Here is a 47,944-nt window from a genome sequence, read left to right on the forward strand (position 1 = left end):
GCAATCTGGTACTTTGTTCACGCCTATAACAAATCATTACTTCTGTAGGACTACCTGCAAATTTACTAAACGAACAAGACTGATCGTATTGATAGGATGATCATCTCCTGCACGATTGGACAGAACCTTAAGACATTTCGTATACCAAAACTCAGCAGAATCATATAGCGCTTGTTTTTTATAGAATCTGCCTAGACTTCCAGTTAGAGTGAGCAAATCTTCATTCGATAGGTATTGGATTTGAGTCTGTGCAATTGCTTCTAAATGTGAAATTACTTGCTCGCACCATTCAGCGTTACCAACCGCTAAAACAAGTGGGATTTCTCTGGCAACCGCGATTAGTGCTTCAGCGAACGTCGCTCTCACTTGATCTGCCTGCTCAGAGTGAGCAAGTTTGAACGCGAGAAACTCCTGAATCAACGGGTGTAGTCTAAAGCTAGTTTGATCCACTTTTTGCAGCAAAGAACGATGATAAAGCGCCGTTCTTGCTGCTTCCATCTCCTCGGTTGTCCACTCAAACGCTTCAGTCACCCATTTCACTAAGCTCCAAGGAATTGCATCTGCCGCAAATAGACTCAAAAATCGTCCCATTTCTTGCGCTTTGTCGTTCAGTTCCTCCCAACTCAACTCAAATGCTGCTGTAACGCTGCGCTGTCCGGTCATGACATAGTTTTGCGGACGTTGTGCAATCGCTTCATGCTGAATATTTAACCGTTCTTGCATTTCTGCCAAAGACAGAAAGGGTTTTGCTGCCACATATCGCCCTACCAACTCCAACCCCAAAGGCAAATATCCTAACCCTGCACATAATTGTTGCGCGACTGCCTGTTCAGATTGAATGCGGTCTTGCCCCATCAGTTCCGTCAACAGTTCCAACGCCTTCTCTGGAGCCAAAATATCCAATGGCAACTCAAAAAAGCTGGCATCTAGCTGTCTTACTTGGGTCGTTAGTAACACCCGAAAGCGCGACGGCAGTTTTTGCACGACCGATTGAAAATCAGTTGCCTCAGAGACATCATCCAAGACCATCAGCACGGCTCCGTTCGGCTTCCAATCTTGCAAACACAGCTCAAATTGCTGATCCAACGTCAACGGTTTATTGTCAAACTTAGATAGAATCGTTTGATGCAGGCATAACCGAACGAAACTAAAGATTTTTCCTACCAAATCCGTCTCTTTTGCATTCAGCCAACAGATTCCGCCCGGAAATTCTTGAGCATACTGCACCGCATATTGAATCGCCAGTTCTGTTTTACCGACTCCGCTCATTCCAGCGATCGCAAAGGTAACCACGCGATCTCGTCTCTGCAATTGTTCATGAATCGTCTTTAAATCATCGTCTCGACCGACAAATTTTGTCGCACCTCTGAGGGGCACATTCTGAGGAATGCCTTTTAACGTCGCGCGTTCCTCTGACTGTTCCACAACCAAGGTGTCAATATAAACATTGCCCTGCTCTGCATAAGCACCAATCTTATCGGCACGCTTGCCTTCGCTTTCAGACATGGCAATGCTTCCTAATCCATGTTCAGAGTCGTGATATTCACATCGCCCTGTTCTGCATAAGCACCAATCTTATCAGCACGTTTACCACTGGATTGAGGCTTCAACTGGTATGCTTTCAGCGCTTCTAGCACTTGCTGAATTGTGGCTTGCAACTCAGGATTTGGGTCAGCTTCGGCTGCTGCTGCTACCGTCTCGGCTGACTGAGCGATCGCCGGATTTTGTTTCGCAACTGCCTCCACTTCTAAAACCGCCTTACCCAAATCCAACGGCTTTTGGGCAGATTGCTCAATAGCAAGAGCAGTTTCCGGCGCTTTCTCCTTCAATGCAGCAAGAAACTTCTCGCTTTCGGTAAAAACTTTCTCGCCCGACTTTTCGCCGAGCTTCTCTGCCGCTTTATCTGCAAACTTCGTGGCGGCGGTAGCGATCGCTGCCCCCACTGCCGCTGCAATCATGCTCAAAGGTTCCATAAATCTCTCGCAGTATAAAGGCTTGCTCCCGTTTTAACCTAATATTCCTGTCTACGGGATAATGTTTCGATAAATTCCTAGAACAGTAGGTGGCTCATTATCCAGTAATTCAACTTTGATCTTCATCACTTCTAATCAAAGTGTGATCGTTTTAATGTGATCTGCCATCATTTCAATTTCAAACCCCAATGATCTAACTCAAAACAGAACCATTCCTATTTGAAACAGGAACGTTCCTACTTGAAACAAGAACATTCTTATTTGAAACAGAACCATTCCTATTTGAAACAGGAACGTTCCTACTTGAAACAAGAACGTTCCTACTTGAAACAGGAAAATTCTTATTTAAAACAAGAACGTTCCCATCTGAGACAGGAACGTTCCTAGAAACTTCAGTATTGAGCTAATAACACTTCTACACCGTCGTGGCTTGCGGCTTCTCTCGCTTGGTTCGACAGGCAAACCGTTGCCCCAACTGTGCCACGATTGGCTCTAAACCAGAGCCTTGCCCGCTCGCCTTGGCGTAGTTATACACCTGCAGTGCAGACGTATATGCTTCACTACCCACAGTGAGATACGTATCATCAATCATGGACTGCAATTGAGTAATTGCCATGATGATCGGATACATCTCTTCAAACAGTTCCACGTCGCGTCGCATTTCATCGAGATCAAACGATCGCGGCAAGAAGTCTGGATTCTGCGTTGCTACCTCCAACGCCTTGCCAACAAAGGTCTGATTCTTATCGCCCATCTTCGGTAGGGCTTTGCGCTCCTCCATCGTCAAGCTTAATAGGAACGGCAGCTTCTCTTTGATCGTCGCGATCGCATTCATCACCGCCAATTGATCTGTCGCACTGAGCGTTGCACTAATTCTGTTAGTTGACATCGGTTTGAACCTTATGGTTGCTGAGATAGAATTATCGTGCCCAAAAAATAAGCGGTTCCATCCCATCGGTGGTTCCGCTTGTTATCTTGTGAGATCCATCGCTTCAGTCTCTTAAGAGACAGGCGTTTCCCGCCGCTCCTCCACTCGATTTGCATCCGCGATCGCAACCGGAGATTCAACGCCATGCGCATCCACAATCGGGGAATGGGGCGATCGCAGTGTCACCAAAATACTCTTAATCACCACAGCAGTCGGCACCGCAATAATGACTCCCAGCAAACCACCCACGCGTGCCCCCGTCAGAATCGACAGAAACACCCAGACAGGGTTCAGCCCGGTCACACTGCCCAAAATTCTCGGCGCGGCTAAGTTCTCAATAATTTGCTGCACAATCAGCGAGGCAATCAGCACCTCAACACCGAGTCCAATATCCCGCAAGGCGACCAGAATCGAGACGATCGCAATTCCAACCGAGCCGCCAAATGGAACTAGCGCCATCGTGCCGATCGTCAGTCCAAACAGTAGCCCAAAGGGAACCCGCAGCGTCAGAAACGTCACCGTCAGAACAAATCCCATGCAGGTCGATGAGATCAATTGTCCGAAGAAGAAGTTCTGAAAGCTGAGGCGAATCGTTTCGGTGAACGGCTCTCGAATTCTGAGCGGCAGCCATTCGACCAAACTCTCCCACAAGCGATCGCTAAATTGCAGCAGATAGAACGTCAGCACCAGCGTCAGCAGCACATCGAGCAAGCTTGTGACCGTGACGACCGCCAATCCTAAAATGTCGCCTGCGAGCCGCTGAAGCTGAATCTTGATCGGGGCTGTGATCTGGTCTGCTAACACATCTAGACTGATCGGAAAGCCCGCTTTCTCTAACTGATCGTTTAATAAAATCAGTTGCCGTTGTCCAGAATCGATCCATTCGGGCAACCGAGTCACCAGTTGCTGAGCCTGCTGGAGGGCAATTGGCACAAGTGTCACGCCTAGACCTAGCAGCACCGCGATCGCAAACAAAAACACCACGATCGCCGCTCGTCCACGGGTGGCTCCATGTTGCTGCATGTAGCTCACCGGATAATTGAGCAAAAACGTCAGCAGCGATGCCCCCAAGAGGATCACAATCAGGGAATGGAAGTAAGTAAAGATGGACGCAAGCGCCCACGCATTCAGAACAATCAGCGGAATGAATAACGCGATGGCGATCGCACGAAATAGGGGAGACAACGACTCCCACCAAGTTAATAGCCTGTTGCGTTGGGGCATGATGCAGCAAGAAGTAACGGTGACGTGCCTGACTCTTTTGGGAAGTCTCTAGTTATTATTATCTCTCTTGATCCCATTGTTCATCTTCCTTAATCACTACTCCCTGTCTTATGACCGATTTTCTAGAGCGTGACGAGAGCCGTCATATTAAATTGTTCCTCTATCTATTGCCTGTATTCGGCTTTTTCCCAGCGCTCTGGACGCTCTATCGTCGGGGAGGCGGTCGCCAAGAACGCGCCCTCAGCCGTCTGGTCATTAAGGTCTGCCTCGGTTGGCTGGTTGCCTACCTTTTACTGGGATTTGGCGCGACCGCCTCAGAATCTTCCCAGATTCCAATTTTGATTACGGCTAGTCTACTCACCTCGGGTTATTTCTTAGTTAACTTCTGGATGATGGTGCAACTGTGGCAGCGCAAATCGATTGGATTACCCATCATAGGACGAGTGGGACGGATGCCTTGAGCTTAAGGTCGTGAAAGAAGACTCGGATTTGCCCTCACCCCAATCCTCTCCCGCAGGAGAGGGAGTAAGAGTCGGGTTCGCTAGGCAAGGTCTTCGACCCCCGTTGCGAGGCGGGCAAACGTCCCAAACGTAGCCCGAACATTGTACGGTTTGATCGAATTCATGCTCCTGAACGGTGGAGTGCTAAGGCTTCTTTCAGGTGCGTCATGCCAATTTTTGCCGTTTCTCCTTCCCCTGCCGCGAAGAATGCAGCCGATCGCGCGATCGCATCAATCTCTCCCCCCGTCAGCGCAAATTTTTCTGCCAACCCTGCCCAATCAATATCTTCATCTAGCGGAACGTGAGGCGCAAACGCTTGGTTCCACAGCAACTGCCGCGCCGCCAGATCGGGAGTTGGAAACTTTAGAGTGAATTGAAGCTGCGATCGTACCTCAGCCCGGAGTGCAAGCTGCGATTGCACGCTAAACACGGTCAAGCCTCGCAGCGATCGTCGCGCTTGAAGCAACTTAGCCATCTCAACCGACGGTAGCGCCGACATCCGCCCAACCCAAATCTCAGCCGATCGGATCAGCAACACCGTCGGGGCTTGAATCGTGACCTCTAATAGCAGCGCCCGCTGCTCGGCTGGCGTGAGCACTGCCAAATCAACCTCTACAAAAGGCACGTCCAGCCGATTCGCGATCGTCCGGGTTGCCGTCGCCTTGCCTGTTCCAGTTTTGCCTACCATCAAGACAACCGTTCCCGGCGAGTCTTCTCCCGTTTGAAAGTCCCATGTCACATCAACCTGATCACAATGCTGGATGCGATCGCCCAAATGTTTGAGCGACTCCTGCAATTCTTCCGGCAACACCAACGGCGCAACTTGTTCTACCTTCGTTGCTTGGCAAAATTGAACCCATCCCGGGCCTAATACCTCTGTTGCCTGATCGGGGATCAATTCTGCGTTCCACTGAGGCGACTCCGACAACAAATAGTCCACCCACTCATCTGCCACCTTCAACGTCCGACTGAGCAACGGCAACGGCAGCTCATCGTCAAGCTCAATTAGCTGATGTCGAATTAATGCTCCTGCTTCGGTTAGCTGCGATCTCGCCACTCTCCACTCGCCATCATTTCGGCAGAACAACCGCAACGCTAAATCCACCGTCGGCAGATCCTGACACTCCCGGCCCGTCTGCAAATATCCATACAGTTGGGCATAGCGTCGATGCACTTCCGGCGCAAGACCCAAGAGCAGCACATTTTTCTCAAACGCAGATAGATCGAAGCGATCGCATAGTATCGGCAAGGCGAGTTTAATGCCGCGATCGCGGCTGGCCTGCATCCGTGCCTTCATCTGCTGCTGATACGTCTCCGGATGTCCCTCCGAATCCGCCTTCTTTCGCGCTGGCGGAGTGTCATAAGACGCATTTCCCTCCAGGCTCACAATCCCTTTCCACCAATGACTCGTCACCCGGTCGGCTTTCGTCTGAGCTACCCGCTCCACTTCTTTCAAATCTTTGCGTTGCCGAGCCACCGTCATCAATAGCAGCTTCTCTAGCCAGTTAAGTTCAACCTTGAGATAGGTCCAATTGTCTAAAAACGGCTCAGTTCGCTCAGCAGGCATGAATCACCGATCCAAAAAAGGTGAATGTATAGTACTCTACTTCGCCCGTCTCAGCACCTCAATCGGTAACCCATCTGCATCAGCAATAAAAGCAACCTCATACACGCGATCGCCGATCATCTGCTGCTCCGGCTTCAACAAAATCTTCAGAGACTGCGACTGCGCCTCTAACTTATGCCTCAAATTTTCTATCCAATACGTCAGATCATCCGTCTGTTGGGTCAAATCAAACGACGAATGATAGTACCCGACATAATGTTCATCCCCAAACGCATCTGGGGCAGGCTTCGGCTCTGGAATTTGAATCAATTCAATCCGTCCGCCCAACCCTTCCATCCAACACGCCAGCGTATAACCCGTCGTGAATCGCTCACAGACCGAGAATTCTAGCTGCTCGTAGAATGCGATCGCTCTGAAGATATCCGCTGTCCGGATCGAAACGTGATGCATAACAAGTTAGGGATGAATGACGCCTCTCTTCACTCAAACAACCGGAAATACGGATACCTCACTGGCGCACCCGGTTCTTTTTCCAAGTCAAAATTGATCACATCCCAACAAGGCTCCTCCTTCGGATCGGGACTAAACTCGACTGGCAATCCATAGAGCCTCGGCTTTGGCGAATCGTTCTGTCCCCGCCACGGCGTACTGCGCTCCAGATAGGTGCTAATTAACTCCTTGTAGCGCTGAGCAATTACAACTCGCGTTGCTCGATAGCCCTGCGTGTAAAGTCGGTCGAGCGCTTCATGAATCTCGAAGCGAATCCCATCCGGATGGGTGTGTTGCCGATACCATTCGTCCTTCCAAAGCCGCCAATGCCGCCCCGATTGCAGATGAACAAGCTCTGCCGTATCAGGACTCGCTTCAAACGCGCCATGACGAGGACATAAATAGGTATCCGTTAAAGTAAGCGCCGGAATCGTCTGACGACAGTGCGGGCACTGGATTTCGGGTCCGAAAATGGGATATTGGAAACTGGAATTGATCATGAAACGCGAACGCTCAAAGTTTGTGTATGCGCCTGCCCTCGTGAAATCATTATAACTGCGATAGTTTTCTGCTCCCCTAGAATCGTTCTCAACCCTAGTGAATAATCCCAATCCATCTCCAACCCCAACGTCACCATTCTGGACTCAGCCCGACCTCTCTCAAGCTGCCTTCGTCGCCTCAAATGCTACGGTGATCGGCTGGATTGAAGTGGCAGCCGGGGTTAGCATCTGGTACAACGCCGTCCTTCGAGGCGATGTCGAACGCATTTGTTTAGGCGCAAGTACCAATATTCAAGACGGCGCTATTTTGCATGGTGATCCTGGCAAAACCACCATTCTTGAAGATTTCGTTACGGTTGGGCATCGCGCTGTGGTTCACAGTGCCCATGTCGAGCGAGGCAGCTTAGTGGGCATTGGCGCGATCGTACTCGATGGCGTCCGTGTCGGCGCAGGCAGTATCATCGGCGCAGGCTCAGTTGTGACAAAAGATGTGCCCCCGCGATCGCTCGTCGTTGGCGTTCCTGCCAAACCTCTCCGCGATCTTTCCGATTCTGAAGTTGCTCATCTGATCGAACATGCCCAACAGTACGAAAAACTGGCCCTCGTCCATGCTGGCAAAGGCACCGATCTGGGCTTTCGTGTACAAATGTGACTAACCTGAGAAGACCACTTTGAAAATGTCACCAAATGCGATAGAAATTAAAGAATAATGAACACCTTTAATGAGGAGAAAGCACTAGTATGGATTGGCGCGTATTGGTGGTGTTGCTGCCCGTTTTGTTAGCCGCAGGTTGGGCAGTCTCTAGAATTGCTCCAGCCGCGATCGCCCAGGTCAAGGGCTTTCTTGATAGAAGACAAGCTTAAGCAATTTCAAACTTTAGTGTTACGTTAACCGACCCTTCTAAATCCAGAAGGGTCGGTTTCGTTTTTGGTAACAAGCGTGAGAGGTAAAATGATGTTCCTCAATCAGCCTTTGGGTTAACCTGATCACACCCATTGCTAAAGCACTGGACAGTTAGCGAAATCTGAAAAAAGAATTGGGTCCACTGTCATAAATATTCAAACGTCCGAAGCCGAGGAATTGACCATGAGACTTCTCTCCGGGTGGAAACGCCGTCACGCCAAATAGATATACGCCGCCATAATCTGGATTCGAGCGGGGAGAGAGCGCGATCGTCACCATCTTACCCGCTGCGATTGGTGGGTTAAACGTCACGGTCACCGCTTTTGTTTTGGGATCGCTCGTGGTCGCTTGGATCGGTAACGTTGCCCCTAGGCGTCCTCGCTGACCCTCAAATGCTTTTGTCTCATCTATTGAAAACCTGACGGTATCCACATTCTCATCTTGTGCGATCGTTACCCTTTGCAATGGCTCTCCCGAATTTTCAGGAATCGTCAGCGTGAAGTAATAGGTCACCACCCACGCCCGGACATAGTTTTGGGTTGTCGAGACTCCTTCTAAGCGAGGCGGCGATGTAAAGAAAACAGTTCCGTCGGATAGCTGAACGGCTCGAGCAGAAACGCTGCCTAAAACAGCCACACCAATCATTCCAAGAGAGAGAAATCTTTGTCCTTTCATGAGGGCTTTCATTCTTCTAATGTATTAGTTGAGGTAAAAATACTCAGTTTTCTTTATGATACAAACTCGATTAACTTCGCTGTGCCTTGAAGAGATTCGTCTCACAGTTTGTTGAGCTGCATCATCTTGATCTAGGTAGATTTCTGTCTTTTAAGCTATTTTTAACTTCTGTTAAGTTGAATCTTTCTCTATTACAACTCGCTCCATACCAGGTCAGTAATGCTAATTTAGTAAACAAGACACAGAGAGATATTTCTCCTCAATCTCTGCTCTAGCTCTTGGGTCTGTGTCTCCTGCCCAAAGCCTCTACAACCTCAGATTACGTCCGTTTAGTGCGTTGCTGAATCTTAAGTTGTATTGCTACGAAAAGGAGGGAAGTGAACAGTTTCTCACATTTTCTTTCATGTCGTAGGTTGTAGTGAATGTCCACCTTAGCGATACGCATATTTAACAAAATGGGTTTGGTCTTCTCAAGACCAAACCCATTTTGTTTAAGAAGAAATGATAGAAAGCAATTTGATAAGTTTCTTATGCTTTGTATTCAACTAAAAATCAGTTTTGCTAAGCTCAAATTAGAACATTAGAAATGTAAGGTTTATCCAATGGCTGTGGTTTCACAGGTCGCTTCAAAACCCGTCATCTGGTACAAGGTTCTCATCTTTACCTTGGGCTTTTGGATCAGTAGTAGTTTGTTTTTAGATATAGTAATTATGCCTAGCCTTTATCAAGCTGGGATGTTATCACAACCCGACTTTGTGACCGCTGGCTATAGTCTTTTTGGAATCTTTAATCGCCTAGAACTGCTATGCGCGGCTCTTGTCTTGACCAGCGTTTTTGTGCAGTACCATCTAGGAATTCTTCGCAAATCAAGTTACGTGATGTTGTCGCTGCTGTTGCTAATTGCCAGCTTCACCTGCACGTATTTTCTCACTCCTCACATGAGCGCTTTAGGATTACAACTCAATTTATTTGAGCCAGCAAGTATTCCAACCGCCATGAATGAGCTTCATGTGAGCTACTGGCTAATTGAGATTTTCAAATTGAGTGTGGGCGGGATGCTGTTGCTGTGGAACGTAAATCAACTTTCCGAACCTACTTTTTCTGATTAAGCAGCTATTTGGATGCGGTGAACTCTAATAAGCCCCCGGTTACTCCGGGGGCTTTTTTTACTTTGTCTTAGAGTCCAGCCTGCGCTTTCAAAGGGATTTTGTGACATTAGAGCAAGTTGTTTGAGCCTGCGAGGGTTCCGATTCTTCAGCAGACGGGAAGCAGAGTAGACGAATTGCCATCCCTGCAAATCCGATCGCCGCAATAATCTTTGTCCAGCGCGTCGGCAAAAGCTGAGCGGTTCCTTCCCCAACCAAAACCCCGATCGCACTTGCCAAGATCAGGGCTGCGATCGTGCCCAAGAATATTGCTTTAGAAGAATTTTTAGAGTTGCTGCTGAGCGCGATCGCGGCAAGCTGGCTTTTATCTCCTAACTCCGCTAAAAAGACCGTGGCAAAGCTGATTCCCATTAATCGCCAATCCATGCCCTACATCCTCACAACATCGATGACTAACAGAATTGAGATCACCAGTAGCAAGCAGCCTGTCGCTTTCTCAAGAGTTTTTGGAGAAAGGTTTTGACATAACCAGCGCCCAATGATCACTCCAATTAGACTCGTCGCCACTAGAGCAGATGCCGCTCCCGCAAACACAATCCAAGGCGCATGGGATTGGGCGCTCATGAGCAAGGTCGCAACTTGGGTTTTGTCACCCAATTCGGCTAAGAAAATAGTGACGAATGTTGAACCAAATACGCTAAGGAAATGGCCTTTGGCAGATAGCGCTGAGGCTTCTAGAGGCTGTTCGCTCATGATCCGCAAAGAAGGCTCAACCTCGGTGTTGGATGTGGGTAAGGGAGTTATTGTCATGCAAAAGACTTTTCATTTTCTTTTCATTATCTAGGAGTTTACCTACATTGGCAAGATTTCTCTACCCCACTCCGATTTCTCGCTCGAATCTCAAGAGTTCTAAGCTGCGATCACCATAAACCCCTTCAATCTGCTCGTGGCAACAGGCGATCGCAAACTCATCTAATTGATCTGGCTCAATGTCGTACATGTCCTGAAATGTCTCTGGCGTTACGCGGCAAAAGCGCGGACGGTCTTCGTAAATGCGACATTCGCGGTTGAACGGATCATAATTCACGCACCAGCCATTCTCGCCCACCATGCTGAGGTAAAGCGCCAGTTCCTCGGGCGTCAGATAGTCTTCCAGATCGGGGCGATCGCGCGGATCGAGGTTACAACATGCCCCGCACTGCTTCATACAATGCCAAGTCGCCATAGTTCTGAGTAGCTCTGATTAAGTTAAAAGGCCTCTCCATCTTCACCTTCCAAAGAAAAGATTGCAACTTTTGAATCTTTGTGGTTATACTAGATGAGGCGACGCGGGGTAGAGCAGTCTGGTAGCTCGTCGGGCTCATAACCCGAAGGTCCATGGTTCAAATCCATGCCCCGCCACCAAGTAAGTTAGAGAAGCGTTCTGGTTCTAGATGTTCCAGAGCGCTTTTTTATTCACTTACAACTTCACTCACTTCACTCATAGACTCTACTCACCCTCATAGAAGAATCTATTTATAGACACTTTGTGGTTATACTAGATGAGGCGACGCGGGGTAGAGCAGTCTGGTAGCTCGTCGGGCTCATAACCCGAAGGTCCATGGTTCAAATCCATGCCCCGCCATCAAATAAGTTAGAAAAGCGCTCTGGTTCTAGATGTTCCAGAGCACTTTTTTATTCACTTACAACTTCACTCACTTCACTCATAGACTCTACTCACACTTATAGGCTCTACTCATAGACACTTTTACTCATAAACACTCAGAGATGCGGCGCTGAGACAATTCTTATAGAGAGCAAATAAACGATTTCTCACATACAGAACTTAGTCTGCACGAATCGTGAGAGTTTGATTTATCCTGGGAGTCAGTAGTCAGCGAAGTGTATTGCAAATGACTGTTCAGTGGCGTCGTCCGCTTATTTATGGCGGTGTAGGGGTAACACTGCTTGCTCTAGGATTTGATGGGTTAAATCAACTGTTGGGAGACTGGCTGCCTGCGATCGTACTGGGCAGTGGCATCGCTTGGGCGGTGATGAAGTTCCAAAAAATCGAACCGCTTCAGCCTAAAGCGGCTCCTGTTACTTTAACTACGGTCAAGACGGCGCTTACCGAAGCAGAGAGCGTGATCAATCAATTAGCATTTGAAGTTACGGATCTGAGCAGTGATGGTAGTGCTCAGCAGCTATCGGACTTGCGATCGCAAATCAATCAAGTCACAAAAGAACTTCAGCGTGACGACATTCGCCTCGTTGCGATCGGTGGAAAATCTGTTGGTAAAACAACATTAACTGGGCTGCTAGAAAGAAATTGGGCATCGCAGGTTTCGCACAAGCTGACGGTGAACGACACACCCGAATTATTTGCAGCGACGGAAGGCGGCATCATTGCAGAGCGCGATGCGTGGCAGTTAACGAGATCATCAGATCTCGTGCTGTTTGTCACCAATGGAGACCTGACTGCAACCGAATTTCAAGCCATTGAGCGGATTACAACGGCTCAAAAGCGGCTGATTCTTCTATTCAACAAACAAGATCAGTACCGCCCTGAAGATCAGCAAGCGATTTTGACGCAGCTTCGGCAACGGGTGCAAAAGTTGCTCCCCCCACAAGATGTCATTGCGATCGCCACCAACCCAACCCAGGTGAAAGTCCGCCAATTGCTCGCAGATGGGATGACGAGAGAATGGCTGGAAAAACCAAATCCGCAGATTTCACCTTTAATTGAGCGACTGAATCAGATCTTGATGCAGGAAGGGCAGCAGCTTATTCTTACCAGTTCACTCAGTAATTTGAAAGAAGTTAAGTCTGAGGCGAAGACGGCGCTCAACCAAGTGTGGCGAGATCGCGCAATGCCGATCGTCGAGCAAGCCCAGTGGATTGTGGCGGGAACGGCGTTTGCAAATCCATTTCCAGCGCTAGATCTATTGGCAACGGCAGCGATTAACGCGCAGATGGTAATGGATTTGAGCAAGTTGTATCAGCGTAAGTTTTCTCTCGATCAAGCTAAGACGATTGCAGCGACGATCGCAGGGTTGATGCTGAAACTAGGATTGGTGGAAGTTTCGACGCAAGCGATCGCAGGGATTCTTAAAACCAATGCGGTTACGTTTATTGCGGGTGGCTTAATTCAAGGAGTCAGTGGGGCTTACTTAACCCGATTAGCAGGCTTAACCTTAATCGAGTACTTTGAGGGTGAAGCGTCCAGCGAAATCAAGCGGGATCGACTCCAGCAAATCTTGCAGACCGTTTTTGAGCAAAACCGACGATTGCCGTTTATGCAGATGTTTGTGAAGCAGGCACTAGATAAGCTGAGACCGACTCCACTCCCTGCGAAAGCAGTGATCATTACGCCTCCTGATGGTTTACCTGCACCCGCAGAAGCTCCCCTCCAGATCGGAGCTAAGTTAGACGAGCAACCGTTAGTGCTGGAAGAACTCGTGATAGAAGGAAAGCTGGCGATTAGCTCCGTCAAGATGCCAGAAATTGCGAGCCAAGAAATGGTGTTGTAATGGTTTCAACTCAAGTGAGGCGACTATCGTTCTGCTTTCGTTCTGCTTTGCATGGCGCTAATTTCTGCTTAATTGTGACCCATTCTGGCCGATTCTTAACTACTGTAAAGAACCTACACAATCTGTAAACTTACTAGATCGACCACTTTAATTCTGGAGATGATTAGGGGAGTGAAATAGTCCCTTCATCTATCGCTTTAGAGCTTTACAGAGAGAAAATATGATGAACGTTTCTCCTCAAACGGTCTATGACAATCTTGAGAGTTTAGAGCTTGAGAGTTTAGAGCAAGTCGATGTGACCCGGAGTGCTTTTTATCGGGAACTGGCTCAAGCGGTGTTAGCGAGTTCAGAGATTAGCTTGTCTTGGCGAGAAGCGATCGCAGAACGGCTGAATCAGGCAAATCATCGGTTAGCGACGCGAACAGTTAATAGTAATGACAGTTACTGAAAAACGGTGAACAACAGTTTATAAATAGTAATTCAAGGCGCTGAGTAGCAACTGACAATTGCATCAGCGCTACTTACATTGCAGTCGTAAAATGCTTTGATCTTAATGTTAGGAAAAGCATTATTTTTTCGTCTATATCTATTCTTGAATCATCTACTCTTGCATCACAAATTCAGTTCGTGAAGCGATGCCGTGTGGGTTTACCATGCCTCCGTCTCTTAAGCTCTAAAGGAAAAAATAAAACATTGCAGTTGAGATATGACAATTTCCTTAAGACATGGACATGGGAGCCGTTCTCGTTAGAGAATGGCTTGACTGACCGAAATGCCAGCATCCCAATCTAAGCAATCTCTTCTCTGCAACGTTCAGACCACCTTTTTTCCATCAACACACAATGAATAGAAACGGATTACCGCCGAAACAGGGGCTATACGATCCACAGTTTGAGCATGACGCGTGCGGTGTTGGATTCATCGTGCATCGATCGGGGAAGAAGTCGCACTCGATTGTAGAGCAGGCGCTGACGATTCTCCTCAACATCGATCACCGAGGCGCGTGCGGGGCTGAAACGAATACTGGCGATGGAGCAGGCATTTTGCTGCAAGTGCCCCACACCTTTCTCAAGAAGGTCGCGGCGGCTGAAAACATTGCGTTGCCAGAGATCGGGCAGTACGGAGTCGGCATGATTTATGCGTCTCCTGATCCGGCTCAGCGTCAGGAGAGCCGACGCGTGTTTGAAGCGATCGTAGCTGAAGAAGGACAGCAAGTTCTTGGCTGGCGAGATGTTCCGACACATCACTCGATGCTGGGCGACACGGCAAAGTCGAGTGAACCGTTTATGCAGCAAGTGTTCATTGCGCGATCGCCGGAGTTGACGGATGATTTGGCGTTTGAGCGCAAACTCTATGTGATCCGGAAGCAATCGCACCGAGCGATTCGGGAGCCGCAAATCGATCCTTACTGGTATCCGTCGAGTCTGTCGTGCCGCACGATTGTTTACAAAGGAATGCTGATGCCCGTGCAGGTGGGGCAGTACTATCCTGATTTGTGCGATCCCGACATGGAGAGTGCGTTGGCACTCGTGCATTCGCGGTTTAGTACCAACACGTTTCCCAGTTGGGAGCGATCACATCCCTATCGATACATTGCCCACAACGGCGAAATTAATACGATGCGGGGCAATATCAACTGGATGCACGCCCGGCAATCGCTGTTTCAATCTGAGTTGTTCGGCGATGACATCGCGAAAATTCAGCCCGTCATCAACATTGACGGCAGCGATTCGACAATTTTCGATAACGCGCTTGAGCTATTGGTTTTGGCAGGGCGATCGCTGCCTCACGCCATGATGATGATGGTTCCAGAGCCGTGGACAGCGCACGAGTCGATGAGCGACGAGAAGAAGGCATTTTACGAATATCACTCGTGTCTCATGGAGCCGTGGGATGGGCCCGCCTCGATCGCGTTCACCGATGGAACCCAGATCGGAGCCATTCTCGATCGCAATGGATTGCGTCCGTCACGCTATTACGTGACTAAAGATGATCTCGTGATCATGGCATCGGAAGCGGGCGTGCTACCGATTGAACCAGAACGGGTCGAATCGAAGGGTCGCTTGCAGCCAGGACGAATTTTTCTCGTCGATACGGCAGAAGGTCGCATCATCACCGACGACGAGATCAAAACGCGGATTGCCACTGAGCAGCCTTATCGCGAGTGGATTAACCAGCACATGGTTGAACTCGCTCAACTAAAGGATGCGCCCCCCAACGATCTATCCGCGCCCGATCCTGCGCCTGTGATTCAGCGTCAAACTGCGTTTGGCTATACCTTTGAGGATTTGCGAATTCTGCTGGCCCCCATGGCGCGAGACGGCGTTGAAGCCGTGGGTTCGATGGGCGCAGATACACCACTCGCTGTTCTTTCCGATCGTCCGAAACTGCTGTACGACTACTTCCAGCAGTTGTTTGCTCAGGTCACCAATCCGCCGATCGATTCGATTCGAGAAGAGATTATTACTTCAGCCGAAACCACGATCGGATCTGAGCGCAACTTGTTGAAGCCGGAACCCGAAAGCTGCCACTTAATCGAGTTGAAAACGCCCATTCTGAGCAACAAGGAATTGGCGAAACTCAAGCATCTTTCGGAGAACGGGTTTGAGTCGATTACCATGCCGATTGTGTTTAATCCAAGCGACGGAGTGACGGGGCTAGAAGCCGCGATCGCATCGCTTTGCGCTCAAGCCGATCACGCGATCGCGAGCGGAAAGAACATCATTGTGCTGAGCGATCGGGAGATTAGCCGCGATCGTGCACCGATTCCTGCTCTCCTCGCCGTTTCTAGCTTGCATCATCACCTGATCCGGGCGGGCACACGGACGCGCGTTGGACTAGTCCTCGAATCGGGTGAACCCCGCGAAGTCCATCACTTTGCGACGCTAATCGGCTACGGCTGCGGCGCAATCAATCCTTACCTTGCCTTTGAAACGATCGACGATATGATTCGTCAACGCTTGGTCGTCAATCTGGATTACGAAACAGCGTGCAAAAATTACGTGAAAGCCGCCACAAAAGGAGTGATTAAAGTTGCATCAAAGATCGGCATTTCGACACTTCAAAGTTATCGTGGTGCACAAATCTTTGAAGCCATTGGGTTAAATCGCTCTGTAGTCGATCAGTACTTCAGTCGAACTGCCTCTCGAATTGAAGGTGTTGATCTGAGTGTGATTGCTGAAGAAGTGATTCTGCGTCATCGTCATGCGTTCCCCGATCGCGAAGTTAACGGGCACACGTTAGATGTCGGCGGCGAGTATCAATGGCGCAAAGACGGGGAAGCCCATCTCTTTAGTCCAGAAACCATCCATACGCTGCAAAAAGCCGTCCGTTCGGGCAGCTACGACTTGTATAAGAAATACGCAGCGCTCGTTAACGAACAAAACCAAAAGCATTTTACGCTGCGGGGCTTGCTGGAATTCAAGCCGTCCCGATCGATTCCGATTGAGGAAGTCGAACCGATTGAAGCGATTATGAAACGCTTCAAAACGGGTGCAATGAGCTATGGTTCGATTTCGCAAGAAGCTCACGAAGCGCTGGCGATCGCGATGAATCGGGTCGGCGGCAAATCGAACACGGGCGAAGGCGGCGAAGATCCCGACCGCTACACCTGGACGAACGATCGCGGCGACTCGAAAAATAGCGCCATCAAACAAGTCGCCTCTGGTCGGTTTGGCGTCACGAGTTTGTATTTGTCGCAAGCGCGAGAAATTCAGATCAAAATGGCGCAAGGCGCAAAGCCTGGAGAAGGCGGACAGCTTCCTGGTAAAAAGGTTTATCCGTGGATTGCTAAAGTTCGTCACTCAACCCCTGGTGTCGGGCTGATTTCGCCGCCGCCGCACCACGATATCTACTCGATCGAAGATCTGGCGGAATTGATTCACGACTTGAAAAACGCGAATCGAGACGCACGCATTAGCGTCAAACTCGTGTCGGAAGTGGGCGTCGGAACGATCGCGGCAGGTGTTTCTAAAGCTCATGCTGATGTGGTGTTAATTTCGGGGTTTGATGGCGGCACAGGCGCATCGCCCCAAACCTCGATCAAGCACGCGGGTTTACCGTGGGAATTGGGACTGGCTGAAACTCATCAGACCTTAGTGTTAAATAACTTGCGATCGCGGATTGTCGTCGAAACCGACGGGCAGATGAAAACCGCGCGTGACGTGGTGATCGCCGCCTTACTTGGCGCTGAAGAGTTCGGATTTGCCACTGCACCGCTGGTAACCCTCGGCTGCATTATGATGCGCGTGTGTCATCTCAACACCTGTCCTGCCGGTGTTGCGACTCAAGATCCCCAACTGCGAAAGAGTTTTACAGGCGATCCAGAACACACGGCGAACTTCATGAGATTTATTGCTCAAGAAGTTCGTGAACTGATGGCAGAACTTGGATTCCGAACCCTTGATGAAATGGTTGGGCGCACCGATGTGCTGGAGGCAAAAGCTGCGATCGCGCATTGGAAAGCGAAAGGTCTTGATCTGTCCAACATTCTCTACCAGCCCGAAGCCGGGGCAGAGGTAGGTCGCTATTGTCAGATCGCTCAAGATCATGGGCTAGAAAAATCGCTTGACATGACCGTGTTACTCGATCTGTGCAAACCTGCGATCGAGAATGGCAATGCTGTAAAAGCCACCCTACCGATCAGAAACGTCAATCGCGCGGTCGGAACAATCCTCGGTAACGAAATCACAAAACGTCACTGGGAGGGACTGCCCGAAGATACCGTGCAGCTTCATTTCCAAGGGAGCGCAGGTCAAAGCTTTGGTGCATTTGTGCCCAGCGGAGTCACGCTTGAATTAGAGGGCGATGCCAATGACTATTTTGGTAAAGGGTTAAGCGGCGGCAAAATCATCCTCTATCCGCCTAAAAATTCAACCTTTGTTGCCTCCGAAAACATCATTGTCGGTAATGTTGCGCTTTACGGTGCAACATCTGGTGAAGTTTATATTTCCGGCATTGCAGGAGAGCGATTCTGCGTTCGGAACTCTGGTGTCAATACGGTTGTCGAAGCGGTTGGCGATCATGGATGCGAATACATGACCGGAGGCAAGGTTGTTGTATTGGGCGAAACCGGACGCAATTTTGCTGCCGGAATGAGCGGTGGATGCGCCTACATTCTCGATGAGAAGGGTGACTTTGCAACGCGATGCAATACCCAAATGGTTGGACTCGAACCCCTGGAGGACGCGGAGGATATCGACACCCTCCGGCAATTGATTCAAAATCACGCCAAGTACACGGGAAGCCAAAAGGCAAAAGATGTTCTTGCTAACTGGGATGCGCTGCTACCGAAGTTTGTCAAGGTGATGCCCAGAGACTACAAGCGCGTGCTAGAAGCCTTGCAAAAAGCCCTGGCAGACGGTCTGAGTGGTGATGAAGCTCTGAGTGCTGCGTTTGAAGCGAATGTTCGCGACGTCGCCCGAATTGGGGGCAGCTAGAAAGAAGAGAGGATAAAGGCTCTAATGAAATCTCTAGTGTGTTCATTAGGGCCTTTTCTCTCCTAATTTCTTGTCTTTTTCATTTCTTATCCCTTGTCCCTACACTCAACAGACCCGTTCTACTTTTTCAAAACTTAAATCAACCATGGGAAAACCAACTGGCTTTATCGAATACCTGCGCGAGTTGCCCTCAGAATTGCCTCCTCGCGATCGCATTCACAATTGGGACGAGTTTCATCTGCCAATGCCAGAGGAGAAACTCCGCAATCAGGGCGCGCGTTGCATGGACTGTGGCACACCGTTTTGTCACACGGGAAGCTTAATTAGCGGCATGGCAAGCGGCTGTCCGATCAACAATCTGATCCCGGAATGGAATGATCTGGTCTATCGCGGACTCTGGCGCGAAGCCCTCGATCGCTTGCACAAAACAAACAATTTCCCAGAATTTACGGGTCGCGTTTGTCCGGCACCGTGTGAGGGATCATGTGTATTGGGGATCAACAATCCGCCTGTGACGATTAAGAATATTGAACATGCGATCGTCGATCGAGGTTGGGAGGAAGGCTGGATCGTTGCTGAGCCACCAAGCAAGCGCACCGGAAAAAAGGTGGCGGTGATTGGGTCGGGTCCGGCGGGTCTTGCGGCGGCGGCTCAACTGAACAAAGCAGGGCATTGGGTCACGGTTTACGAACGCGCCGATCGTCCGGGGGGACTGCTGATGTATGGCATTCCTAACATGAAGCTAGATAAGGAAGACGCGGTTCTGCGCCGCATCAAACTCCTCGAAGACGAAGGCATCACCTTTGTCTGCAACACCGAAGTTGGCAAAGATTTACCAACCGAGAAACTGCTGAGCGATTTCGATTCTGTCGTACTCGCGATCGGAGCAACGAAACCCCGTGATTTGCCCATCGAAGGGCGACATTTAACGGGAATTCACTTCGCCATGGATTTTCTAACCGCGAATACACAATCAGTATTGGACAAAAGCCCACACAAAAATTTCATCTCTGCTGAGGGTAAAGATGTTGTGATCATTGGCGGTGGTGATACGGGAACGGACTGCGTCGGCACATCGATTCGTCACGGCTGTAAAAGCTTAGTTCAGCTCGAAATTTTGCCGAAACCACCGTCCGAGCGATCGCCCGATAATCCTTGGCCCGAATGGCCCAAAGTTTACCGCCTCGATTACGGACAAGAAGAAGCGGCTGCCACGTTTGGGGATGATCCGCGTGGATATCTCACCACGGCAACTCACTTTGAAGGCGATGAACACGGTCACGTGAAAGCCGTGCATACGGTGCAGGTGAACTGGGAGAAAAACGACAAAGGGCAGTTTATTCCCCAGCCGATTCCGGGAACCGAACAGGTGTTGCCTGCCCAACTCGTGCTGCTGGCAATGGGGTTTTTAGGGCCAGAGCAACCTTTGGTCGAGACAATGGGACTCGATCGCGATGCCCGCAGCAACATCAAAGCGGAACATGAGCAATACATAACCAGCATTCCGGGTGTGTTTGCGGCAGGAGATTGTCGTCGCGGTCAGAGCTTAGTTGTATGGGCAATCAATGAAGGGCGCGGCGTGGCGCGGGAGTGCGATCGCTACCTCATGGGCAGCACCGATTTACCCTAATCCAACGTAAAAGTGCAAAGATCTCCGATTTCTTCAAAAAATTGGAGATCTGGATACGCTTTTGGGTTCACGGGCTGAAATATTCCTTCAACTTGCGAATGGGCAGACCAAACTCAAGACGCCTGCTCCTCAGCGTTTTTGTAATACAACGACGAGTGATAAAGTACTTGCTCTTGATGAGTCAACAGGGTGCAGTCAGCGCGTGGATAAGCAATGCACGGAAGCACATATCCCGCTTCTAGTTCTTGAGGGCGCAAAAACGACTGCTCAGACTGGTCAACTTCTCCCTCAACCAGTTTTGCCACACACACCGAACAGTCTCCCTGCTGACATCCCGACGGCAGACGAATACCCATTGCATCTGCCAAATCGAGAATATATTCATCTTCTGGAACTGAGATCGTTTGATCTAAATTGATGTCAGGGTTGATTAACCGAACCTGATATACTGCCATGCTTCATCACATATCCACGCCTAATCTTTAGAGTACGAGAATCAGAGTCGCGAGAATCGGCCGACATTTCCAATCTTGTAAATATTCCAATCTTATAAATATTTAAGTCTAAAACAAACTTGTAGCGAGTTTGCTTTAGCATGTGTTAGAACTAAAGCAGATGAGCTACATCCTTCTAAAGATCACATTAATAAATAATGTTTGAACTTGGAAATGTTTGGACTTAAATTGTGGATTCTTTCATCACAAAAAATGGTTAAGCTCTAACATCATGCTTGAAGGATCGCTTGTTGCTGTTAAACCCGTGAGCATTGCTGTCACCTGATGAATACTCAGACTCCTGACTCCAAACCTATTCGTTCCCTAGAAGATGCCCTAGAGCGGTGTCAGAACTTGGGAATGCGCCTGAGCCGCCAACGGAAATTTATTCTCGAACTGCTGTGGCAAGATCAAGAGCATCTTTCGGCCCGAGAAATCTACGATCGCTTAAATCGGCAAGGGAAAGAAATTGGGCACACCTCGGTTTATCAGAACTTGGAAGCGCTTTCAGAGCAGGGGATCATTGAGTGCATCGAGCGATCGGACGGTCGGCTGTATGGCAATGTCAGCGACGCGCATAGCCACGTCAACTGCATGGATACTCAGCAGATTTTAGATATTCACATCGAGTTACCCGAAGAGTTACTCCGGCAGGTGGAAGCTCAAACAGGGGTGCGAATTACTGAGTATCACATCGATTTCTTTGGTTACCGCAACACCTAGTTCGCTCTTTTGACGGGGTGAAGCATCATTACGTTATGCGACTCTTTCGCTTCGGGAAAGGGTCGTTTTTTGGTGTAATTGAGCGACCAGTGACTTTTTTCGCGATCGCTGCCCCAGTTTTTGAAATTCGTGGTTCAATAGCGTCAAGCCCTCAGTCCTTCAAAGTGTTAGACGTTATTTGCTTGCTTGTCTTAGCGATTTATTCTACGATCGCTCACCGTTAATATCTCCCGGAATGCCTGGTTCTAATTGAGGATAATGAGTAATCAACGCAGACCGAGCTTGGCAGCGGCGGCAAAATTGACCGCACCGTAAGCTGAAAGTTGGACGTGTTTTGCATCTGTGCGGCTATTTCGCTTCGTAATGTTTTCCGCGATTCATGGCTAGAAAAACCCCTCCCCGCCCTTGGCTTCCTTTTCAGAAGCCTCATGACAGAAAGGAGCATCATCCTGATCGTTCTGCCCCTAGTTCAGTTCTCACAGATGATGATTCGGAAACACCACCCGCGCCGCCTCAGAACCGCACAGCTATTGTGGGTCGGGCTGTGTCTGCGCGCTCTAGAAAAGTGCTGACGCGGCTTCGTCCATGGGCAGCAGAGTGGAAGTGGCCACTGATCTGTCTTGCGATCTTGACGACCATGGGTGTAACCGGGGTCGGTGCCTTTATCTGGCTCTCGAAAGCGCCCCCTGCGGTGGACTGCAAGAAGATTTCTGCTTGGTCAGTCGATTCGGAGCGGCTGTTTTGTGCCCAAGAGTCGGCAGCAAGCGGTAAGCCAGAAGATCTGATTAGCGCGATCGCGCTGGTCAAAGGCTGGACAACTGAGAATCCGCTCTATGGTCAGGCGCAACTCTTGCTGCAAGATTGGTCGAACGCGCTGTTGATTGTGGCTCGCGATCGCGTTGCTCAGCGGGATGTGAAAGGCGGTATCGCCCTCGCGAAGCAAATTCCATCGACTAGCCTGAGCTACAAAGATGCTCAAGCCTCGATCGTGCGGTGGCAAGAAGAATTTAACAAAGGACAAGTTCTATTTACTAAAATCCAGGCCGACCTTAAGAAACAAGATTGGAATCAGGCTTCACAACATTTAGCCCAACTGAGCTTAAATACTGATCCCGGCTGGCAAGATCGCATCACCGAGATCCGACAGCAAATTAACACTGAAAAGCTAGCCGCAAAACTGTTTAAGGACGCTCAGGTGTTTGCAGCAGCCAATCCGCCAGGGCTGCTAGGACAAGCGATCGCGTTGACTGATCCCATCGATCGCAAGACGTTTGTGTGGGGCAGAGCTAAAGCTGAAGTGGTGAAATGGCGAAATACCATTTTCTCTCTGGCACTAGCTGAGCTAGACAAATCGAATATTTCAAGCGCGACTACCTTGATCAACTCGATTCCAAAGAGCGTCCAGTTAACCTCGGCAAACGTAGACTTCGTGCGGCTCGTTCGCGGAAAAGAAGTAGATAGCAACAAAGACTTCTCTTCCCCTTCGTTGGACAAAGCTGCGCCCGTGCTGCTGGCTATTCAACTCGTTCGACAGATCGACAGTAAGAGTCCGTTCTACAGTCGCGCTAAAACCTTGCTGCCACGTCTAGAAGCCCAGCTTCAAGATACCCTGTCTCTGAACTGGTCGAGTGTGTTGGCCAACCTTCAGCAAGTGCCCACGCTAAAAATGGCTGTCGATCAGGCAAAGTCGATTAAACCCAACCGTCCGGGCCGGATCTATGCTCAAACGCTGCTGGCTCAATGGCAAAAAGAATTGCAGTGGATGGAAGACCGTCCGGTGCTGAAGCAAGCGCGACAAATAGCAAAATCGGGCAAGGTAGAGCCGTTGCGATCGGCAATCGCACTGGCGAGCGTGATCAAGCCAAAACGCGCTTTGCGTCAGGAAGCTCAGACCGATATTGCCCAGTGGACGTATCAGATTCAGGTGATTGAAGATACGCCAATTATTACGAATGCCAAAGCAAGTGCGGGAGCAGGCAGATTGGGAGAAGCGATCGATGTAGCGTCGCAAATTCGTCCGGGTCGAGCTTTGTATGGAGAGGCTCAAACTCTGATTTCGGGCTGGGTGTACGAGATTCAACTGGCAGAAGACCGTTCGACGATCGCTCAAGCGACTCGACTGGCGAATATCGGCTCGCTGACGCGCGCGATCGATGTTGCCTCGACGATTTATGCCGGAAGACCGCTCTATGGCGAGGCACGAGGTTTGATCTCGCAGTGGGCAGCCCAACGCGCCGAAATCTGGCGGCAGCGTGAGCGGGACTACACGCCTCCAGTTTCAGATTCTGCCTCGGATTCTTACGATTCGTCGGAGTCATCGCAAGACTATCAGAGAGATGATTCAAGAGATGATTCGAGAGATTCAGATCCCGAGCCGTCTCAGCAGTCTGATGATCCCACGCCGTCTTCTAACGATGATGCACCGCCGCCGCCTTAGTTCACTGAAGGTTAATTCACTGAAGGAATGAGAAGATTATCATTGGCTTATCATTCCTGAGCACCGTTTCTTCATGAGCACTGTACCCGTAACAATTCGAGTGATGGTGATTGACCCCGATCCGGTGTTTCGGGCAGGGCTGATCAACGGCTTGAGTCGATTTACAGACATACAGGTCGTGGTTGAGGCGGCAAATTCTGCGATCGCTCTTGCGAATCTTCAGCGGCTCGAATGGCGGGGGCCTAACGAGTCTTCGTTCGTGCTGCGTACCTCGTCGGAGGTTAGCCGAGCCAATCCTTCGGAGCTTGGCGGAGCTAATCGCGACCCGATCGACCTGATTGTGGTGGGAGCCAGTTTAGAAACGTGTCAATCTCTCAAGACTCGGTATCCCCAAGTGCCGCTGCTCCTGATCGAGCCATTGTCCGATGCGGAAGTGTTGATCGCGTTTCAGATGGGGATCGAAGGCTACTGCCCTAAGGGAAGCGCGATCGCGGAGTTTGAAATTGCCATTCGGGATGTGGCGACGGGTCAGCGCTATTGGCGTCCAGAGCGGTTAGAGCAGTTGGCGATCGCGGCGGCGCAAATCGAACAGCCTGGACTGTTGGCAGTGATTCGCCAGCATTGGCGAGCGTCGAGTCTGAGGCAGATTGATGCTGCCTTGAGCCAAATCAACGCTCAACTGCAAAATCCTCGGCTATCGGCGTTAGATCAGGTCTTTCTAGCGGGACGCCGCCGGGAGCTAAGAGCGGCGCGATGGCTTGCAGAACGGTTATTTGCGACGGCTCGACCCGTGCCGTCCTCAGGAATGCCGCTTCCGATGGATCAACTCCCGGCGTCCATTCCATCCCTGTCTATTCCTCCGAGGGACATCAGTAGAGACACAAATAGAGACATAAGCTCGGTGGAAGTCGTAGAACCGTCTCCATCGGTAGCGGCTTTTAGCGCTTCGCGCAATTCCTTTGGGGTCGCGTTCGATCGGATTGCGACTCAACTGCAATCTAGTCTAGAAAACTTGACCGATCTTCCTTTAGAAATTGACATTCTGAAGCAGGAAAAAAAACGGGAGTTATTTTTTATTATTCTGCGTCAGTTAGAAGCCGTACTGGATGAACTCCGATTTTCTCAAGTTCAAATCACTCAATTGGAGGAGAAGCGCTCTGCTGTATTACAAGATTTATGGCAAGCGGTGGTGATGAATTTTTTTGGTCGTTACTATACCTTGACGCTAAAGAATCGCGATGTTGAAGTTGTTCCTGCGATTCTTCAAGAGGCCGAAACGGTGCGGACTGAAATTTTAGATCAGATTCCGTTGGTTCAGGAGGTCTTCAGCCATCTCTTGTTCCAAACGCCATTGATGATTGAGCAGACCGCCTATCAACCGGAAACTCCTGAAGCCATCAATCGAACGATTGACATTCTAGAAAACCTGATTATTCAAGTTGCTAACGCGGTGATTCAACCGTTGTTAAATCGATTTTCTAACCTAGAGGCAATTAAGCGAGGATTCTACGATCGCCGCTTGCTTTCGACGCGCGACATTGAGCGATTTCGGAATGACTTATCGTGGCGATATCGCGTCGAGCGCTATGTCGCTGAGCCGAAAGCAATTTTTGAAAGTCGGTATCGACTTTGGATCTTTTCTGACTACGGAATCGAGCGGCTCGTGATTTATTCTCCTCGTAATGATGAGTTAGAAACACTGTCTGGAGTGCAACTCGCCGTTACGTTGGCACTAGAAACCCGAGACGCGATCGCGCCTAGAGTGAGAGCCGCGATCGCGTTTCTTGGAAGTGGAATTGTCTATGTCTTAACTGAGGTAATTGGTCGGGGAATCGGCTTAGTGGGACGCGGAATTCTCAAAGGAATTGGAAAATCAGTCCGAGGATAAGCGAAAAAATGCAAGGTCAGAGTTCTGATTGGCAAAGAAGCAGTCATAATAGAGCTACTTGAAAACTAGGCTACGAAAACGTCTTGATGCCTGATTTAACGGGTCTAAAGATGATTCAAAGTTTAACGTTTCTTGCCTTTCGTCTATGAGTAAGTCTAGAGTTTAACCGCAGCGATTAGACTCATTCAACATCTATTTTAAGTTCATTACGTTAATGCGGGTCGAATAGGAGCATTGATATGCTGGAACTAGCTGGTGCATTCATCTTAATTGTCGTTGGCTATCTGCTGGGCGCGGTCAAGGTCATCGAGCAAGGAGATACCGCGATCGTGCAGCGGCTAGGAAGGGCAAAGCGCGTGCTAGAACCTGGACTGAACATTGTCATTCCGTTTCTGGATACTGTTCTAGTTGAAACGCTGCGAGAACAGCTTTTAGAAATTGATCCACAGAACGCGATTACGAGCGATAGTGTGCCGATCAGAGTCGATACGGTGGTGTTTTGGCAGATTCGAGACATTCAACTGGCCTATTACGCTGTTGAAGATTTAGAAGAATCGCTGAGGCAGTTGGTGTTTACCAGTCTTCGGAATGAGATTGGTCAGCTTACCCTAGAGGATGTTGTTTCAAAACGCAACGTCATTAATCAGGCGCTCTCAGAAGAATTAGATAAGGCAACCAAAAACTGGGGCGTGAAGGTAATTCGGGTCGAGGTGCAAGATATTATTCTGTCCGATACGATTCGGGATTCGCTAGAGAGACAGCAGGCCGCCGAGAGCGAACGAAAAGCGACACTGGCAAGAACCTCGGCAACGGTGGAGTCAATTCAACAACTTGCAAGGGCGTTACAAGGGCAAGCGAATTCTGAGGAAGTGTTGCGCTATCTGATTGCTAGAGATTTTGTCAGCGCTAATCTGGAGCTTGGAAAGAGCGATAATTCTAAGATTTTGTTTATGAATCCGGGTGCGATCAACGAGGCACTCACGGATCTGCTACACCAGGATTCCCCTCCGGATGGGTCACAGAATGGTTTGGGAGATACAAGCATTAATTAGATGGAGCGAGGCTTTGTCTTTCATCCTCTAGAGGATGTTTGAGAGGCTGCCGGTGATGACCGGGCAGCAATGCAGCGGAGAGACTTCCAACACTTTGCAAAGATCCTCTGGGAACGTCGCGCTACGGTTGGTCGCATCGCAGCGATGCGACCAACCGTAGCGCGGACTTGTTTGCCTGTACAAGCACTTTAATAGCTGCAGAGTACAGCAACAATGCTTCGCATTGTTGCTGGTGTATTAAGGCATATTGTTCTAGTAAATTTGGTTCATCTTCTTGGGGTGCTTCCTCTATTTCTTGGAGCGATCGCTCTATCAGGGCTGCCATTTTTTGACTATGTTGTTGAATTTGTTGCCCTGCATCTTCGATGATCTCTGCCTGTGCTCTGGTTAGCACTCGTCCCTCTAGAGACCTTGCTATCCTCTCAAATGTTTTACCGTGATTGCCAACGGTTTGCGCATGTTGAAGCGCTCGCTGAAAAGATTGCTGTGAAACAATAGGCATACTACTTCTAACCAGCAAAAACTTCTATTACGTAAGATCCTAATTTAGGAATGGCGGTAGTCTGTCTGCTAGCGGACGGAGTTGTATGTAACCCTTTGGGGTTACCTTCACCACATTGAAGCTCGTTGATTTTCGCACCTCACATTTCCTCGGCTTTTTGAATGTTTGTTTCTCGCCAGAGCTTGGAGAAAGGTCGAGAGTTTGAGCGATCTTTAAACAGCAACAAAAATTCGCCTAATCTCAAATGGATCAAGTCGAACTTAGACCAATGTTATTAGACCAATGTTATTAGACCAATGTTATTAGACCAATATTAATTTTCCGAGTAGTTAAACGGAGGATGTAAAACCGCAGACAAGCGCCGCAGACAATCTTCTCTTTTGTAATCAGCGCAGGCTGTAGCTGCCTCACTAATAATTGTAGGAAAATTACTTTGATTATCTGATTGACTGACTATAACCGCACTCGCGAGGTAGCTCAGACACCGATAGTAGGAATCGCTCAGAGAAATAAGTCTGAACGCTTTAACCCTGTCATATTCACCCTGTAAAAAAGATGCATGACAGGTTTTCTCGATATTGCTATCTCCAGTACCCAATTCATCCAAAACCATTTTAATTTGCGGATGTAATTCTGTTGTAGCTTGTGCCGTTTCTTGTGTGTTCATAATGGCTTCCATCCTGTTTTGATTTTTTAGTTTCTATTGATCAACTGTATAACAGCAGCCTTAATTTAGTTTGATTTGAGAATAGTACGATCTTAGATTCTGTTACAAGAATTTGGGAATTCGACATAGAGCAAAAAAAATTATCTTTGGCAGATTAGGTTGAAACCGCGCCAACTCATGGAGCGATCGCCTCAACTCGCCGATTGATCGCGGCAACTTGTCGATTGATTGCGTCAACTCGTCGATTGAACGCGTTAACTGCACGAGCGATCGCGTTAACTGCATGAGCGATCGCTCCAATTCGTCGATTAATCGCGTCAACTTGTGGAGCGATCGCTCCAATTCGTCGATTAATCGCGTCAACTCGTGGAGCGATCGCGGCAACTTGATGAGTGAACGCGATCGCAACCTGAAAGATAAATAGTTCAGTCAAATGCCTTGAGTAGAAATACTAGAGAATTTTGACGGCTTTATTAGATTGCTCAAAGTTTACTTATTTGTTCTCAAGGAAATCTCTGCTTGGACTCGTTAGATTGCGGTAGAAAACTTTAGAAAAATAAAACAATGACGCGTCCTAAACGTGGCTCTGCAGTGGTGAGCGAAGCGCAAAAACGTGCGGCTGGAATGCACGCCATTAGTGAAACGCTTGATTTTGGAGATGGGCTGAATTTAAGGGTCTATGATGCAAAGATTGCTTCACTAGATTCTCAAGTGTCTGCTTACAATAACCTACTCGGTGCTTTGGATAAGCTAACGGGTGAAATTACGTTGGCAGAGCAGGAGTTGAAGACCTATTCTGGCAAGATGTTGATGTGTGTTGCCGCTCGCTATGGCAAGACCAGTTGGGAGTATGGCGAAGCAGGGGGGTCTAATAATTCACAGCGCCGTAAGGCGGAAGGTAAGACGACTCCTGATGAGACTGCGCCTAGTTTGGCAAAGGCGGAAACGAATGGCAAGGCGACGAGTAAAACTCTGAACTAATGTCTAGGCTGGTTTTGCTTAAGGGTGGGTTGGTAGGTTTCTGTCACCCACTCACAAAAATTGATCGTAATCGACTTGACGACGACTGAGTAAATCCTCTACGCTCACAAATTAAGTTGTCTCATCCATTTCTGTGAAGCGGAGACAACGGTTGTCCAAAAATCTAGCGTCGTCCAAAGTTGCTGGTCACAGCTTTGAACGACTAACCGCCCAACGCTGTTCTAGCCAGCGCGGGGGCTAACGAGGGATCATAGCATCTCACTAGCCACCCCTGCTTTTCGCTGCGTTTCGGGGGTGGCTAGATTTTTGGGCTTTCTTCCCATACACCATTAGGAGAAGCCCAAAATGAATTACAGTGTGCAAGGTCTTGTATCACGGTTGGAGAACGAGTCTAGCAATAGCGATCGATTACGCTTATTAGCGATCGGCTCACGGGAAGGTGTCATTGAAACGATACACACGTTGCATGTGTTGGGCTATGCAGAAGCTGGGGCGTGGAGTCCAGTGTTACCTGTACCCAACTCGACTGAGGTGATGAGTATTTTGACGAGGCAACGATTAGCGCAGAGCGCAACTCCAAGGGAATCAAGATAAGCATCTGGAGAAGGTGTCGCAGAGGCTCATCTCTTAATCGAGTGGACTGCGAACACCTTTTCCACCTCGGTTAAGGACATGAGTATAGATCATGGTAGTTTTTACATCTTTATGTCCTAGCAATTCTTGCACCGTCCGAATATCGTAGCCATCTTCTAACAAGTGAGTTGCAAAGCTGTGGCGCAGGGTATGAACGCTTACCCGTTTCTCAATGCGTGCAGCAACAACCGCTTGTTTGAGGGATCTTTGCACCCCAGTTTCATGTAGATGATGACGACGCACCATTCCACTGCGAGGATCACGCGATCGACTAAACGCAGGAAAAACAAATTGCCAAATCCAAGCACGGTCTGCACTAGGATATTTACGCTCTAAAGCAAACGGCAAGAAAACGGAGCCATACCCCTGATCCAAATCTTGCTGATGCAGTTGCTTGACCTTTCTTAAATGCTGCTGAAGGGGTTCGATCAAGCTTTCTGGCAACATTGTCACGCGGCTTTCATTCCCCTTGACATCGCGCACCACAATTTGACGATGAGCAAAATCTAGATCTTTCACCCGCAACCGCAATCCTTCGGTTAGCCGTACTCCACTGCCATAGAGTAGTTTGAGCAAGAGTTGAAACACCCCAGAAGTCTCTTGCAAGACTGCCCGCACTTCAGTTTTACTCAAGACGGTGGGCAGATATTTTGAACGCTTCGCCCGCATCGCATTAATCGAATCATCGAGTGGTAGCTTGAGTACTGATTGATAGAGAAACAGCAACGCACTCAGCGCCTGATTTTGAGTTGAAGCTGCGACCTTTTTAGTAACTGCAAGATGAGTGAGAAAGGCTTCGATTTCTGGAACTCCCATATCTTTAGGATGCTGCTTGTTGTGAAACAGGATATAACGGCGAATCCAATTTACGTAGCTCTGTTCTGTGCGGTAGGAGTAATGCTTGAGGCGAATGACATCACGAACTTGATCTAGAAGCTTTCTGGGACGGGTTTCCATAGATTAGGGAAGTCAACATCTGAGTACTAATGAACTAATCATAGGGTCATGCTCAGTAAGGGGTGGTAAAGATTTGCTGAAGGAATAGCAATGCGCTTCATAAATGGAGCTATTATCCCAACAATCAATCTATATAACCTGCTGCACAGAGATCTTAGCCGGATCTTCGTCTGTCTAATCACCCATTTTGGGGTGTTATACAGATCTCTGTCTGCCTATCGTTCCGATTCGGAGTGTTATGCAGATTGTCGTCTGTCTAATCACCCAGTTTGGGCAGATATACAGATCTCCATCTGGATAACGTTCTGATGTGAGGCGTTATCCAGATGAAGATCTGTCTAAGATCCCAATTCGGGCGAGATAGACAGAATAGGAAGGGCTAGATCTATCTAAAAAAGAGTTATGCCGCTTAGTCTCCGGTAGAGGGGCAGTCTGAATCTCATCTGTTTGTATTGGAGGTGAAGCTAGCATGAGTGAGTTTAGTGAGTCATATCATCTACGTGAAGCCTCTCAAGAAGATGCTGTTCAGTTGCTGCAAAGGGCAGGATTGAATGGGATTGTTTTTCCTTCAAATAACCAGTGGACAAGTTTTGTCCCAACAGGGCAAGATTGGGAAGGTCTGCCAGCGATCATTCAAGCAAATCTTGGCCTGTTGCTGCATTACTCCTATGGTGAGGATCACGGTTGGGTTATCGAAGTTTACGAGGGTGCAGAGCGTCAAATGGTGTTTCAACACTGGTGGGATGATTCCTTAGACGAGGAATTTGATGATCTGAGCGCATCTCGACCACCTAATAATCCAGATCTCAATCTGTTGACTCAATGGATTCCGCAATCTCCTGAAAATGTTGAAGCTCTGCGAGAGTGTCTCATAACTGACGGTGAGGACAGAGCTTATCGCTTTGCTCATCTAATTGGGTTGGAGTATTTCAAATGGCTATCCCCTAATTCCTGGAGTCACAATCCAGACAGTTCGCGTAAGCCAGGAACTATCGAGGTATGAGCAGTATGAAACGCAGCATAACAACCCGGTCGGAGCGGACTTTTGAAAGATCCTGGTTGTGCTGCAAAAGTTGTTAGTTGCCGCTCAACCGGAACGTTAGGCTTCAAATCGTCGCGAAGAATATGCTTTTAGGGAATCCTGGAGGCTGAACCTTTCAAAGAAGATTAATATTATGTGGGCAACTTGTATTAACGAATTAGCTCCTGCTGAATGCCAATTGAAGGAGGAAGTACCAAAATTCCTGGTGAAAGCTTTCAACGCGGCAGGTATCTCCGAGCAGTCTGCAATGGTTTATCCTGTCCGTCCAATTAGATTTTTGGGAAGTTGCAGCACAGGACTATACCTTGATTGCCCCAATATTCCTGAAGAACACATAGATCTTTTTCATGATTGTGGTGGCGATGATGACCCAGCAAACTACGATATCGGAAAATATCACTGGTTTGACTTCGATATTGTAGGTTTAGACGGAGCGGTTGTGGAGGCAAGGTTGGTTTTCAATGAAGGAGACGCTGATTGCAATGATGGTTTATGGGGAGCCGTTTGGGAGCGTAATACAGAAGCGCTCATTGCAAATATTACTAATGATGTTGAAGAGGCAACAGTAGCAGTTGCTTCCCAGAGATATGCTGATATGTATGAATCTCAGGATATTTGGATTCCAACAGATTTTGATAAGAAGCATGGCTACGACCCACTCCCTTGTGGTTCAATGCGTTATGCCAATAACCTAAAACTAGAAAAGATTATAGGCTTGGCAATTAGATTATGCAGTGCGTGTAGATCCAGAAGAACTTATACAAGATTTTGTTATGACGAATGACAAGGTTCATTGCATCGGTCATGTACAAAAGCCTAACAATCGCGCTGCACCGGAACGTTATGATATCGTCAGTTAATTGCAAAGGTTATCTGCGTCCGGTGAGCGCGATCGTTCTACTGCTGAAATCGTAAGGGTTAGGACAGCTTATACGCAATTGCTTCTACGCAATGCCTGGCTCCATGAGTTGCTACTGAATTAGATTGGGAACTATACAAGTCAGAGCATTCTATTGACGATTTGGGAAAACCCGACAATGAGCGGTACAAAAGAACAGAACGATACATTTTGCCTAGATCTTATTGAGAATACCGAATCTGCTGAGGTCTTACCTTGGCTGCAAGATGACAGTAAGCCGAGAAGCTTAGGTGTTTTGAGAGGTACAGAAGAATCTATCGAATTCGTTCAAGAAGTATTTGATGCAGGCGCAGTTCAAGTTTTTGCTGTAGAGATTGATGATGAAGGAGATTTTGAGAATACTGGCAAGTTGTGCATTGAGTTACCTGATGATCCTGATCTGCGCCAGAGCGTGCTGAATTGGACAGGGGAAATTGCACGCGAACAAGGATATGAGCAAGAGCTGGATATTGGGCAAAAGTACGTTTTTGTAATGTTGGATTAGTAGAGAACTGAGAAGCCGCAGTATGACAGTAGAACAAGCGCCATGCAACGGACAAGCAATGATTGCTGGTGTGGAAGCAAAGCTGTAGGTTGCCGCTGATGGCGATCGTTATACGGCTTGAATCCTGGGTGAGAGTGTCCTTGAGAGAATAACTGGCGAGATTGTGAAGTTAAATTGGCATCATATTGTTCAAGATGATGAAACTGAGCAGATTCAGATACTAGCTGGGACGTATGAGTACGACGAGTAGCCTCTACGCAGAGGTTTGGAGAAATAATCAATGGGAACCAACTCCAGCGCCAAGATGGTCAAAAGGTAAGCAGGTTCCTGTTTGCTATATGCGTCCTGGTACACCATACGAGTTATACGCCGCTTTGGTCGGCTTCCATCGCCGCGAACTCTATCATCTTGGGCACACAGAAGAAATAGTTCCTCTTTCCAAACCACGCGGTTTTCCAGAGGATATGAATGCTGTTTACAAGGAGTATCTTGAAAATAATTGGTCTAGCCTAAATCGTTATCTCACTTGGTTCATGGTTCAAGAGGTCATTGATTATGATTGGGACAGGAAATTCCCGCCCTGTACTGGGTATGTGAAAAGTCAGTATGCTCATTTATTTTGTAGTTCAGCTTCTTTCCCGGATAGTCTTCCAGACGATGAACCTGTTTACATGACGAAAAGGGAAGGGACAACCGAGGTTGCATGGGTAGAAAGCTATCGTGAGTTTGTAGGGTGTGTGGACTGGTTTGTTGAAGAGTTACTAAAGTTGGGCAATCCAGAAGAAGTAAGAATCATTTTCTGGCTTCACTGAATCAGCGATCGCCGTATAACAAGTGCGTTGCAACGGAATGAGTACAGCTTTTGGTGCTGAGTTCGATGTTATTTGCATCCGCTGAACGCAATCGTTATGCCGCTTAGTCTCCGGTAGAGGGGCAGTCTGAATCTCATCTGTTTGTATTGGAGGTGAAGCTAGCATGAGTGAGTTTAGTGAGTCATATCATCTACGTGAAGCCTCTCAAGAAGATGCTGTTCAGTTGCTGCAAAGGGCAGGATTGAATGGGATTGTTTTTCCTTCAAATAACCAGTGGACAAGTTTTGTCCCAACAGGGCAAGATTGGGAAGGTCTGCCAGCGATCATTCAAGCAAATCTTGGCCTGTTGCTGCATTACTCCTATGGTGAGGATCACGGTTGGGTTATCGAAGTTTACGAGGGTGCAGAGCGTCAAATGGTGTTTCAACACTGGTGGGATGATTCCTTAGACGAGGAATTTGATGATCTGAGCGCATCTCGACCACCTAATAATCCAGATCTCAATCTGTTGACTCAATGGATTCCGCAATCTCCTGAAAATGTTGAAGCTCTGCGAGAGTGTCTCATAACTGACGGTGAGGACAGAGCTTATCGCTTTGCTCATCTAATTGGGTTGGAGTATTTCAAATGGCTATCCCCTAATTCCTGGAGTCACAATCCAGACAGTTCGCGTAAGCCAGGAACTATCGAGGTATGAGCAGTATGAAACGCAGCATAACAACCCGGTCGGAGCGGACTTTTGAAAGATCCTGGTTGTGCTGCAAAAGTTGTTAGTTGCCGCTCAACCGGAACGTTATGCCACGAACAAACTAATCTGCTTTAGAGTGGAGCTACTTGTAGAATCAAAAACAATCATTCAAAAGCCAAGGGTTAATTGAGTACTCAGTATTGCTTATGTCCTCTGATGCCTACCTAAATCAAGTCTCACCTTATCTGCTTGATCGTTTCAAAAAATATCCTGCTCTTGTAGATCTGTTCTGTAATGCTTGGAAACTCAAGGAGCAGATAAATTCAGGTATTGAACCGTGGGTGGCAATTCAGGAAATGCAGGATGAATATGCAGATCTGATGCAAGGATACTATGAATTTCAATTGCAACCTACTGACTTTGAACATATCAAAGCAGATATTCCCTTAATCTTGGCTGAGTCCAGATTTCCAACATTTAATTTGGGAACTCGTAGCGCTGTTGGTGGTGGATGGGACTCTTTACATATATTTTTAGCTGGCACTCGTGAGCCAAACCCTTCATTTTTAGTGAATCAGGATAAAAGCATTAGCAGTTATTTATTCGTGAATCTTGTAGGGGGAGGTCAAGAAATAGGTAATGATCTTGGTTACGGTAAGCCAAGATTTTTTGAGGCTGAAGCAGTAAAAGAGATAAGCAAGGCTTTGAAGGAGATTGATAAGGATAATTTTCAAAGACGATGGCAGTTTATATCCGATATGAATGGATTTTCCACTACAGTGATGACAGACGAGGATGTTACGGATTTTGTTGAGTTTCTCCGAGATCTCAGGAAATATCTCAAAGATGCGGTAGAAGAAGGAGATGCCCTACTACTTACCGTAAATTAAGGTTGATGAATAAGTCTGGACAAAGCCATATCTGATCGGTGTGGGGAAAGTCAATCATCAACGCACCACATAACAATCGCACTGCACCAGAACGTTGCAAGATGGTTGGTTGAGTCGCAAAAGCTGTCTGCGTCCGGTGAGCGCGAACGTTAGACCGCGCTGTTTGCTTTATTCAAAACTTGTGTATCTGTGTATCTATGGTGAAATTGCTACAGAAATCTCATGAGTAGACTTATTGGGTGTGAAGTTAATAGTGGTTGCCAAATAGTTTGGAAGTATAGGCTTGGTCAGCCCTCAGAAATGCACAGAATCAGCACTGAGTTAGGTATCGGAGAGTATCAGCAAGTAGGCGGACTTGAAGATAGGCTTATCCTTGCTAGGAGTGACTTAAAAAACCTAGAAATGCAAGTGCAGATGCTCAAAGAAACTAAAACGACTGATGAAGATAAATGGTTTATTGCCATGATTGAGGCGATTCGAGATTGCATTCTCATAAGCCCAAATCAAGAGCAGTTCATTTTTGAGAGTGATCTCTAGTAAGCTGTAGTCGTAGATCCAGTCAACGGAAGCAACCCTTCTTTTTTGCTCTGTTCGCTTCAGGCAATCGCCACTTCTACTATCCAGAGTAAAATAGAAGAATAATGTTGAAACCGAGGGCAACCCTATGACAGTTCGTCAACGACGTTACAGCAAAGAAGAGATCGCTCGACGAGGGCAAGAACTCTATGAAGCTGGCATTCGGCAGCAGGTCGAAGCCGGAAACGAGGGCAAGATTGTCGCGATCGACATTGAAACTGGAGAGTTTGAAGTCGATGAAACTGTCGTCCCTGCAACTAATCGACTCTTTGAACGCCTTCCCGACGCTCAACCCTGGATTATTCGCATCGGACATCGCGCCGTTTATCATTTTGGAGCGCGGAGTCTGAAGAAAAATTCATGATGGAAGGAGTTGTAAATTTACGGCGTGAAGCCACGCTAATGGTTGTCGTCAGCAACTCAAATCGGCAACTGCAAGCGATCGATACAGTGATTGATACAGGGTTCAATGGATTTTTATCCTTGCCCTCCACAATCATCACTACATTGAATTTACCTTGGAGTGGTTCTGATTTTGTTACTCTTGGTGATGGCAGCGCAACTTACTTTGATTTGTACACTGCAACTGTGATCTGGGATGGACAGTACCAAGAGATTGATGTTGCAGAATCAGAGACAGAACCTCTGCTAGGCATGGCGTTGCTCTACAAATATCGATTACAGATTGATAACATTGAAGGTGGTAAAGTTAAGATCGAAGCATTGTGATCCCATTGAGAAGTAGTTGGTGAGGCACGGTCTAACAACACAGTGGAGCGGACAGTACAAAGTCTTCGCGCTTCGTTCTAGCCCTCTCGCCGCCGCTCACTTTAGCCGTTATGCTTTGCAATTAAATTTCAGAAACCCGAGCGAAGCTTCTTAATCAAAACTCCTGCCGCTCACACCTTCGATCACATCGTAACGTGTCGATTCCTTGCAAAGTTGCCCAACAGAGGGCTGTTACACTATGGATACACTGCAATGCTGTGTTGTGGCAGTCGATAGAGGTTGTCGGCGGGTGTTCAAGGTTAAGTGAGCGATCGCATTATGACCAGATCCTGATGCACCGTTAATTGAACTGAGATAACAACAAGCGATCGCAGGACAACAACAAGCGATCGCAGGACAACAACAAGCGATCGCAGCATCATATCGAGTGAGGACAAGCGACCACGCTAAAATCTATCTTGCATATACCTGAAAGTTTTTTCGACTCTAGATTTTGCGTAAGTTCTTAGTATGAGCATTTAGCGTTACTGGATATCAGACTACAATTGGTGAGAACTCAGGACTACGCTGCTTAGCATATAGCCCCAAAGCTAGGCAGTAATTCCCCTAAATTCAAATCGAATCTAGTTGTACCCCGATCACCTAGCAGAAACGGAGATTTGAGATGACTCTAAACCAGCAAGGAATCGTCAGGATGCCTCAGGAAGGCGATGTTTTGTCAGTTGCCGGTGACGTTGTCACGTTCAAGGCATTAGGGCAGAACACTGGGGGGCAATATGCGTTGGTTGAGATTGCCTGTAATCCTGAGGTTGGTCCGCCCCCCCATATTCATAGTCGTGAAGATGAAGCGTTTTACATTCTTGAGGGTGAAGTCGAGTTTTACTTAGATGACGAAACTATTTTGGCAACATCCGGTACGTTCTTACATTCTCCCAAGGGGCAAAAACACAGCTTCAAAAATACTGGAACGACGCGGGCGCGGATGTTGTGTTGGGTAACCCCTGCGGGTCTGGAAATGTTCTTTGCTGAAGTTGGAAGCCCTGTCGCTGATCCACTCAATCCACCTGTACCTGATCAAGCTGCGATCGATAAGCTGCTAGCGGCTGCGCCAAAGTATGGGCTCACAATCTTACCGCCTGAAGCATAAGTTTATTAATTCTGAACACTTGAAGATTGTGATTATGCAATGGATACATTGCAATATAGCGAACAGCCCAACAATCTCTCTGCTTTGTTTCCAGTCTTCTGCTGACACTAACTTTCGCGGTTGGGCTGCGATCGTAATGCTGTAGGTACTGTAGAGCGTTTAAGGTTATCTGCGGCGAGTGAAGCGGATGTTAAAGACCATGCATTCTGACCCCGTTCAAAACGAAGGCTATCTAAGGAAGCGATCGCGATCGCGACATAATTCGGTTGGAGCGAACTAACGAGAGTCTCAGTGTCGTTGCAAAGCTTATTTGCAACCGCTCAACCGGAACGTTACGCGCCTCATGTTGTTGTTAGTGAGAGCGATCGCCAATCTTGTTAATGTGTGGTGGGCGACTATTGAACCCAAAAGCCTTGTGCTATCGTGAGCGAGAGCCTTTAAAGCCTTAGATTAGGAGAGTTTTCATGAATCGTTTGCAAGGAAAACGGACCCTCATCACGGGTGGCACAACGGGTATAGGACTTGAGACAGCCAAGCAATTTCTGGCAGAGGGTGCGCGTGTAGTAGTCACTGGACGTAGCCCAGATACATTAGCTCAGGCACAGCAAGAACTGGGCAAAGAGGTAATCGTCATCCAGAGCGAGGCGGGTCAAGTCAGCGAGCAAAAGCGCTTAGCGGAGCAAATCGCTGAAGTTTTTGACCAGGTTGATGCCGTATTTCTTAACGCTGGAATCGGTACTTTTCAACCGCTTGACGCTTGGGATGAAGCATCGTTCGATCATCAAATTGCAGTCAATCTCAAAGGACCCTATTTTCTCATCCAGGCCCTGTTGCCAATTTTGGCGAATCCCGCTTCGGTCATCCTGAATACTTCAATTAATGCTCATATCGGGATGCCAAACTCTAGCGTCTATGGTGCAAGTAAGGCTGCGATGATCTCAATAGCAAAAACTCTGTCAGGTGAACTGGTTGAGCGAGGTATTCGGGTCAACGCCATTAGCCCAGGTCCTGTATCCACCCCAATATATGGGAAAATGGGTGTTCCAGCCGAGAATGTCCAGCAGATGGCAGAGGCAATCCGCAATCAGATTCCGTTAAAACGATTTGGTGAGCCGATTGAAATAGCCAAAGCAGCAGTGTTCCTTGCCTCAGATGAATCATCCTTCATGCTGGGTAGCGAGATGATCATTGATGGTGGCATGAGCACTCTGTAGTTACAAGGTTGGTAATTAAGATAAACAAAGGTTACTGGAAGAGCAATTTGTGTTGCCGCCGCATAACAACGCCCATACACACCGACCGTCGAGAGTTGATCTGTTATTGCAGAGGTTATCTGCGCCGGGTGATGGGCAACGTTCGGCAGCTAAATCATTAGGGATGTGCCCTTAAGAAGCTATTTTAGGAAGCTCTTTTAAGAATGCGGTTGCAAGAACTTGATAGACAATCGTGAACCTTCTTCCTAGATTGTTTAAAGGCAGTTGTAAACCGGAGCTAGTAATATGGGTCTTGGACTGAATGGAAAGGTTGCGATCGTCACAGGTGGAAGCTCTGGAATCGGTCGAGCGGCTGCAATTGAGTTGGCTAGACAAGGAGCGAAGGTCGTTGTTGCGGCTCGCAGAGAGTCCGAAGGCGAGGAAACAGTTCAGCAGGTCAAGGCAGCTGGCAGTGATGGATTTTTCATCAAGACTGATGTTACACAGGCAGCAGATATTGAGGCACTCATCAATCAAACCTTGCAAGCTTACAGTCGCCTCGATTGTGTGTTCAACAATGCTGGGGCTGGCAAAGCAGCTCCTCTTGTTGAACTGTCGGAGACGGGATGGGACTTAGAATTGAACGTCAACCTGAAGGCAGTGTGGCTATCGATGAAATACGAGATTCTGGCGATGCTCAAAAGTGGAGGTGGGGCGATCGTCAATATGGCATCTCAAGGCGGTGGAGTAATCGGTGTACCTAATTTTGCTAGCTACACCGCAGCTAAAGGCGGTGTAGTCGCTCTAACCCGAACAGCAGCAATGGAATATGGAGGGCAAGGGATTCGGATCAATTGCGTTAGTCCAGGTTTAATTTTGACCGACTTACTGGCGGAGGTTCCTCAAGACACATTGCAGCAAATGGAGGCGAATGTACCGCTTAAACGGGGTGGAAAACCGGAGGAGGTTGCTAAAGCAGTCGTTTGGTTATGTTCTGATGATGCTTCTTACATTACTGGACATAATTTAGTGATTGATGGCGGTTACACAGTGCAGTAGATTGCAGTCGAACACTCGCTTGGAGCGGATTGCCGAAGATCCTGGTGCTTAGTTCAGGGTCATCTGCAACCGCTCAAGCGAACCGTTAGACTGCTCAGCAATTGGTAGGGCAGCACTTCAAAATTATCTGTTAGTATTCAGCATTGAGTATTGATGAGATTTTTAATGAAACGATGAGTTTAAGTGTTGCGAAAGATTCACGGTTAGATTATTTCGTTCGTCTCAACCACAGAATCTTTTTTGATGACAGCGGTAGAGCCAATTAGAGCATGATCATGAAGTAACCCCTAAAAAGGAGCAAACAAATGACACCTGACAGAGTAGCCGAGGAGCGCATTATTCTTGAATTAGATACCGCCTTTCTTGACGCTTTTCTACAGCGTGATGTAGCAGTGGTCGATCGCGCTCTACCAGATGACTTCTTAGCTGTCTTTCCAGATGGTCGAGTTGCAAATAAGCAGATGGAACTGGAAAATGTCAGGCACGCTGCGGTTGAGTCGTACACAACAGATGAAGTTCAGGTGCATTGGTATTCCGACACAGTAGCAGTAGTCAATTTCCGTATGGTGTTAAATATGAAGGAGCGAGGACAGAAACAGGTTAGGGACTTGCACGTTTACATCAAACGGGACGGGGTATGGCAAATGATTACAGGGCAAGTGACACCAATTCTGCAACCCTGATTATTGATGATAGAGATCGGTATGTCGCAGCGATCGTACAGTCTAACAACCTTAGTGCATCGGATTGCCTAGAGCCGATTGTGGTGTTGAAAAGTCTTTGGCAACCGCTGACCAGAAACGTTATATGGCTTTGAGGTATCGGTTCTGACGGTGTTGCCAAGCTACCAGTTTAGCCTCCAAAATCAGATGAGATCTCCTTACTACCTGCAAGATGCAGCTCAACCTTAAACACTACGCTGACTATTTTTCAATGAGTCTTGCACTCGGTTTATGTTCACATGCTGAAATTATTGCTTGGGTGGATCAACTTATTGAACATGAAGATCAACTTGAGGACTGGATGATTGAACTTTCGACAAGTGCGAGCAAACATCCTCTAGATGTCATGCATTTATTGGACTCAGTTCCAGGGGAAAGGAATGTAGAGATTTCTATGAGACTTTTGATCGCCAAGTTAGGCATAGTTCATCCACGCCTGTTAGCCGAGAATAATCGATTTGCGAAACCAGAGCATAGTCGATTATTGAGTCGTTTGTATTCTCTAATTACAGGAGATGACTGCCTTCCCGATGATATAAGAGGCAGTATATATCAAATTGATTGTGATCTTGATTACGTGGAGCAAGGTTATGGTGATTGGTCAATAATTGAGCGAGATTATGACGAACTTCTTGCCACTGCCAGCGATTACAAGCAGTTGATTCATTTTCAGTTTGATTTTCACATTGTTATGGGTGGTTGTTGCGCCAGCCATATAACAAGCACGTTGCAGCGGAATGAAGGTCTCTAGTGTTAACATTCAACGTTACTTGCATCCGCTGAACGTGGTCGTTATCTCGCTTAAATCTCGCGTTGTGATAGGAGTTTGAAAGTTATCTGTCAGAGTTCAAAATTAAGCAGATTGAGATTGTTGGTAAAGCCATAATTGAGCGGTAATTGCTGGGGTGGTAGTTTGAAGCTTGTCGTTATGACTCAGCGCAAGGAGTAGACTGTAGATTCAGGGTTCACTCAATTGTGACTTATGACGAGGAGGTAAGTATATGAGAGGAAGTTGTGCGTGTGGTGGCATTCAATACGAACTCTCGGACAAAATTTTCATTGCAAACAATTGTCACTGTTCTACTTGTCGAAAAGTTCATGGTGCTGCCTTTGGAACATTTGGTCATGCCCAAGCAAAAGCATTTCGCTGGCTACAAGGAGAAGAGTTACTCATAGGATATGGATCGTCTGAAGGAAACGTGCGTAATTTTTGTTGCATTTGTGGCTCGAATATGCCGAGCGTGTTTCTTCAAATGAACTATGTTCGGATTCCGCTAGGAACGCTCGATGATGATCCTGAAATCAAACCTGCTGCTCACTTGTATGTGAAATCGAGAGTACCGTGGTTTGAGATTATGGATGACTTACCTCAATATGCAGGGGTTGTTGATTTACGCGAATTGATGAAACAATGAATCATCAATCATTCACATCCAATGTTAAGAGGCCAGCGAGATAACAATCGTGTTGCAGCGGAACATCAACCTTCTTCGTTGAGTTCGAGAGGTTATGCGTGTCCGCTGAACATGGTCGTTATGCGGCTTTCAGCTATTGGTTGCGGCAGTATATTGAGAGGTGGAGGTTAGAGCAATAGGGATTGTAATCATGCAAAGTTCTGAGTACGAAACACAATACAAACAAAATGTGATTGATTTCTTTAACAGCAGAACGAGCTATGACAATGACTACACGATTCGCCGTTCCCTTCCAATTCTTGATTTGATTCCATTTCAACCTGGACAAAGAGTGCTAGATGTTGCGACAGGTACAGGAATCATCGCGATCGCAGCAGCACAGGCAGTTGGCAGGGAAGGTCAAGTTATTGGAGTCGATTTCTCTAGCGGAATGCTCGCTCAAGCACAGCGAAAAATTCAAGAGTTAGGCTTGCAAAACGTAGAGCTAGTTGAGGCAGATATCGAGACTATCAATTTTGAGCATAAGAGCTTTGATGTCATTCTTTGCTCATCTGCTATTGTCTACTTCAAGGACATTCAGGCGACGCTACAGAACTGGTATCATTGGCTCAAGAATGGCGGCATTGTTGGATTTTCATCTTCCTCGAATCAGTCGTGTGAAGCACCACGTATTATCGAAGTTGCTGCCAAGCATGGAGTTACAGTACCAAATATCAACGAGCCAACCGGAACCCCTGAACGATGCCGACAGTTATTAGAAGACGTTGGATTTGAAGATATCGAAGTTAAAGCTGAGCAGATGGGGTTTTATAAATCTGTTGAGCAAGCTAGACAGTGGAATGGAGGATGGTTTCATCCGACTGAAAATCCACTCTTGAACTTGACCTCTGAGCAGTTGAATACCCTGATAGCAAGTTATGTTGAGGATATTGAGGCAAAAGCAACTGAGCGAGGTGTTTGGTATGAGAACATGACTTTTTTTGCCGTAGGTCGCAAAGAACGGTTCTTGGCAACAGTCGCATAACAACTCGCTTGGAGCGGATGTGTAGAGGCTTTCCGCTATGTTTCCGTTGTATCTGTCATCGCTCAAGCGAACCGTTATGCGGCTCAGTCTGTTGATGAAGGCGGTAGTTGCAAGTCCTCGGTGGGGCAACTAGAGTTAAATTGGCGTTAGGCTCAGTCGTCGTTGCAGCAAATCTCTGATGGTGAAACAACTTGAATTAAACGATTACAAGCAAGGGGTTGCGGATTCTTACGATCGCAGAAGTCAAACCTATGACAATAGCGACTGGCACGTTCAAATTTGTCGTCGTCTGCTTGAATATTCGCAGGTTAGTGCTGGACAAACAGTTTTAGATATTGGAACAGGAACAGGTCATCTTGCGATCGCGGCGGCTCAAATCGTCGGTGATCAGGGGCAGGTGATTGGAATCGATATTTCTGCCAGAATGCTAGAGCAAGCACAGAGCAAAGTTAACGCAATGGGGCTCAGTAACGTGGAGCTCCAACTTGCAAATGCTGAAGCTCTCGATTATCCAGTCAATCACTTCGACCATATTTTGTGTGCAAACACATTTCCCTGGATGGAAGATAAAGAAGCGACCTTACGGCTGTGGCAGCGATTTCTCAAGCCTGGTGGTCGAATCGGTGTTCATACTCCTGCTGATACAGCGTATGTTGGGGCCGTTGTCTTACGAAAAGTGTTTGCAAAATATGGCGTTTCACTAGAAGCTAGCAATCGAATCGGTTCCGTTGAGCAGTGCCAAGATTTATTTATCAAGGCTGGCTTTGAGGCAGTTGAAATCAAAACAGAGCAGCACGGCAGCTACACGAACCTAGAGAATGCAAAAGCAACGTGGGAGGGGGTTGTTGTGCGTCCTTCATCTACCTCTCTCAAGGTATTAGGCAATGGGTTATCCCAACTTTCATCAGCACAGTTGGCGCAAGCCAAAGTGGAATTTGACGCAGAACTAGAAGCTCTCCAAACTGAGGAGGGAATCTGGGATGATCTTACTACTTTGTATATATTGAGTCGTAAAGCTGGAAATAGAAGTAGTCGTTGATCGCCGCATAACACCCCCAATGCACCGGAACAATGTCAAGCGATCGATGAGTTGCAAAAAGTTCGTGTGTCCGGTGATTGGAACCGTTAGACCGCTTAGTCTGTTGGTGGTGATGCAGTTGACATTTATTTGCAACCAGGAAGATATGAGCTATTGAAGTACCCTTACGGGTACTGTCAACTCCAACTTGCATTATCTACTTTGAATAAGGACTCTACACTTCACAAGTTGACAATTCGCAAGCCTTTCTATTCATAAGGAAGTAACCAAATGTCTTGGAAGCCCCTACTTCATTTCAGCTATGAAAATCATGCTGCGCTTGATGAGACAGGAAACGGTTTTAATGGTCGAGTTGAACTTCCAACCGCTGATCGTTGGAGTGATGTACCAGTAGACGGGATCTCGACAGCTATACGCTTTGACCATCCAGAGTCAAAAATTGTCGTTGCAACTCGTCCACAATTTAGTGGTTGGCGTGGTTTTCGGGTTCGTGTTTACTTTAGTATTGATGACGTTCCAGGGCGGCTTAATCTTGTTGAGGGCGACGCATCATTTGCTTTATTTGTTGAGCCAGATGGTGTTCTTCGTGGCACCATCAATGATGGTTCTTCGGAATGGTGGGGAGTTTCCAGCCAGCCTGGACGAATAAAGCCAGGGCGTTGGTATTTTGCGGAGTTATTGTATGATGCAGGAAAATTACTTGCGCTAAGTTTGGATGGGCAACTGCTTGGTATTCGCATAACAGCAGGGTTACCAGTCCGTCCTGTGGCAACGGCTGGCATTCGTGTGGGTTACTGGCCCGGTGGAGATGCTCGTTACACTTTCAAAGGCTTGATGGGGCCAGTTTGGATTGATACTCTTGATGAACGAGAGCCAACCGTTGGCATTATCAATAAGTTACTCTGCAACGGATCGGATGGAACAAGTCGTCTTGAATCGTGGCAAGCGATTCTTGAAAAAGAGTTATCTTCCAGTGAGAAGGCATCAGTAAAAGCGTTTGGTGCAACTCTTAATGATTCATTGAAGCAGCTTTTAAGCGTAGTGATTGGGCAAGCGAGTAGTCCAGTCACCACACTCGACGAAATGACAGCACTTGCAGACGATTTAGGACAACTTGCCGCATCTCATGAAGCAGCAGGCACAAATCTTCTGTTAGATCCAACCTTGAATGCACTGCTGCAAAAGCTTTACACAGTTGCTTGTCACAATAATCCGGCAGCACCAAACGTGTTTGTTCTGGAAGCTCTGAAATTACTGACCACTATGCCTCTTTCAGCAACGCGCTGGAAAGAGATTGCAAATCAACACCCAGAGCTATGCACTACAGGAATTAGGCCAATTGACTTATCAGATCCGAACAATCCTGTGGGCAGCGATTCCTCTTGGATAGACGATCTAATTAATCGATTGTGCAAACAAAAACATGGCAAAGGGAATGAAGGCGATCGCCCACCAACCACTGATAAGCCTGATAACAATTCAACTGTTCACGGCAGCGGCTGTGATGTTCATGTTCACATTCACTGTTGCAACAACGAGGGAGGTAAGTAATGAACCGGCTAGAAACAATTCGAGCCTATTTTATTGAACGATTCTTCACGCTTCTGACCAGTGATCCAGAATTTTCAGGTCTAACTGAGCCTGCCGAATTATTCGATGCAAGTGGGGCATTCAATGTACCAGCTAATCATTCTGGCTTTGTTCGTGTGCCAACGCTTGAAGGACTACGAAAACGAATCGAGGCAGCATCTCCGGAGCAGAAGAATAGTCTTGAGAGCTTTGGGCGTATTTTGGCAAGAACTCTGAAACAAATGTTTGGTTCACTTGCCGCTATTGACAGGGAGACGGGAATACAGTGGGCAAGACGCCTTGCGCCCGTCATTAGACACCCTGACCAACAAACTTACTGGCCTGTAGATGTTGGGCGTTATCTCAATTTCGATGATGGAACGTTGCGATCGCGCTACTACGATCAAACAGGTGAAAACCCTTTGTCCGGCAATTTATTCTCAGTGATGTTTGAAAACGCAGCTGTCTGGACAGCCCCAAATCTACCTAGGAAACCATTCGAGACGCATATCCCTTTTGCAGCCACGATCGGTATTGACGGAAGTATCTCACCATTTCCAACTTCACCGCTCACAGCAGGGTATTTGAACTTGACTGCTGCCGATGCAAGATTGATCCCCGGACGATTGCAACCCACTATTTTTGCTGAAATTAAATCACTAGGAGCAGCAATCCGAACCAATCGCCATTATGCAAAGACAGCTTTGGGCGGTGGACGATTCAGTGCATTACAACACAATCGAGTTCACGCAGACCCCATTTTGCAACAACTTGCTGATATTGGGGGCAATGATGGCAACAGTGTGACTGCAAGGGTTGCACGCATTGCAGAGCCTATCATGCTGATGTTTCAAAGCTTCTACCCAGCCGATGACGGTGCGCGACGCAAAAATGACGGTACAGGTACGAACCGTGAGTTTCATCATCTTGCAGTTGGACTTTTATTAGCAGGACTTGATCGACAAGAAGAAGCGTTGCTTTCTCAGCGTCGAGGACTTTTATTTGTCAGTTCTAGTCCGACAGAGGCGAAAGCAATTCCTATCAACCATCCGTTGCTGAGATTTCTTGACGATTCAGGAGCAGAAAATTCTGAAGGAACACATCCTGTTATCTTTGCCAATACATTGAGTACACAGGGTTACGGATACCAGGGAGAAATTGACAAAGACCCACTGAAAGAAACGGCTAAAGATGCTCTTGATTACAATCCAGATGAGTTGCAATGGTGGCTGGGACTTGGTGCAGCAGTCGGGCTTGGAGCGGGTGCAGGATTCGCGATAGGTGGCCCGTGGGGAGCACTAATTGGAGCTGGGGTCGGGCTTCTCGTTTATTTGTTGGCATGGGCACTGAAGAAGCTGTTTGGAGGAAAGAAAGACCGTCAGAAGGAATGGACGGAGCAAGAACCCTGGCCGGGTAGTACCACTACTCAACAGAGTTTTGAACAAAGCTCTAGCCATGATATCGGGCCGTCAGGCACAACATCTGAAACGGGAGGGACTAAGCCTGGACGTTCCTATGACCTGAAGATGATTCCTCATTTTCCAGACACAAATCTTTATGGGTTAGCGTTTGCTGGAGGAGATACTTGCCGGATTGTTGAGGATTTAAGCATTCAAGAAACCTTAGCCTGGTTAGCGTTTGAAGGAGGAATCGGCTATCAGTTCGCTCGACCACTCCCTGGACGTGCTGAGTCTTCTGGAACGTCAATACAAAACTATTTCGAGCTTTTCGTACAGAAGTTCTTGGATCTTCAAAAGGCAGAGGCAGAAGTTGTTTATTTTGGGACTTAACAAGGTGCAATTTCTGGTAGTGCCCCGGAAGTAATGATAACTGCTAGAGTAGGAACAGTTCATCTCGTT

The 47,944-nt window shown here is 47.7% G+C and carries 50 protein-coding genes and 2 tRNA genes; 35 read left to right on the plus strand and 17 right to left on the minus strand.

The annotated features are described in order from the left end of the window. Nucleotides 1-36: 36 nt before the first annotated feature. From AC5I6P_RS05565 to AC5I6P_RS05580, 4 genes are all read right to left on the minus strand, one after another. Complete coding sequence (locus AC5I6P_RS05565) at nt 37-1,506, minus strand: NB-ARC domain-containing protein (RefSeq protein WP_495692766.1); 1,470 nt, start codon at nt 1,504-1,506, stop codon at nt 37-39. Between the two features lie 11 nt (nt 1,507-1,517). Next, complete coding sequence (locus AC5I6P_RS05570; RefSeq protein ID WP_495692767.1) at nt 1,518-1,973, minus strand: hypothetical protein; 456 nt, start codon at nt 1,971-1,973, stop codon at nt 1,518-1,520. A 415-nt stretch (nt 1,974-2,388) separates the two neighbouring features. Continuing rightward, nucleotides 2,389-2,862 carry a hypothetical protein gene (locus AC5I6P_RS05575; protein ID WP_495692768.1) on the minus strand — a complete coding sequence of 158 codons (474 nt, stop codon included), beginning with the start codon at nt 2,860-2,862 and terminating at the stop codon, nt 2,389-2,391. A 111-nt stretch (nt 2,863-2,973) separates the two neighbouring features. Then, complete coding sequence (locus tag AC5I6P_RS05580) at nt 2,974-4,125, minus strand: AI-2E family transporter (protein WP_495692769.1); 1,152 nt, start codon at nt 4,123-4,125, stop codon at nt 2,974-2,976. 110 nt (nt 4,126-4,235) lie between these two features. On the opposite strand from AC5I6P_RS05580, the gene AC5I6P_RS05585 reads away from it, so the two are divergent. Further along, a complete protein-coding gene (locus tag AC5I6P_RS05585) occupies nt 4,236-4,586 on the plus strand; it encodes a hypothetical protein (RefSeq protein ID WP_495692770.1) in 351 nt (116 codons plus the stop codon). A 160-nt stretch (nt 4,587-4,746) separates the two neighbouring features. On the opposite strand, the gene AC5I6P_RS05590 is transcribed toward AC5I6P_RS05585, so the two are convergent. The 3 genes from AC5I6P_RS05590 to AC5I6P_RS05600 are packed head-to-tail and all read right to left on the minus strand — an operon-like array spanning nt 4,747 to nt 7,181. Then, nucleotides 4,747-6,192, minus strand: a complete 1,446-nt coding sequence (locus AC5I6P_RS05590) for an AAA family ATPase (protein WP_495692771.1) — start codon at nt 6,190-6,192, stop codon at nt 4,747-4,749. A 36-nt stretch (nt 6,193-6,228) separates the two neighbouring features. After that, entirely contained in the window at nt 6,229-6,642 is a 414-nt protein-coding gene (locus AC5I6P_RS05595; RefSeq protein ID WP_495692772.1) for a VOC family protein, read from the minus strand. 29 nt (nt 6,643-6,671) lie between these two features. Continuing rightward, a complete protein-coding gene (locus AC5I6P_RS05600) occupies nt 6,672-7,181 on the minus strand; it encodes a TIGR02652 family protein (RefSeq protein WP_495692773.1) in 510 nt (169 codons plus the stop codon). A 97-nt stretch (nt 7,182-7,278) separates the two neighbouring features. On the opposite strand from AC5I6P_RS05600, the gene AC5I6P_RS05605 reads away from it, so the two are divergent. Beyond that, nucleotides 7,279-7,833 carry a gamma carbonic anhydrase family protein gene (locus AC5I6P_RS05605; RefSeq protein ID WP_495692774.1) on the plus strand — a complete coding sequence of 185 codons (555 nt, stop codon included), beginning with the start codon at nt 7,279-7,281 and terminating at the stop codon, nt 7,831-7,833. A gap of 89 nt (nt 7,834-7,922) precedes the next feature. After that, the gene (locus tag AC5I6P_RS05610) at nt 7,923-8,045 is read left to right on the plus strand and encodes a photosystem II protein Y (protein ID WP_495692775.1); all 123 of its coding nucleotides are present in this window, start codon (nt 7,923-7,925) and stop codon (nt 8,043-8,045) included. Between the two features lie 151 nt (nt 8,046-8,196). On the opposite strand, the gene AC5I6P_RS05615 is transcribed toward AC5I6P_RS05610, so the two are convergent. Continuing rightward, nucleotides 8,197-8,772 carry a DUF2808 domain-containing protein gene (locus AC5I6P_RS05615; protein WP_495692776.1) on the minus strand — a complete coding sequence of 192 codons (576 nt, stop codon included), beginning with the start codon at nt 8,770-8,772 and terminating at the stop codon, nt 8,197-8,199. A 590-nt stretch (nt 8,773-9,362) separates the two neighbouring features. Between AC5I6P_RS05615 and AC5I6P_RS05620 the strand changes: the two genes are divergently transcribed. Beyond that, on the plus strand, nt 9,363-9,869 hold the full coding sequence (locus AC5I6P_RS05620; RefSeq protein WP_495692777.1) for a hypothetical protein: 507 nt from the start codon (nt 9,363-9,365) through the stop codon (nt 9,867-9,869). Nucleotides 9,870-9,956: 87 nt separating this feature from the next. Here the strand turns inward: AC5I6P_RS05620 and AC5I6P_RS05625 are convergent, their stop codons facing one another. The 3 genes from AC5I6P_RS05625 to AC5I6P_RS05635 all read right to left on the minus strand — a co-directional run bounded on the left by AC5I6P_RS05625 (nt 9,957) and on the right by AC5I6P_RS05635 (nt 11,091). Continuing rightward, on the minus strand, nt 9,957-10,292 hold the full coding sequence (locus AC5I6P_RS05625; RefSeq protein ID WP_495692778.1) for a TMEM165/GDT1 family protein: 336 nt from the start codon (nt 10,290-10,292) through the stop codon (nt 9,957-9,959). Nucleotides 10,293-10,295: 3 nt separating this feature from the next. Beyond that, a complete protein-coding gene (locus AC5I6P_RS05630) occupies nt 10,296-10,676 on the minus strand; it encodes a TMEM165/GDT1 family protein (protein WP_495692779.1) in 381 nt (126 codons plus the stop codon). Between the two features lie 61 nt (nt 10,677-10,737). After that, nucleotides 10,738-11,091 (minus strand): YkgJ family cysteine cluster protein, encoded by a 354-nt coding sequence (locus tag AC5I6P_RS05635; RefSeq protein ID WP_495692780.1) that lies wholly within the window; start codon nt 11,089-11,091, stop codon nt 10,738-10,740. Between the two features lie 102 nt (nt 11,092-11,193). Here AC5I6P_RS05635 and AC5I6P_RS05640 point away from each other — a divergent pair. The 6 genes from AC5I6P_RS05640 (at nt 11,194) to gltD (ending at nt 20,443) form a co-directional block, all read left to right on the plus strand. Next, nucleotides 11,194-11,270, plus strand: a tRNA-Met gene (locus tag AC5I6P_RS05640). 146 nt (nt 11,271-11,416) lie between these two features. Beyond that, nucleotides 11,417-11,490: transfer RNA gene (locus AC5I6P_RS05645), tRNA-Met, on the plus strand. A 268-nt stretch (nt 11,491-11,758) separates the two neighbouring features. Continuing rightward, on the plus strand, nt 11,759-13,375 hold the full coding sequence (locus AC5I6P_RS05650) for a YcjF family protein (RefSeq protein ID WP_495692781.1): 1,617 nt from the start codon (nt 11,759-11,761) through the stop codon (nt 13,373-13,375). A gap of 220 nt (nt 13,376-13,595) precedes the next feature. After that, nucleotides 13,596-13,823 carry a hypothetical protein gene (locus AC5I6P_RS05655; RefSeq protein WP_495692782.1) on the plus strand — a complete coding sequence of 76 codons (228 nt, stop codon included), beginning with the start codon at nt 13,596-13,598 and terminating at the stop codon, nt 13,821-13,823. 394 nt (nt 13,824-14,217) lie between these two features. Next, complete coding sequence (gene gltB / locus AC5I6P_RS05660) at nt 14,218-18,813, plus strand: glutamate synthase large subunit (RefSeq protein ID WP_495692783.1); 4,596 nt, start codon at nt 14,218-14,220, stop codon at nt 18,811-18,813. Nucleotides 18,814-18,958: 145 nt separating this feature from the next. Further along, on the plus strand, nt 18,959-20,443 hold the full coding sequence (gene gltD / locus AC5I6P_RS05665) for a glutamate synthase small subunit (protein WP_495692784.1): 1,485 nt from the start codon (nt 18,959-18,961) through the stop codon (nt 20,441-20,443). A 113-nt stretch (nt 20,444-20,556) separates the two neighbouring features. Here gltD and AC5I6P_RS05670 read toward each other — a convergent pair whose 3' ends face one another. Further along, a complete protein-coding gene (locus AC5I6P_RS05670; protein WP_495692785.1) occupies nt 20,557-20,898 on the minus strand; it encodes a 2Fe-2S iron-sulfur cluster-binding protein in 342 nt (113 codons plus the stop codon). Between the two features lie 324 nt (nt 20,899-21,222). Here AC5I6P_RS05670 and AC5I6P_RS05675 point away from each other — a divergent pair, with 324 nt between their 5' ends. The 4 genes from AC5I6P_RS05675 (at nt 21,223) to AC5I6P_RS05690 (ending at nt 27,037) form a co-directional block, all read left to right on the plus strand. Beyond that, nucleotides 21,223-21,660: a Fur family transcriptional regulator gene (locus AC5I6P_RS05675; protein ID WP_495692786.1), complete on the plus strand. Its 438-nt coding sequence runs from the start codon at nt 21,223-21,225 to the stop codon at nt 21,658-21,660. A gap of 379 nt (nt 21,661-22,039) precedes the next feature. Beyond that, nucleotides 22,040-24,097, plus strand: a complete 2,058-nt coding sequence (locus AC5I6P_RS05680) for a hypothetical protein (protein ID WP_495692787.1) — start codon at nt 22,040-22,042, stop codon at nt 24,095-24,097. Nucleotides 24,098-24,170: 73 nt separating this feature from the next. Then, entirely contained in the window at nt 24,171-25,985 is a 1,815-nt protein-coding gene (locus tag AC5I6P_RS05685; RefSeq protein WP_495692788.1) for a DUF3685 domain-containing protein, read from the plus strand. A 239-nt stretch (nt 25,986-26,224) separates the two neighbouring features. Next, nucleotides 26,225-27,037, plus strand: a complete 813-nt coding sequence (locus tag AC5I6P_RS05690) for an SPFH domain-containing protein (protein WP_495692789.1) — start codon at nt 26,225-26,227, stop codon at nt 27,035-27,037. A gap of 121 nt (nt 27,038-27,158) precedes the next feature. Here the strand turns inward: AC5I6P_RS05690 and AC5I6P_RS05695 are convergent, their stop codons facing one another. The 3 genes from AC5I6P_RS05695 to AC5I6P_RS05705 all read right to left on the minus strand — a co-directional run bounded on the left by AC5I6P_RS05695 (nt 27,159) and on the right by AC5I6P_RS05705 (nt 28,639). Beyond that, nucleotides 27,159-27,539, minus strand: a complete 381-nt coding sequence (locus AC5I6P_RS05695; protein WP_495692790.1) for a hypothetical protein — start codon at nt 27,537-27,539, stop codon at nt 27,159-27,161. 313 nt (nt 27,540-27,852) lie between these two features. Next, a complete protein-coding gene (locus AC5I6P_RS05700) occupies nt 27,853-28,206 on the minus strand; it encodes a hypothetical protein (protein ID WP_495692791.1) in 354 nt (117 codons plus the stop codon). A 175-nt stretch (nt 28,207-28,381) separates the two neighbouring features. Beyond that, nucleotides 28,382-28,639: a hypothetical protein gene (locus AC5I6P_RS05705; RefSeq protein ID WP_495692792.1), complete on the minus strand. Its 258-nt coding sequence runs from the start codon at nt 28,637-28,639 to the stop codon at nt 28,382-28,384. Nucleotides 28,640-28,770: 131 nt separating this feature from the next. On the opposite strand from AC5I6P_RS05705, the gene AC5I6P_RS05710 reads away from it, so the two are divergent. Then, nucleotides 28,771-29,187 carry a hypothetical protein gene (locus AC5I6P_RS05710; RefSeq protein ID WP_495692793.1) on the plus strand — a complete coding sequence of 139 codons (417 nt, stop codon included), beginning with the start codon at nt 28,771-28,773 and terminating at the stop codon, nt 29,185-29,187. A 345-nt stretch (nt 29,188-29,532) separates the two neighbouring features. Beyond that, nucleotides 29,533-29,781 (plus strand): hypothetical protein, encoded by a 249-nt coding sequence (locus tag AC5I6P_RS05715; protein ID WP_495692794.1) that lies wholly within the window; start codon nt 29,533-29,535, stop codon nt 29,779-29,781. Between the two features lie 33 nt (nt 29,782-29,814). Here AC5I6P_RS05715 and AC5I6P_RS05720 read toward each other — a convergent pair whose 3' ends face one another. Then, nucleotides 29,815-30,777, minus strand: coding sequence for an integron integrase (locus AC5I6P_RS05720; protein ID WP_495692795.1), 963 nt, complete (start codon nt 30,775-30,777; stop codon nt 29,815-29,817). 469 nt (nt 30,778-31,246) lie between these two features. Here AC5I6P_RS05720 and AC5I6P_RS05725 point away from each other — a divergent pair, with 469 nt between their 5' ends. The 9 genes from AC5I6P_RS05725 (at nt 31,247) to AC5I6P_RS05765 (ending at nt 36,917) form a co-directional block, all read left to right on the plus strand. Then, on the plus strand, nt 31,247-31,780 hold the full coding sequence (locus AC5I6P_RS05725) for a hypothetical protein (RefSeq protein ID WP_495692796.1): 534 nt from the start codon (nt 31,247-31,249) through the stop codon (nt 31,778-31,780). Nucleotides 31,781-31,952: 172 nt separating this feature from the next. Next, the gene (locus AC5I6P_RS05730) at nt 31,953-32,603 is read left to right on the plus strand and encodes a hypothetical protein (protein WP_495692797.1); all 651 of its coding nucleotides are present in this window, start codon (nt 31,953-31,955) and stop codon (nt 32,601-32,603) included. Nucleotides 32,604-32,856: 253 nt separating this feature from the next. Continuing rightward, nucleotides 32,857-33,222 carry a hypothetical protein gene (locus tag AC5I6P_RS05735; protein WP_495692798.1) on the plus strand — a complete coding sequence of 122 codons (366 nt, stop codon included), beginning with the start codon at nt 32,857-32,859 and terminating at the stop codon, nt 33,220-33,222. A 233-nt stretch (nt 33,223-33,455) separates the two neighbouring features. After that, the gene (locus AC5I6P_RS05740; protein ID WP_495692799.1) at nt 33,456-34,034 is read left to right on the plus strand and encodes a hypothetical protein; all 579 of its coding nucleotides are present in this window, start codon (nt 33,456-33,458) and stop codon (nt 34,032-34,034) included. A gap of 163 nt (nt 34,035-34,197) precedes the next feature. Then, nucleotides 34,198-34,731, plus strand: coding sequence for a hypothetical protein (locus tag AC5I6P_RS05745; protein WP_495692796.1), 534 nt, complete (start codon nt 34,198-34,200; stop codon nt 34,729-34,731). Between the two features lie 197 nt (nt 34,732-34,928). Next, the gene (locus AC5I6P_RS05750; protein ID WP_495692800.1) at nt 34,929-35,612 is read left to right on the plus strand and encodes a DUF1877 family protein; all 684 of its coding nucleotides are present in this window, start codon (nt 34,929-34,931) and stop codon (nt 35,610-35,612) included. A 222-nt stretch (nt 35,613-35,834) separates the two neighbouring features. Next, the gene (locus AC5I6P_RS05755) at nt 35,835-36,149 is read left to right on the plus strand and encodes a hypothetical protein (protein ID WP_495692801.1); all 315 of its coding nucleotides are present in this window, start codon (nt 35,835-35,837) and stop codon (nt 36,147-36,149) included. A gap of 127 nt (nt 36,150-36,276) precedes the next feature. Then, complete coding sequence (locus tag AC5I6P_RS05760; RefSeq protein WP_495692802.1) at nt 36,277-36,552, plus strand: hypothetical protein; 276 nt, start codon at nt 36,277-36,279, stop codon at nt 36,550-36,552. Continuing rightward, nucleotides 36,549-36,917, plus strand: a complete 369-nt coding sequence (locus AC5I6P_RS05765; RefSeq protein ID WP_495692803.1) for a clan AA aspartic protease — start codon at nt 36,549-36,551, stop codon at nt 36,915-36,917. Before AC5I6P_RS05760 ends, AC5I6P_RS05765 begins: the two co-directional genes overlap by 4 nt. Before the next feature lie 299 nt (nt 36,918-37,216). On the opposite strand, the gene AC5I6P_RS05770 is transcribed toward AC5I6P_RS05765, so the two are convergent. Further along, nucleotides 37,217-37,354 (minus strand): hypothetical protein, encoded by a 138-nt coding sequence (locus tag AC5I6P_RS05770; RefSeq protein WP_495692804.1) that lies wholly within the window; start codon nt 37,352-37,354, stop codon nt 37,217-37,219. 227 nt (nt 37,355-37,581) lie between these two features. On the opposite strand from AC5I6P_RS05770, the gene AC5I6P_RS05775 reads away from it, so the two are divergent. The 10 genes from AC5I6P_RS05775 to AC5I6P_RS05820 all read left to right on the plus strand — a co-directional run bounded on the left by AC5I6P_RS05775 (nt 37,582) and on the right by AC5I6P_RS05820 (nt 47,875). After that, on the plus strand, nt 37,582-38,064 hold the full coding sequence (locus tag AC5I6P_RS05775; protein WP_495692805.1) for a quercetin 2,3-dioxygenase: 483 nt from the start codon (nt 37,582-37,584) through the stop codon (nt 38,062-38,064). A 464-nt stretch (nt 38,065-38,528) separates the two neighbouring features. Then, nucleotides 38,529-39,278: an SDR family oxidoreductase gene (locus tag AC5I6P_RS05780; protein ID WP_495692806.1), complete on the plus strand. Its 750-nt coding sequence runs from the start codon at nt 38,529-38,531 to the stop codon at nt 39,276-39,278. A gap of 285 nt (nt 39,279-39,563) precedes the next feature. Continuing rightward, nucleotides 39,564-40,316, plus strand: a complete 753-nt coding sequence (locus AC5I6P_RS05785; protein ID WP_495692807.1) for a glucose 1-dehydrogenase — start codon at nt 39,564-39,566, stop codon at nt 40,314-40,316. Between the two features lie 305 nt (nt 40,317-40,621). Further along, nucleotides 40,622-40,999 (plus strand): nuclear transport factor 2 family protein, encoded by a 378-nt coding sequence (locus tag AC5I6P_RS05790; RefSeq protein WP_495692808.1) that lies wholly within the window; start codon nt 40,622-40,624, stop codon nt 40,997-40,999. Nucleotides 41,000-41,210: 211 nt separating this feature from the next. Continuing rightward, complete coding sequence (locus AC5I6P_RS05795) at nt 41,211-41,789, plus strand: hypothetical protein (RefSeq protein ID WP_495692809.1); 579 nt, start codon at nt 41,211-41,213, stop codon at nt 41,787-41,789. Between the two features lie 250 nt (nt 41,790-42,039). After that, a complete protein-coding gene (locus AC5I6P_RS05800) occupies nt 42,040-42,453 on the plus strand; it encodes a GFA family protein (RefSeq protein ID WP_495692810.1) in 414 nt (137 codons plus the stop codon). A gap of 190 nt (nt 42,454-42,643) precedes the next feature. Then, a complete protein-coding gene (locus AC5I6P_RS05805) occupies nt 42,644-43,477 on the plus strand; it encodes a class I SAM-dependent methyltransferase (protein WP_495692811.1) in 834 nt (277 codons plus the stop codon). Nucleotides 43,478-43,655: 178 nt separating this feature from the next. Continuing rightward, a complete protein-coding gene (locus AC5I6P_RS05810; RefSeq protein WP_495692812.1) occupies nt 43,656-44,516 on the plus strand; it encodes a class I SAM-dependent methyltransferase in 861 nt (286 codons plus the stop codon). 270 nt (nt 44,517-44,786) lie between these two features. Continuing rightward, nucleotides 44,787-46,067: a hypothetical protein gene (locus AC5I6P_RS05815; protein WP_495692813.1), complete on the plus strand. Its 1,281-nt coding sequence runs from the start codon at nt 44,787-44,789 to the stop codon at nt 46,065-46,067. Continuing rightward, nucleotides 46,067-47,875, plus strand: a complete 1,809-nt coding sequence (locus tag AC5I6P_RS05820) for a hypothetical protein (RefSeq protein WP_495692814.1) — start codon at nt 46,067-46,069, stop codon at nt 47,873-47,875. The genes AC5I6P_RS05815 and AC5I6P_RS05820 overlap by 1 nt, the downstream gene beginning before the upstream one ends. The last annotated feature ends 69 nt before the right edge of the window (nt 47,876-47,944 follow it).

It is taken from the genome of Myxacorys sp., from assembly GCF_059501405.1.

Bases quoted from the DNA above. Each gene is read 5' to 3' on its own strand.
- gltD (WP_495692784.1), top strand. From the start codon at position 18,959: ATGGGAAAACCAACTGGCTTTATCGAATACCTGCGCGAGTTGCCCTCA.
- AC5I6P_RS05565 (WP_495692766.1), bottom strand. From the start codon at position 1,506: ATGTCTGAAAGCGAAGGCAAGCGTGCCGATAAGATTGGTGCTTATGCA.
- AC5I6P_RS05755 (WP_495692801.1), top strand. From the start codon at position 35,835: ATGAGTAGACTTATTGGGTGTGAAGTTAATAGTGGTTGCCAAATAGTT.
- AC5I6P_RS05600 (WP_495692773.1), bottom strand. From the start codon at position 7,181: ATGATCAATTCCAGTTTCCAATATCCCATTTTCGGACCCGAAATCCAG.
- AC5I6P_RS05680 (WP_495692787.1), top strand. From the start codon at position 22,040: ATGGCTAGAAAAACCCCTCCCCGCCCTTGGCTTCCTTTTCAGAAGCCT.
- AC5I6P_RS05620 (WP_495692777.1), top strand. From the start codon at position 9,363: ATGGCTGTGGTTTCACAGGTCGCTTCAAAACCCGTCATCTGGTACAAG.
- AC5I6P_RS05595 (WP_495692772.1), bottom strand. From the start codon at position 6,642: ATGCATCACGTTTCGATCCGGACAGCGGATATCTTCAGAGCGATCGCA.
- AC5I6P_RS05635 (WP_495692780.1), bottom strand. From the start codon at position 11,091: ATGGCGACTTGGCATTGTATGAAGCAGTGCGGGGCATGTTGTAACCTC.
- AC5I6P_RS05575 (WP_495692768.1), bottom strand. From the start codon at position 2,862: ATGTCAACTAACAGAATTAGTGCAACGCTCAGTGCGACAGATCAATTG.
- AC5I6P_RS05730 (WP_495692797.1), top strand. From the start codon at position 31,953: ATGTGGGCAACTTGTATTAACGAATTAGCTCCTGCTGAATGCCAATTG.
- AC5I6P_RS05610 (WP_495692775.1), top strand. From the start codon at position 7,923: ATGGATTGGCGCGTATTGGTGGTGTTGCTGCCCGTTTTGTTAGCCGCA.
- AC5I6P_RS05630 (WP_495692779.1), bottom strand. From the start codon at position 10,676: ATGACAATAACTCCCTTACCCACATCCAACACCGAGGTTGAGCCTTCT.
- AC5I6P_RS05695 (WP_495692790.1), bottom strand. From the start codon at position 27,539: ATGCCTATTGTTTCACAGCAATCTTTTCAGCGAGCGCTTCAACATGCG.
- AC5I6P_RS05740 (WP_495692799.1), top strand. From the start codon at position 33,456: ATGAGTACGACGAGTAGCCTCTACGCAGAGGTTTGGAGAAATAATCAA.
- AC5I6P_RS05675 (WP_495692786.1), top strand. From the start codon at position 21,223: ATGAATACTCAGACTCCTGACTCCAAACCTATTCGTTCCCTAGAAGAT.
- AC5I6P_RS05760 (WP_495692802.1), top strand. From the start codon at position 36,277: ATGACAGTTCGTCAACGACGTTACAGCAAAGAAGAGATCGCTCGACGA.
- AC5I6P_RS05790 (WP_495692808.1), top strand. From the start codon at position 40,622: ATGACACCTGACAGAGTAGCCGAGGAGCGCATTATTCTTGAATTAGAT.
- AC5I6P_RS05715 (WP_495692794.1), top strand. From the start codon at position 29,533: ATGAATTACAGTGTGCAAGGTCTTGTATCACGGTTGGAGAACGAGTCT.
- AC5I6P_RS05775 (WP_495692805.1), top strand. From the start codon at position 37,582: ATGACTCTAAACCAGCAAGGAATCGTCAGGATGCCTCAGGAAGGCGAT.
- AC5I6P_RS05795 (WP_495692809.1), top strand. From the start codon at position 41,211: ATGCAGCTCAACCTTAAACACTACGCTGACTATTTTTCAATGAGTCTT.
- AC5I6P_RS05765 (WP_495692803.1), top strand. From the start codon at position 36,549: ATGATGGAAGGAGTTGTAAATTTACGGCGTGAAGCCACGCTAATGGTT.
- AC5I6P_RS05725 (WP_495692796.1), top strand. From the start codon at position 31,247: ATGAGTGAGTTTAGTGAGTCATATCATCTACGTGAAGCCTCTCAAGAA.
- AC5I6P_RS05785 (WP_495692807.1), top strand. From the start codon at position 39,564: ATGGGTCTTGGACTGAATGGAAAGGTTGCGATCGTCACAGGTGGAAGC.
- AC5I6P_RS05805 (WP_495692811.1), top strand. From the start codon at position 42,644: ATGCAAAGTTCTGAGTACGAAACACAATACAAACAAAATGTGATTGAT.
- AC5I6P_RS05670 (WP_495692785.1), bottom strand. From the start codon at position 20,898: ATGGCAGTATATCAGGTTCGGTTAATCAACCCTGACATCAATTTAGAT.
- AC5I6P_RS05585 (WP_495692770.1), top strand. From the start codon at position 4,236: ATGACCGATTTTCTAGAGCGTGACGAGAGCCGTCATATTAAATTGTTC.
- AC5I6P_RS05590 (WP_495692771.1), bottom strand. From the start codon at position 6,192: ATGCCTGCTGAGCGAACTGAGCCGTTTTTAGACAATTGGACCTATCTC.
- AC5I6P_RS05810 (WP_495692812.1), top strand. From the start codon at position 43,656: ATGGTGAAACAACTTGAATTAAACGATTACAAGCAAGGGGTTGCGGAT.
- AC5I6P_RS05820 (WP_495692814.1), top strand. From the start codon at position 46,067: ATGAACCGGCTAGAAACAATTCGAGCCTATTTTATTGAACGATTCTTC.
- AC5I6P_RS05580 (WP_495692769.1), bottom strand. From the start codon at position 4,125: ATGCCCCAACGCAACAGGCTATTAACTTGGTGGGAGTCGTTGTCTCCC.
- AC5I6P_RS05700 (WP_495692791.1), bottom strand. From the start codon at position 28,206: ATGAACACACAAGAAACGGCACAAGCTACAACAGAATTACATCCGCAA.
- AC5I6P_RS05625 (WP_495692778.1), bottom strand. From the start codon at position 10,292: ATGGATTGGCGATTAATGGGAATCAGCTTTGCCACGGTCTTTTTAGCG.
- AC5I6P_RS05615 (WP_495692776.1), bottom strand. From the start codon at position 8,772: ATGAAAGCCCTCATGAAAGGACAAAGATTTCTCTCTCTTGGAATGATT.
- AC5I6P_RS05570 (WP_495692767.1), bottom strand. From the start codon at position 1,973: ATGGAACCTTTGAGCATGATTGCAGCGGCAGTGGGGGCAGCGATCGCT.
- AC5I6P_RS05710 (WP_495692793.1), top strand. From the start codon at position 28,771: ATGACGCGTCCTAAACGTGGCTCTGCAGTGGTGAGCGAAGCGCAAAAA.
- AC5I6P_RS05655 (WP_495692782.1), top strand. From the start codon at position 13,596: ATGATGAACGTTTCTCCTCAAACGGTCTATGACAATCTTGAGAGTTTA.
- AC5I6P_RS05800 (WP_495692810.1), top strand. From the start codon at position 42,040: ATGAGAGGAAGTTGTGCGTGTGGTGGCATTCAATACGAACTCTCGGAC.
- AC5I6P_RS05735 (WP_495692798.1), top strand. From the start codon at position 32,857: ATGAGCGGTACAAAAGAACAGAACGATACATTTTGCCTAGATCTTATT.
- AC5I6P_RS05750 (WP_495692800.1), top strand. From the start codon at position 34,929: ATGTCCTCTGATGCCTACCTAAATCAAGTCTCACCTTATCTGCTTGAT.
- AC5I6P_RS05650 (WP_495692781.1), top strand. From the start codon at position 11,759: ATGACTGTTCAGTGGCGTCGTCCGCTTATTTATGGCGGTGTAGGGGTA.
- AC5I6P_RS05720 (WP_495692795.1), bottom strand. From the start codon at position 30,777: ATGGAAACCCGTCCCAGAAAGCTTCTAGATCAAGTTCGTGATGTCATT.
- AC5I6P_RS05690 (WP_495692789.1), top strand. From the start codon at position 26,225: ATGCTGGAACTAGCTGGTGCATTCATCTTAATTGTCGTTGGCTATCTG.
- AC5I6P_RS05780 (WP_495692806.1), top strand. From the start codon at position 38,529: ATGAATCGTTTGCAAGGAAAACGGACCCTCATCACGGGTGGCACAACG.
- AC5I6P_RS05685 (WP_495692788.1), top strand. From the start codon at position 24,171: ATGAGCACTGTACCCGTAACAATTCGAGTGATGGTGATTGACCCCGAT.
- AC5I6P_RS05815 (WP_495692813.1), top strand. From the start codon at position 44,787: ATGTCTTGGAAGCCCCTACTTCATTTCAGCTATGAAAATCATGCTGCG.
- AC5I6P_RS05745 (WP_495692796.1), top strand. From the start codon at position 34,198: ATGAGTGAGTTTAGTGAGTCATATCATCTACGTGAAGCCTCTCAAGAA.
- gltB (WP_495692783.1), top strand. From the start codon at position 14,218: ATGAATAGAAACGGATTACCGCCGAAACAGGGGCTATACGATCCACAG.